Annotated in this window: 49 protein-coding genes and 1 pseudogene (1 of these 50 running past the window's edge); 25 read left to right on the top strand and 25 right to left on the bottom strand. The window is 34.8% G+C overall.

Features of this window, described 5'->3' with window-relative positions; all coding sequences use genetic code 11:
- A protein-coding gene (locus H7350_RS12605) for a biotin--[acetyl-CoA-carboxylase] ligase (protein WP_204346285.1) crosses the window boundary here: on the top strand, nucleotides 1-362 show its 3' portion. Its footprint begins 370 nt before the window's first position; 362 of the gene's 732 nt are visible here — the last part of the coding sequence; the start codon falls outside the window, past its left edge; it ends in the stop codon at nucleotides 360-362.
- On the opposite strand, the gene H7350_RS12600 is transcribed toward H7350_RS12605, so the two are convergent.
- Nucleotides 359-754, bottom strand: a complete 396-nt coding sequence (locus tag H7350_RS12600) for an SRPBCC family protein (RefSeq protein WP_204346284.1) — start codon at nucleotides 752-754, stop codon at nucleotides 359-361. The two genes, H7350_RS12605 and H7350_RS12600, sit on opposite strands and share 4 nt — an antisense overlap.
- Before the next feature lie 30 nt (nucleotides 755-784).
- On the bottom strand, nucleotides 785-1,429 hold the full coding sequence (gene pyrE / locus H7350_RS12595; protein ID WP_204346283.1) for an orotate phosphoribosyltransferase: 645 nt from the start codon (nucleotides 1,427-1,429) through the stop codon (nucleotides 785-787).
- 127 nt (nucleotides 1,430-1,556) lie between these two features.
- On the opposite strand from pyrE, the gene H7350_RS12590 reads away from it, so the two are divergent.
- Both H7350_RS12590 and H7350_RS12585 read left to right on the top strand, forming a co-directional pair.
- On the top strand, nucleotides 1,557-2,138 hold the full coding sequence (locus H7350_RS12590) for an NUDIX hydrolase (protein ID WP_204346282.1): 582 nt from the start codon (nucleotides 1,557-1,559) through the stop codon (nucleotides 2,136-2,138).
- A 123-nt stretch (nucleotides 2,139-2,261) separates the two neighbouring features.
- Nucleotides 2,262-2,702: a hypothetical protein gene (locus tag H7350_RS12585; protein ID WP_204346281.1), complete on the top strand. Its 441-nt coding sequence runs from the start codon at nucleotides 2,262-2,264 to the stop codon at nucleotides 2,700-2,702.
- A 1-nt stretch (nucleotide 2,703) separates the two neighbouring features.
- Here H7350_RS12585 and H7350_RS12580 read toward each other — a convergent pair whose 3' ends face one another.
- Nucleotides 2,704-4,437, bottom strand: coding sequence for a M14 family metallopeptidase (locus H7350_RS12580; protein ID WP_204346280.1), 1,734 nt, complete (start codon nucleotides 4,435-4,437; stop codon nucleotides 2,704-2,706).
- Nucleotides 4,438-4,556: 119 nt separating this feature from the next.
- On the opposite strand from H7350_RS12580, the gene H7350_RS12575 reads away from it, so the two are divergent.
- Nucleotides 4,557-4,943, top strand: a complete 387-nt coding sequence (locus H7350_RS12575) for a hypothetical protein (RefSeq protein ID WP_204346279.1) — start codon at nucleotides 4,557-4,559, stop codon at nucleotides 4,941-4,943.
- A gap of 128 nt (nucleotides 4,944-5,071) precedes the next feature.
- On the top strand, nucleotides 5,072-6,004 hold the full coding sequence (ctlX, locus tag H7350_RS12570) for a citrulline utilization hydrolase CtlX (protein WP_204346278.1): 933 nt from the start codon (nucleotides 5,072-5,074) through the stop codon (nucleotides 6,002-6,004).
- On the opposite strand, the gene H7350_RS12565 is transcribed toward ctlX, so the two are convergent.
- From H7350_RS12565 to H7350_RS12550, 4 genes are all read right to left on the bottom strand, one after another.
- Nucleotides 6,001-6,633, bottom strand: a complete 633-nt coding sequence (locus H7350_RS12565) for a chromophore lyase CpcT/CpeT (protein WP_204346277.1) — start codon at nucleotides 6,631-6,633, stop codon at nucleotides 6,001-6,003. The two genes, ctlX and H7350_RS12565, sit on opposite strands and share 4 nt — an antisense overlap.
- A gap of 34 nt (nucleotides 6,634-6,667) precedes the next feature.
- Entirely contained in the window at nucleotides 6,668-8,722 is a 2,055-nt protein-coding gene (locus tag H7350_RS12560; RefSeq protein WP_204346276.1) for a tetratricopeptide repeat-containing sensor histidine kinase, read from the bottom strand.
- A gap of 330 nt (nucleotides 8,723-9,052) precedes the next feature.
- Nucleotides 9,053-10,198 (bottom strand): glycoside hydrolase family 53 protein, encoded by a 1,146-nt coding sequence (locus tag H7350_RS12555; RefSeq protein ID WP_204346275.1) that lies wholly within the window; start codon nucleotides 10,196-10,198, stop codon nucleotides 9,053-9,055.
- Nucleotides 10,199-10,200: 2 nt separating this feature from the next.
- Nucleotides 10,201-10,563: a bleomycin resistance protein gene (locus tag H7350_RS12550; protein ID WP_204346274.1), complete on the bottom strand. Its 363-nt coding sequence runs from the start codon at nucleotides 10,561-10,563 to the stop codon at nucleotides 10,201-10,203.
- 107 nt (nucleotides 10,564-10,670) lie between these two features.
- Here H7350_RS12550 and argS point away from each other — a divergent pair, with 107 nt between their 5' ends.
- The 3 genes from argS to H7350_RS12535 all read left to right on the top strand — a co-directional run bounded on the left by argS (nucleotide 10,671) and on the right by H7350_RS12535 (nucleotide 20,156).
- A complete protein-coding gene (gene argS / locus H7350_RS12545; RefSeq protein WP_204346273.1) occupies nucleotides 10,671-12,455 on the top strand; it encodes an arginine--tRNA ligase in 1,785 nt (594 codons plus the stop codon).
- A gap of 199 nt (nucleotides 12,456-12,654) precedes the next feature.
- Entirely contained in the window at nucleotides 12,655-19,089 is a 6,435-nt protein-coding gene (locus H7350_RS12540) for a T9SS type A sorting domain-containing protein (RefSeq protein ID WP_204346272.1), read from the top strand.
- A gap of 104 nt (nucleotides 19,090-19,193) precedes the next feature.
- Nucleotides 19,194-20,156: a lipid A deacylase LpxR family protein gene (locus tag H7350_RS12535; RefSeq protein ID WP_338105779.1), complete on the top strand. Its 963-nt coding sequence runs from the start codon at nucleotides 19,194-19,196 to the stop codon at nucleotides 20,154-20,156.
- A gap of 2 nt (nucleotides 20,157-20,158) precedes the next feature.
- On the opposite strand, the gene H7350_RS12530 is transcribed toward H7350_RS12535, so the two are convergent.
- From H7350_RS12530 to H7350_RS12515, 4 genes are read right to left on the bottom strand one after another with little or no spacing between them, the layout of a single operon-like run.
- Nucleotides 20,159-20,710 carry a YfiT family bacillithiol transferase gene (locus tag H7350_RS12530; RefSeq protein WP_204346271.1) on the bottom strand — a complete coding sequence of 184 codons (552 nt, stop codon included), beginning with the start codon at nucleotides 20,708-20,710 and terminating at the stop codon, nucleotides 20,159-20,161.
- Nucleotides 20,711-20,722: 12 nt separating this feature from the next.
- Nucleotides 20,723-22,993, bottom strand: coding sequence for a TonB-dependent receptor plug domain-containing protein (locus tag H7350_RS12525; protein ID WP_204346270.1), 2,271 nt, complete (start codon nucleotides 22,991-22,993; stop codon nucleotides 20,723-20,725).
- Nucleotides 22,994-23,030: 37 nt separating this feature from the next.
- Nucleotides 23,031-23,927 carry a FecR family protein gene (locus tag H7350_RS12520; RefSeq protein ID WP_204346269.1) on the bottom strand — a complete coding sequence of 299 codons (897 nt, stop codon included), beginning with the start codon at nucleotides 23,925-23,927 and terminating at the stop codon, nucleotides 23,031-23,033.
- 48 nt (nucleotides 23,928-23,975) lie between these two features.
- Nucleotides 23,976-24,491, bottom strand: coding sequence for an RNA polymerase sigma factor (locus H7350_RS12515; protein ID WP_204346268.1), 516 nt, complete (start codon nucleotides 24,489-24,491; stop codon nucleotides 23,976-23,978).
- Between the two features lie 272 nt (nucleotides 24,492-24,763).
- Here H7350_RS12515 and ffh point away from each other — a divergent pair, with 272 nt between their 5' ends.
- From ffh to H7350_RS12500, 3 genes are read left to right on the top strand one after another with little or no spacing between them, the layout of a single operon-like run.
- Nucleotides 24,764-26,092 carry a signal recognition particle protein gene (ffh, locus tag H7350_RS12510; protein ID WP_204346267.1) on the top strand — a complete coding sequence of 443 codons (1,329 nt, stop codon included), beginning with the start codon at nucleotides 24,764-24,766 and terminating at the stop codon, nucleotides 26,090-26,092.
- Nucleotides 26,093-26,149: 57 nt separating this feature from the next.
- Nucleotides 26,150-27,025 carry a bifunctional 5,10-methylenetetrahydrofolate dehydrogenase/5,10-methenyltetrahydrofolate cyclohydrolase gene (locus H7350_RS12505; protein WP_204346266.1) on the top strand — a complete coding sequence of 292 codons (876 nt, stop codon included), beginning with the start codon at nucleotides 26,150-26,152 and terminating at the stop codon, nucleotides 27,023-27,025.
- Between the two features lie 25 nt (nucleotides 27,026-27,050).
- Complete coding sequence (locus H7350_RS12500) at nucleotides 27,051-27,764, top strand: YwaF family protein (RefSeq protein ID WP_204346265.1); 714 nt, start codon at nucleotides 27,051-27,053, stop codon at nucleotides 27,762-27,764.
- Here H7350_RS12500 and H7350_RS12495 read toward each other — a convergent pair.
- The 8 genes from H7350_RS12495 to H7350_RS12460 all read right to left on the bottom strand — a co-directional run bounded on the left by H7350_RS12495 (nucleotide 27,750) and on the right by H7350_RS12460 (nucleotide 34,189).
- The gene (locus H7350_RS12495) at nucleotides 27,750-28,172 is read right to left on the bottom strand and encodes a VOC family protein (RefSeq protein ID WP_204346476.1); all 423 of its coding nucleotides are present in this window, start codon (nucleotides 28,170-28,172) and stop codon (nucleotides 27,750-27,752) included. The two genes, H7350_RS12500 and H7350_RS12495, sit on opposite strands and share 15 nt — an antisense overlap.
- Nucleotides 28,173-28,307: 135 nt before the next feature.
- Nucleotides 28,308-28,880 (bottom strand): hypothetical protein, encoded by a 573-nt coding sequence (locus H7350_RS12490; RefSeq protein WP_204346264.1) that lies wholly within the window; start codon nucleotides 28,878-28,880, stop codon nucleotides 28,308-28,310.
- Nucleotides 28,881-29,101: 221 nt separating this feature from the next.
- Nucleotides 29,102-29,980: a LytR/AlgR family response regulator transcription factor gene (locus H7350_RS12485; RefSeq protein WP_204346263.1), complete on the bottom strand. Its 879-nt coding sequence runs from the start codon at nucleotides 29,978-29,980 to the stop codon at nucleotides 29,102-29,104.
- A 6-nt stretch (nucleotides 29,981-29,986) separates the two neighbouring features.
- Nucleotides 29,987-30,751, bottom strand: coding sequence for a 23S rRNA pseudouridine(2604) synthase RluF (gene rluF, locus H7350_RS12480; protein ID WP_204346262.1), 765 nt, complete (start codon nucleotides 30,749-30,751; stop codon nucleotides 29,987-29,989).
- A gap of 17 nt (nucleotides 30,752-30,768) precedes the next feature.
- The gene (locus tag H7350_RS12475) at nucleotides 30,769-31,596 is read right to left on the bottom strand and encodes an alpha/beta fold hydrolase (protein WP_204346261.1); all 828 of its coding nucleotides are present in this window, start codon (nucleotides 31,594-31,596) and stop codon (nucleotides 30,769-30,771) included.
- Complete coding sequence (locus H7350_RS12470; RefSeq protein WP_204346260.1) at nucleotides 31,596-31,958, bottom strand: cupin domain-containing protein; 363 nt, start codon at nucleotides 31,956-31,958, stop codon at nucleotides 31,596-31,598. Before H7350_RS12470 ends, H7350_RS12475 begins: the two co-directional genes overlap by 1 nt.
- An 87-nt stretch (nucleotides 31,959-32,045) precedes the next feature.
- The gene (locus H7350_RS12465; protein ID WP_204346259.1) at nucleotides 32,046-32,612 is read right to left on the bottom strand and encodes a hypothetical protein; all 567 of its coding nucleotides are present in this window, start codon (nucleotides 32,610-32,612) and stop codon (nucleotides 32,046-32,048) included.
- Between the two features lie 38 nt (nucleotides 32,613-32,650).
- Entirely contained in the window at nucleotides 32,651-34,189 is a 1,539-nt protein-coding gene (locus H7350_RS12460) for a helicase HerA-like domain-containing protein (protein ID WP_204346258.1), read from the bottom strand.
- A 56-nt stretch (nucleotides 34,190-34,245) separates the two neighbouring features.
- Here H7350_RS12460 and H7350_RS12455 point away from each other — a divergent pair, with 56 nt between their 5' ends.
- Both H7350_RS12455 and H7350_RS12450 read left to right on the top strand, forming a co-directional pair.
- The gene (locus tag H7350_RS12455) at nucleotides 34,246-34,692 is read left to right on the top strand and encodes a RidA family protein (RefSeq protein ID WP_204346257.1); all 447 of its coding nucleotides are present in this window, start codon (nucleotides 34,246-34,248) and stop codon (nucleotides 34,690-34,692) included.
- 87 nt (nucleotides 34,693-34,779) lie between these two features.
- A pseudogene (locus tag H7350_RS12450) lies at nucleotides 34,780-35,411 on the top strand (7-carboxy-7-deazaguanine synthase QueE).
- Between the two features lie 49 nt (nucleotides 35,412-35,460).
- Here H7350_RS12450 and H7350_RS12445 read toward each other — a convergent pair.
- Complete coding sequence (locus H7350_RS12445) at nucleotides 35,461-36,006, bottom strand: DUF2911 domain-containing protein (protein WP_204346256.1); 546 nt, start codon at nucleotides 36,004-36,006, stop codon at nucleotides 35,461-35,463.
- Between the two features lie 268 nt (nucleotides 36,007-36,274).
- On the opposite strand from H7350_RS12445, the gene asnB reads away from it, so the two are divergent.
- The 10 genes from asnB to H7350_RS12395 all read left to right on the top strand — a co-directional run bounded on the left by asnB (nucleotide 36,275) and on the right by H7350_RS12395 (nucleotide 49,608).
- Nucleotides 36,275-37,945 carry an asparagine synthase B gene (gene asnB / locus H7350_RS12440; protein ID WP_204346255.1) on the top strand — a complete coding sequence of 557 codons (1,671 nt, stop codon included), beginning with the start codon at nucleotides 36,275-36,277 and terminating at the stop codon, nucleotides 37,943-37,945.
- Between the two features lie 195 nt (nucleotides 37,946-38,140).
- The gene (locus H7350_RS12435; protein ID WP_204346254.1) at nucleotides 38,141-38,710 is read left to right on the top strand and encodes a helix-turn-helix domain-containing protein; all 570 of its coding nucleotides are present in this window, start codon (nucleotides 38,141-38,143) and stop codon (nucleotides 38,708-38,710) included.
- A 23-nt stretch (nucleotides 38,711-38,733) separates the two neighbouring features.
- Nucleotides 38,734-39,468 carry a CPBP family intramembrane glutamic endopeptidase gene (locus H7350_RS12430; RefSeq protein ID WP_204346253.1) on the top strand — a complete coding sequence of 245 codons (735 nt, stop codon included), beginning with the start codon at nucleotides 38,734-38,736 and terminating at the stop codon, nucleotides 39,466-39,468.
- Between the two features lie 407 nt (nucleotides 39,469-39,875).
- Nucleotides 39,876-41,825 carry a DNA topoisomerase (ATP-hydrolyzing) subunit B gene (gene gyrB / locus H7350_RS12425; protein ID WP_204346252.1) on the top strand — a complete coding sequence of 650 codons (1,950 nt, stop codon included), beginning with the start codon at nucleotides 39,876-39,878 and terminating at the stop codon, nucleotides 41,823-41,825.
- Between the two features lie 190 nt (nucleotides 41,826-42,015).
- On the top strand, nucleotides 42,016-43,029 hold the full coding sequence (locus tag H7350_RS12420; protein WP_204346251.1) for a DUF6588 family protein: 1,014 nt from the start codon (nucleotides 42,016-42,018) through the stop codon (nucleotides 43,027-43,029).
- Nucleotides 43,030-43,155: 126 nt separating this feature from the next.
- Nucleotides 43,156-44,082 (top strand): malate dehydrogenase, encoded by a 927-nt coding sequence (gene mdh, locus H7350_RS12415; protein WP_204346250.1) that lies wholly within the window; start codon nucleotides 43,156-43,158, stop codon nucleotides 44,080-44,082.
- 69 nt (nucleotides 44,083-44,151) lie between these two features.
- Nucleotides 44,152-45,069 carry a SecDF P1 head subdomain-containing protein gene (locus H7350_RS12410; protein ID WP_204346249.1) on the top strand — a complete coding sequence of 306 codons (918 nt, stop codon included), beginning with the start codon at nucleotides 44,152-44,154 and terminating at the stop codon, nucleotides 45,067-45,069.
- A gap of 33 nt (nucleotides 45,070-45,102) precedes the next feature.
- Nucleotides 45,103-45,738, top strand: coding sequence for a hypothetical protein (locus H7350_RS12405; RefSeq protein WP_204346248.1), 636 nt, complete (start codon nucleotides 45,103-45,105; stop codon nucleotides 45,736-45,738).
- A gap of 185 nt (nucleotides 45,739-45,923) precedes the next feature.
- On the top strand, nucleotides 45,924-48,911 hold the full coding sequence (secDF, locus tag H7350_RS12400; protein WP_204346247.1) for a protein translocase subunit SecDF: 2,988 nt from the start codon (nucleotides 45,924-45,926) through the stop codon (nucleotides 48,909-48,911).
- 172 nt (nucleotides 48,912-49,083) lie between these two features.
- Nucleotides 49,084-49,608, top strand: coding sequence for a hypothetical protein (locus H7350_RS12395; RefSeq protein ID WP_204346246.1), 525 nt, complete (start codon nucleotides 49,084-49,086; stop codon nucleotides 49,606-49,608).
- Nucleotides 49,609-49,618: 10 nt separating this feature from the next.
- On the opposite strand, the gene H7350_RS12390 is transcribed toward H7350_RS12395, so the two are convergent.
- The 5 genes from H7350_RS12390 to folE form a co-directional block, all read right to left on the bottom strand.
- Nucleotides 49,619-50,122, bottom strand: coding sequence for a DUF192 domain-containing protein (locus H7350_RS12390; protein ID WP_420825370.1), 504 nt, complete (start codon nucleotides 50,120-50,122; stop codon nucleotides 49,619-49,621).
- Nucleotides 50,123-50,124: 2 nt separating this feature from the next.
- Nucleotides 50,125-50,952: a prolipoprotein diacylglyceryl transferase gene (gene lgt / locus H7350_RS12385; RefSeq protein WP_204346245.1), complete on the bottom strand. Its 828-nt coding sequence runs from the start codon at nucleotides 50,950-50,952 to the stop codon at nucleotides 50,125-50,127.
- 65 nt (nucleotides 50,953-51,017) lie between these two features.
- On the bottom strand, nucleotides 51,018-51,251 hold the full coding sequence (yidD, locus tag H7350_RS12380; protein ID WP_204346244.1) for a membrane protein insertion efficiency factor YidD: 234 nt from the start codon (nucleotides 51,249-51,251) through the stop codon (nucleotides 51,018-51,020).
- A gap of 2 nt (nucleotides 51,252-51,253) precedes the next feature.
- On the bottom strand, nucleotides 51,254-52,735 hold the full coding sequence (cysS, locus tag H7350_RS12375) for a cysteine--tRNA ligase (protein WP_204346243.1): 1,482 nt from the start codon (nucleotides 52,733-52,735) through the stop codon (nucleotides 51,254-51,256).
- Between the two features lie 91 nt (nucleotides 52,736-52,826).
- A complete protein-coding gene (gene folE / locus H7350_RS12370) occupies nucleotides 52,827-53,495 on the bottom strand; it encodes a GTP cyclohydrolase I FolE (RefSeq protein ID WP_204346242.1) in 669 nt (222 codons plus the stop codon).
- A 226-nt stretch (nucleotides 53,496-53,721) separates the two neighbouring features.
- Here folE and H7350_RS12365 point away from each other — a divergent pair, with 226 nt between their 5' ends.
- Entirely contained in the window at nucleotides 53,722-54,195 is a 474-nt protein-coding gene (locus H7350_RS12365) for a hypothetical protein (protein WP_204346241.1), read from the top strand.
- A gap of 31 nt (nucleotides 54,196-54,226) precedes the next feature.
- Nucleotides 54,227-57,671 (top strand): PKD domain-containing protein (locus H7350_RS17050; protein ID WP_235989344.1); only part of this gene is annotated, 3,445 nt, incomplete at its 3' end.

Genomic DNA, 57,671 nt, shown 5'->3' with positions numbered 1-57,671 from the left:
AGGCTTCAATTATTGGTTTTGGCCTCAATGTCAATCAAACGTATTTTGAGCAGTTACCCTCAGCAACATCAATGCACATGGTTTCAGGAAAAGTTTATCACTTAGATGAAGTGTTATTGTCTGTTATAGAGCAATTGCGGTATTACATTGATATTTTAAAAACGGGAGATTTTCAGAAAGTAAAAGATTTATACGAATCAGAATTATTCAGAAACAATAAACCTTCAACATTTAAAGATGTTAAAGGCGTATTATTTACTGGTATAATTAAAGGAGTTTCAAATTCTGGATACCTTCAGGTATTAATTGAAGATGAGATACTCAAAGAATTTGATTTAAAAGAAGTGAAACTTCTCTATTAAACTTGTGCCGGCATATTTGTAGCTAAAGTCTCTATAAACTTATTGATAGGTCCTTTAATCATCATAGCCATCATGGCATTAAATTCGCCTTCAAAAACGAGTTCAACTTCACTTTTGTCTGCCGCAATCTCTGTTATATGTCCTGTGAGAGAAAAATCTAATTTTCCGCCAGCAGCACCTAAAACAATTTTATGTGGCGCAACAGCTTCTTTCTTTTTCAAAACAATTTCTGGCATGCCTTTAAGGGCAAATAAAAATTTATCATCTTCTAAGACTTCAAATTTGCTGATGTTTTCAGGCATTAACTTTTCAAAGTTTTTAACATCAGATAAAAAGTCAAAAGTCTCTTGTGCCGATTTTGGTATGGTTGTTTTTGGTGATTCTAATTTCATGTGTTTGTATTTATAATTAACAAGCTTTAATCAAATAGCATTCCATTCACTAGGATTAGCGTTCCAAAGTGCCAAAACTTCTTGTTCTTTAAGGTTGATGTATTTTGTATCTAAGGCTTGTTCTAATAGGTTTTCATAATTGCTAAGTGTATGAAGTTCTACATTAGCAGTTTTAAAGTTTTGGTTGGCCACTTCAAATCCATAAGAGAAAATAGCTACCATACCTTTAACATTAACATTAGCCTTTTCTAAAGCTTTAACAGCATTGAGGCTACTTTTTCCGGTACTTATTAAGTCTTCTACAACAACAACATTTTGTCCAGATTCTATAAAGCCTTCAATTTGATTTTGTCGTCCGTGTGATTTGGCTTCAGGTCTTACATAAATAAACGGAAGACCTAAATATTCAGCAACGAGCATTCCGATACCAATAGCACCTGTTGCAACACCAGCAATAACATCAACTTTACCATAGTAAGCTTCGATGTGTTTAGCCATAGTTTCACGAATATAATTTCTTATAGGCGGAAACGACAGAACAATTCTGTTATCGCAATAAATTGGTGATTTCCATCCAGATGCCCAAGTAAAAGGGTCATTAGGCTGAAGTTTTATAGCATTTATTTGCAATAAAACTTCGGCAGTTTGTTTAGCGGTTTCTTTGTCAAAAATCATGTTGCAAAACTACGCTTTTTTGATAAATAGATTTTCAGAAATTAAAATAAAATTAATTTTAAAAATAGGCTACATCTGTATAAAAATGATATTTTTACTTTTTTAAAAAAATCTACCATTTAAAATCATGTATCACATTTTTGTAAATGATAAACCAATTGTTTTAACTACAAAGGTTGAGCGAGAACATGGGTTTAAAAACTATTTGCTCTCCAAAGCACATATTGGCAAAGTCATAAAAGAACTTAATACTACAGCTTTAAAATCAGTTCGTCTTATTGGTAATAAAGATGAAAAGTTGTTGAAGAAGTTTTTAAAATTACTACCAAACGTAGTTGCTGGAGGCGGAAAGGTGTACAATCAACATGGTGATGTCCTTTTTATTTACCGAAATGAAAAATGGGATTTACCTAAAGGGAAAACCGAAGGTAAGGAGTCTATTGAAGAGACGGCTATTCGCGAAGTAGAAGAGGAGACAGGTGTTACCGGACTTAAAATTACTAAAGCGCTTGATACAACTTACCATATATTTAAACGTAATGGAAAGCATAAAATCAAAGTCACGTATTGGTTTGAAATGACTACAGATTTCGACGGAAAACTTTATCCTCAAGAAAAAGAAGGCATTACTAAAGTTGCTTGGCTAAATAAAGCTGAGCAAGCTGAAGCACTTGAAAATAGTTATGCAAACATTAAAATTTTGGTTTAGCCCAATAGCGAGCGTATCCTAAGACCATATATTCATAATCTACACGTATTATAAAATTAATAAGTAAGTTGTGAGTATCGATTATTAATGTTAATTTAGTTAATGACTTGTAAATCAATACTTATGAAAAAATTTTCAATTTTAATGGTGTTATGCTTATTTGTTTCAATTCATTTTGCTTCTGCTCAAAGCACGTTGCCTATGGCAGATGGAACTATGGTAAGAGAAATTGCTCCTAAAGATTTTAAAAGCTATGAAGGTAAACTTTTAGTTGTACCAGCCTTTAAAGCTAGAGGTACCAAAAAGTGGCTGACCAAACAATTTGATAAAAATTATATGAAGCCTTTTCATGTAGCAGATGTTTCCGAAGTTCCTTCAGGATTAGGAGATGATAACTATCCTATAGACACTTATAAATACATGATCTTTATACTAAGTTCGAAGAGTTTTTCTGGTAATACCGAATATTCATTTCAGCTTGTAGATAGAAGCACAAATACCGTGTATTATCATCCCTCTTCAGGAAATATGATAAAAAAGTATCTAAAAAAGTTGATGAAATAACTTATTTAATGCGATAAACAGGATATTGTAAGTGGGCTTTTTCATAATGCTCACTTTGTTTATGTAACCAATCTAATTGTGCATACCAGTTATTGGCAAAATCGGTATCAAATGTTTTTTTAAGATTAAAATCAATTTGCAATTTTGGATAGCGACGTAACAATTCTTGTGCCTTGTCTTCCCAAACATATGGTGAAAACCCTTCTTTTTGCTGTAAAATAGTATCGAAAAAGTTCCAGCTAAAAAATGAATCTACTGCTTGAGGCTCTAAAGTTTCTAGTAAATAGCGTATGCCGTCTTGATCTGTAGGTATCAGATAATCACCTTTAGAGAACGTTATTTGTGAATTAAAGGTGTCTAACTCAATATTATAGTGCGGATAATGACCTTCATAAGCTTGTTGTCTGGTGTCGTAAGATTTTATTTTATAGGATTGAACCGTTAAGGTAGTATCCTTTTCAAAAGGAGTCATTTTGATGTTGTTCAACTTTAAAAGTTCGATAACGTTCCACCATCCTTGTGGAATGACGTATGCCTTTGGAATGGAAATGTCTAACGTTGAAATCATATGATTTTTGTAAGTCACAGGTTTAGTAAATGCTTGTGTTTTATCGTATTTAAGGCGCTTGGCTCCAGTAAGTTCACTTTCCAACATTTGACCTTCATACCCTTTAAATTGTATTGTAGAGGTTTTGGTTGTATCAATTGTCCATTGCAAAGGGTAGGTTGTTTTCTTTTGTAATTCGGTGACTGCATGTTGACGTAATTCTGAAATGTGCTCGCCTTCGGTTTCGGTAATTTCAATCATACTTTTCATGAGTTCATATGTGCCTTCAACACGTTGTTTATAAGGTTTAAGCATATGTGTTTCGACCATCATACCTAAAGTGTTCCAGAGTGTAGTGTAGCCCGTAGAATATCGAGGTGAATCCATAAACTGACTAAAACCTTGATCTGGAGTTCTGTTAAAAACATTGACATAAGGTGTAATATCCCAATTTTTTTCTGAAAGTTTTTGCTCTAGTTGCGGCATCATTTTAGTGTGTAAAAAATTTCCGAGAGCACCACCTAGTTTATTATGTTGTGTAAATAAATGTGTTAAAGTGTATTGGTAATCGGCACCATTACTTACATGATTATCGATAAAAACATCTGGTTGTACCAAATGGAATATTTGGGCAAATGTTCTGGCATTTTTTGTGTCAGACTTTATAAAATCACGATTCAAGTCAAAGTTGCGTGCATTGCCTCTAAATCCGTAAGCTTCTGGACCGTTTTGATTGGTTCTGGTTGTCGAATTTCGATTCAAACTTCCACCTACATTGTAAATAGGAATAGTGACTAAAACTGTAGATTTAGGCATTTCTATATGACCTTGTACCATATCGCGAAACAATAGCATTGTCGCATCGATACCGTCAGATTCTCCAGGATGAATACCATTGTTGATGAGTATAATCCGTTTGTTTTTTTTGACTTCAGAAATGTTGAAGTTTGCATCAGGATTGAGTGTAACCATATGCAATGGTCTTCCAGAGTCTGTCTCACCAATAGGTTCGATGGCTATTTGTTTGTAGTGTTTAGCCAAGTTTTGATAAAACGAAATCGTTTCTTCGTAGGTAGCGGTTTGCTCACCATTTGATTTTTCAAACTGGGTCGTAAAGTCGTATGCTATCTTTTCTTTTTCCGAAGAGCATGACATTAAAACAAGTAAAAAAAGTGCTATTTTTTTCATAGAGGAATTTCTATTGGTTTACCAATTGTTAATATCGTTGTTTATTACTTTATGTTATCTAAGTAATAATAATTCAAAGTTAATCTAAATTTGATTTATCCCTTTAAACTAATAGCTAAATGAAAGTTTTTATTTTGCCCTTTGGGAAAATTAAGATTTTAAACCCTCACATTGCAGAAGTCATTATTAATGAAGGTGTCGTCATGAACTCTGAGGACGTCGATGCATATCATGATTTTTTATTATCCAATTTGGAAGCTCCATTTTCATTGTTAGTAAATAAAGAAAATTCATATACCTATACCTTCGATGCACAAATAAAAATCGCTGGCCTAGAGGAAATTCAATGCATGGCTGTTGTTCTTTACAATTATAATGCAGAAATGGCGACCAAAATCCTTATCGATCTCAACAAAGGAAATAACTGGAACATTAAACTTTTCAAAGATCGAGATGAAGCACTGAATTGGTTAGTTCGAATGAGAAAAAATCGAGCAATAATTTAATTAAGCTATTGTTTAAATAGTAAACAATTGATACTATTTAATTTATCTCATATTTATCAAAATATTAAATATGAGATATAAATTCTACACTTTTATTAATTAATTTAGCAGCACTTTATTTTAAGAGAATGTCACAAACTACAAATACTATTTTAATGATTCGTCCAGTAAGTTTTAGGATGAATGAGCAAACATCTGTAAACAATTATTTTCAGGAAGATTTGAATCTAAAAAATACTGAAATTAATATTAAAGCTCAGAAAGAATTTGATGCTTTTGTTGACAAACTCAGGGCTGTTGGTGTTCAGGTTATTGTTGAGGAAGATGATAAACTAATGGATACGCCAGATTCTATATTTCCTAACAACTGGGTGAGTTTTCATGAAAATGGAGATGTAGGCTTATATCCTATGTTTGCTGAAAACCGTAGAAAAGAACGTCGTGATGAAGTATTTATAAGATTGGAATCTGAAGGTTTTAAAATCAATAATATCATTGATTACACAAGTGCTGAAGACGAAGGCTTATTTTTAGAAGGCACTGGTAGTTTGCTTTTAGACAGAATAAACTCAAAAGCCTATTGTGCTTTATCACCAAGAGCAGATGAAGATTTATTTATAGAGTTTTGTGAAGATTTTGAATACACGCCAATTGTCTTTACAGCTAATCAGACAGTAGATGGTAAGCGATTACCGATTTATCATACGAATGTGATGATGTGCTTAGCAGAAAAATTTTCGGTGATATGCTTGGATTCTATAGATGATAAAAAAGAGCGGAAACTGGTGATTAAAAACCTCAAAGCTGATGGTAAAGCCATTATAGAAATATCAGAAAGTCAAATGCATCAATTTGCTGGAAACATGCTACAAGTCCAAGGTCATGGAGGTCAGCGTTATTTAGTCATGAGTCAGGCTGCTCATGAAAGTTTGACACCAAAACAAGTGGCAGATATTGAAAAACATTGTCCAATCTTATCTAGTTCACTCGAAACTATTGAAACTTGCGGTGGAGGAAGTGCCCGTTGTATGATGGCTGAAGTATTTTTACCAAAGGCTTAATCTAGTTTGTTAAAAATATAACCTCCTTTTTCGGCGCCCCAAATATGTTCGCCTTTATCATCAAAACCTCTGTCCCAAGAGATGATTTTGTCTTCTAAAATTTCAACTTCACTAGTGGCATACGAAGCACCATAGAGCGAACTCGCACATGTTTTATCTCCAGTTTTTCCTTTAAAATAATTAGGTTCTATACGTTTTAATATCACCTCACAGCCTTCTTTTTTTGTGACTTTATCCATGGCTAGCGAATCAAAAGCTTTTGGTGTTTTCCATTTACCTATCCATAACGAATCATGTTCAATAGTATAAATAGCAGAACTATACATGCTGTCATTTACTAGCGTAATTTCGTAAATACGTTGTCGGTAAGGTTTATTTTGTCTGGCGTTAAGTGCTTGCTCGACATACAAAAAATTACCTTTATCCTCCCAAATAGGATACATATGAAGCGCAATATTAAAATAGGTGCTATCGACCTGAGATTGTACTTCAGAATTAAACGAACCTTGCATTAATGAGAATAATTCGGGTAAGTGATTGGTCGGAGTAGTGTTGGGAGTATTTTGTTTGTCGTTTTTACAACTTACTAACATTAATACTATAGTTAGCATTACAAATGGTCTGAGCATGATTGGTTTCTTTTTTTCGAAGATACCAATTTTTTTAGTTTTCTGGATTAGCTTTAGGAAGTTCTACATAGAATTTTGTACCAACACCTTGTGTGCTTTCTACCCAAATTCTACCTTTATTGAGCTCGACTAATTCTTTACATATCGTAAGACCTAATCCAGTCCCTTTTTCATTACTGGTTCCTCTGGTTGTGAAGGTGCCGTTTTGGAACAATTTATCAATATTTTCTCTAGAAATACCAACGCCTGTATCTTCAATACAAATTAAGCTATTGCCGTCATGATCACTATTAGAAACTGTAATAACATCTCCAACACGAGTAAATTTAACAGCATTTGTAATTAAATTCTGAATAACAATTTCAATCATACTTTTGTCAGCATAAATAAAGTCTCTTCGTGACTCATCAATAAGTACAATACGCTTTTGTTCTACTTTTTGTTCAACTAAACTCATCTTGTTTCGAAACACATCCTGAATGTTAAATAATTCGGGTTTTGGCTCTAAGTTTTGCATTTGAGATTTAGACCAATTGAGCAGATTAAATAATAGTTGAGATGCACTATCTGCATTTTCACTTAATTCTGGTACGAGATCATAAAATTCTTCACGAGAAATTCCATCTTCTTTGAGAAGGTCAATAAAACCTTTGATAGATGAAATTGAATCTTTTAAATCATGAGATACAATTGAAAACAAGCGATCCTTTACACTGTTTACTTCCTCAAGGTGCTGCGTTTGCCTAGCAAATTCTTCGTTTCTGAGTTTTATTTCTTTATTCTTTTCTTGAAGTTCTCTATTAAACTTTAAGGTGTTTTTACGCTTTAAATAAATTAATAGTAATATGGTAGAAACAATTAAAAAGGCAGATCCTAAAACATAGGAAATGGCCTTAAGCTTTTTGAACATTACTTCATTTTCTGCCTCCTTTTGTTTTATAGCTATCGCATTGAAATTGGTATCGTTGTCTAAAGGTTCGACTTTTATCGGATTGGTAATTACCGGAATTATAGGCAGACTTTCTTTATCTAATTCACTTTTTAGATTAAAGTATTTTCCTTGCCAGAAGAAAGCATTTTGAAATCTTCCGTTGATTGAGTCAATTTCTTTATGTAACCTGTAATTTTTAAGAAGTTCAGTTCTATTATTAATTTTTGTTGCGATGTTATATGCTTCACTAATTTGATTTTCAGCTAATTTCAACTTGTTTTGTTGCATATTTAGTTCTCCAATCGCATTTAAAGCTCTAAGAACACCATCTTCGTTTTTTGTTTGTCGGTTAAATTTTAATCCTTCAACTAAATATTCAGCTGCTTTATCATAATCTTTAAATCGAAGGTATTCTGCACCAATTCGAGGTAAAATTTCACCTTTCAGTTTTTGATCTGTATTCGGATTGATAAGGTTGAGCACATCTTCATAATATTCAATGGCTTTTCTGTGCTCTTTTCTTTCAGAATATAAGAGTGCAATATTTTTGGTTGAGGTTTTAATACCAATACTATCCCTTAGCTGTTTTCTTACATTTAATGCTTTGATATTAAACTCTAGAGCTTTGTCGATTTGATTGGTGTTGTAATAAGCTTCAGCCAAATTATTATAGGCTAAACTTAATTCGTCATTGAGATTTCGTGATTCAAATGTATGAATTGCTGACAATGAGTTTTCAAGTCCAACACTGTAATTTCCTCTTTTAATCTCAATTAATCCTATGCTGTTGTTAACTTTTGCAATACCTAAAGTGTCTCCCAGCTGATTATAATAGCGCTTAGATCTGTTATACCCATCAATGGCATTGTAATAATCATCTTTTTGAGCATAAATTAATGCTTTATAATAATTAACATCAGCAATACCTTTAGCGTGATTTAGGTATTTTGATAAACGTTCAGTATTATCAATATAAGTGAGTGCTTTTTTATAACTCTTGGCATCATAAAGTGCTTTAACCAAACGTAAGGAAGTATCTACTTTAGCAGAATCTTGTTTTTGATAAGCTAATTCCACAGTAAGACTATCGATTTCATTTGTTTGTGATAAACAAATGAACGACGTACACAAAACAGCCAATGTTATTAACTGCTTCATCGTTTGGTTAGGGTATCAATAATTGCAAAATTATTTTTACACGTTACTTCCTTTAGGGTTGGATAGTTAGAGTGCTTAAATAATAATGTCAATCTCAATAAAGATTGATTATTAAGAGTCATCAACGTTTGGGACTTTGATTAATAGCAATATCAAAAATCAATAAAAACGTTCTGAAACCCTAATTTTCGGGTTTTAATACCTATAAATTAGTTAAAGTGAAGATTGAAATTTATAAAAACATCGACGAATAGATTAACGGCAAAAATCATAGAAAAACAGCACTTTTGTCGACGAAATGCATGTTAATGTTAAGTTGTTGATTTTTAATTAGTTACTTCTAAAAGCGTCAAATGCTGGTAATGCTTTGTTATTAAAATCAAATAAGCACTGGTTTTCCCATGCACTGCCATTGGTTGAGGTCGATTCATTTCCAGAAAAAGCAATCCAGTCTGGAGCCCAGTAACAAAATCCTTTTCCTCTATCTTCAGGAATTGTTTTTATCATGTTAATCAGCCATTCCAGATAGGCTTTTTGCCCTTCTGGAGATGGCGTAAACTCTGGTATGGTTTGATTGATGTTTCCTATAAAATTATTTTGATTATCATTCCAGTCTAATGTAAATGGATATGCGACTTCAACCATGAATATATCTTTCTCAAATGTAGTCGCTAGCTCACTGACCTTTGAAGCTACAAGGTTGAGATTTTTGGTTTGAAACTGCGGATAGTAAGATAATCCAATCATATCAAAATCTAAGCTAAAAGGCTCTAGTTCAGTGAAAAAATAAATTGCATTTTCGACATTTGAGTGGTGTAACATGATTTGTACTTCATCTTGAGTGTCAACGTCTTTTATAGCTCTTATAGCTTCTCCAACTAGCGCTGCATAATTGCTCCAGTTATCAGAAAACGCATCCCATACTTTACCGTAATTCCATAAAAATCCACTGTCTGTTTCATTTCCAATTTGAATGATTTCCGGTAACGTGTTTTGGTTTTTTAGTTGTGTGATGACATCTTTTGTATAGGTGTAGACAGCAGTTCTAATTTCAATATCAGTTAAGTTTTGCCATGCAGAAGGTGGAGTTTGTGTACCTGGATCAGCCCAAAAATCACTATAATGTATGTCTAATAAAAAAGCCATGTTTTTAGACTTTACACGTTGAGCGTAAGCTTTTACATCAGTCAAGCTATTTTGCCCATTTTGTGGTGTATGCCATAATTTAAGCCTGACAAGATTTGTCCCATTATCTTTTACAAAATCTAAAAGGTCTACAACGGTACCGGTTTCATCTCTATAATTAATATTGTAAGCTTCAAGTTCTGACTGAAATGATAAATCCATGCCTTTGTAAAAAGTAGCAATAGGATCTGGAGGTGTGATGTCATCTTGCTCTTCTTCATTGTTTTTAAGGTCACTAGAATTGCAACTAACAATAAGTATTAAGCCAATGAGAACGTAAAGATATTTCATAATTAAAGTTCTTGTCCAAATTTAATTAAATTGCCATCATTGTCCAGAATAGAAAATTCGCGCATGCCATAAGGTTTGTTTTCTAAAGAACCATTAGGATGAATGACATCAAATTGTTTTAATTCTTCATAGAGTACATCAATATTTTCGACATCAACGTAGCAACTCGTGTTTTCAGGATGAATCTTGTTATCGCATTTCCAGAAATGTACCACAAATTGATCACGAGCAATGATAGCATAATTAGTATCGAGATAACCAATGCGATTAAAGCCTAGTTTTGTCTTGTAGAATTCGACTGTCTTATGAATATCTAGCGAGGCTAAAACAGGAATACCTCTCAGCAAATGTTTTTGTCTTTCCATAAAAATAGAATACTAAAATTTGTGCGTAAAATAAGCAATAAAGCAGTTGTATTATCTTAAAATTTTAATAAAAAGCCTATCTTTGCAGACTTAAAATTATAAGCGAAATGAATCTTCAGGATACACTATCACTCAACGTAAAGCAGGCTGTGAAATCTGTTTTTGATGCGCAATTAGAATCGGTAGAATTTCAAGCTACTCGTAAGGAGTTTGCAGGAGATATCACTGTAGTTGTTTTTCCAATGTTGAGGGTTGTAAAAGGTAATCCAGTGCAAATTGGTCAACAAATTGGAGAGTATCTTGTTGAACATGTTGAGCAGGTTAAAGCATTTAATGTGGTTAAAGGTTTTCTAAATGTAGAAATTAGTGACACATACTACATTGATTTTTTTAATACTATTAAGGATCAGACCAATTTCGGATTTGTTGAACCTAAACCAGAGGATAAAGCTGTTTTGGTAGAGTATTCTTCACCAAATACTAATAAGCCTTTGCACTTAGGACATATTAGAAATAACCTTTTAGGATATAGTGTTTCTGAAATATTAAAAGCTTCTGGTAAAAAGGTATATAAAACACAAATTATTAATGATAGAGGTATTCATATTTGTAAAAGTATGCTTGCCTGGAAGCGCTTCGGAAATGGTGAAACTCCAAGTTCGTCAGGTTTAAAAGGCGATAAGCTCGTTGGAAATTATTACGTCAAATTTGATCAGGAATATAAAAAAGAAATACAACAGCTCGTTTCTGAAGGACAAACAGAAGAGGATGCAAAAAAGCAAGCGCCAATTTTAATTGAAGCTCAAAACATGCTCCAGAAATGGGAGTCAGGAGATCCTGAAGTGGTGTACCTATGGGAAACTATGAATGGTTGGGTATATGATGGTTTTGATGAAACGTACAAAAATTTAGGTGTTGATTTTGATACATTATATTATGAAAGTCAGACTTATCTTTTAGGTAAAGATTTCGTTGCTGAAGGTCTAAAAACAGGAGTATTCTTTAAAAAAGAAGACGGTTCGGTTTGGTGCGATTTAACTGATGAAGGTCTAGATGAAAAAATTGTATTGCGTAGCGATGGAACTGCTGTTTATATGACTCAGGATATCGGAACAGCAATACAGCGTGTTAAAGATTTTCCTGATGTTGATGGTATGGTTTACACTGTTGGAAATGAACAAGAATATCATTTTCAGGTATTGTTTTTAATCATTAAGAAGTTAGGATTTAAATGGGCCAAAAATTTATACCATTTAAGTTACGGTATGGTCGATCTGCCTTCAGGAAAAATGAAGAGTAGAGAAGGTACTGTAGTCGATGCCGATGATTTAATTGTAGAAATGGCACAAACCGCTGAAGAGATTTCCGAAGAACTAGGGAAACTTGACGGTTATTCTAACGAAGAGAAACAAGAACTTTACAAAACGATTGGCTTAGGCGCTTTAAAATATTATATACTGAAAGTAGATCCTAAAAAACGAATTTTATTTGATCCTAAAGAATCTATAGATTTTCAAGGAAATACAGGTCCTTTTATTCAATATACTTATGCCAGAATCCAATCGGTTTTAAGAAAAGCAGATTCAGAATATGATGTTTCTAACTTCTCAAACTTAGAATTGCATCTCAAAGAAAAAGAGCTTCTTAAGCAATTAGAGGGATTTCCCGAAGTTGTGCAAAATGCAGCGCAGCACTATAGTCCTGCTCTTATTGCAAATTATACATACGACCTGGTTAAAGCTTACAATACGTTTTTCCAGAATGTGCCTATCGTTATCGGAAATGATAATCCAACTTCAATTGCATTTAGAATTGGGTTGTCAAAAAGTGTTGCACATGTCATTAAAAACGCATTCAACCTTTTAGGTATTAATGTGCCTGAACGTATGTAATTGATTTAATTTCAATAATTCATTCGTTTTTGTGTGAAATTATCAGGTTTTAGCTAGTAATTTTAAGTTGATTGCATTTTTAATTCTTAATAAAATGTTAAAATTACAGTATTACAAAACCCTCTCTTAGTTTTTCTCGTAAGTGTTCTTGTCTTACCCCAAGAGGCGTTAAAACAAACGTATAATTAACACTAATCAAATGAAAAACAAAATTACTCTTGTTATTGCATTCGCGATAGCTTTTTTTATTTCAGATTATTCATATGCTCAGCTAGTTACTAGTGGAGCAGATGATGGATCAGACGGAACCTTGCGAAATGAAATCGCAGATACGCCTTCAGGCGGTACAATTACTTTTATGGCTGGAGTTACTACTGTAACCTTAAACAGCGAACTTTTAATTGATAAAGATCTTACTATTACAGGCTCAGTATCACCATTAGTAACAATTGATGCTAATTTCAATGGACGAGCATTTAATATTACAACGGGTAACGTCGTGTTGAATAATTTATTAATTACCAACGGAGTCGCTCCTGATGGTGGAGGTATTTATATGACTAATACTTCTGTTACTATCAACGATTGCGTTATTACAAATAATGTTGCTAATTCCACTGGGTCACCAGCTGGATCTGGTGGTGGAATTTTTAATGATGTTGGCGGAGTGCTTATTGTAAATAATACTGAAATATCTTCCAATACAGCCAATAGAGCTGGTGGTGGAATTGAAGACAAAACTGGAGCTGGACTTGCTACAACGCTTAATAATGTAAGTTTTTTTAATAACAATGCAGGTGTGGCACCAGCAACAGCAGCTCCAGGTAATGGAGGTGCGTTACACGTGTCTAGTACAGGTTCTGTAATAATTGTTGGTGGAATAGCTAGCGGAAATATAGCTGCTCTAGAAGGAGGTGCTTTATGGAATGGCTTTGGTACAATGACTGTTGACGGAATGACTATTGACGGAAACGATGCTCAGGGAAACAACGGAGATAACGGTGGAGGAGGAATCTTCAATAATGGAGGAGCACTTATCGTGCAAAACGGAACAACAATAACAAATAATACGGCTTCAGGAACTTTAGGTTCTGGAGGAGGAATTTTTACATTAACTCCCGGAACTTTAAATATTGACGGACTAACTATAGAAAATAATACGGCTAATAGAGCAGGTGGAGGAATAGAAATTAATTCTGCATCTGGTGAAGTTTATACTTTTAATGATGTGTCCTTATTTGGAAATATTGTGAATGGACCTGCACCAGGAAATGGTGGTGGACTTCATATATCAGGAGCAGGAGATGTTGTGTATAACAATGGTACAGTTTCGAATAATACAGCTTTCGAAGGAGGTGGATTATGGAATAGTGTTGGATCTATGTCAATAAATGGAACTACTATTACAGGAAACATCGCTAACGGAAATGCTACTGGTGGTGGCGGACTTTTTAATAATGGCGGAATTCTTAATGTTGACTCAGCAACGACTTTAACAGGTAATATTGCGGATGCAACTGATGTTGGTGGTCGTGGTGGAGCAATCTTCAATAATGTTGGAGGTGTGTTAAATCTAGCTACTGGTCTAACTATATCAGGAAATTATGCAAGTAGAGCAGGTGGAGCTATAGAAGATAATTCTGGCGGTACATTAACGTTAGATGGTGTAACATTAACTGGAAACTCTGCAGGTGTAGACCTCAGTTTGGGTAATGCTATTGCGCCTAATCCTGGAAATGGTGGAGCAATTCACTTATCAGGAACAACAAATGCTGTAATTAACAACAGTACTATTACACTAAATTTATCAGCTTCTGAAGGTGGAGGATTATGGAATAACTTAGGGACAATGACAGTTGATAATACTTTAGTTGATGGAAATGATGCTCAGGGAGCAGATGCCGATACTGGAGGTGGAGGAATCTTCAATAATGGAGGTACACTGATTGTGCAAAATTTGGCGACCATAACAAATAATAGTGCTTCTGGAACTTCGGGTTCTGGAGGTGGAATTTTTAGTACTGACGGAAATGTAACAGTCAATACATCATGGGTCGCTTACAACTCTTCTAACCGAGCAGGTGGAGGAATTGAACTCATAGAAGGTAATTTAAATCTTATTAATTCAACTTTAGATTTTAATACTACTGGCGCAGCACCAGGAAATGGTGGCGGATTACATATTACAGGTTCTGCAGATGCTAATATATTAGATGGTACAGTTAATAGTAATGTGGCTGCACGTGAAGGTGGAGGACTTTGGAATGGTTCTGGAACTATGACAGTCAGTAATGTGACAATAGATAGCAATGAAGCTCAAGGATCTGCAGCTGATGATGGAGGTGCTGGAATCTTTAATAATGGAGGAACTTTAAATGTTCAAGGCGGTACAACAATAACTAATAATGATGCTACAGGAACTTTAGGTTCTGGTGGAGGAGTTTTCTCAACCGATGGTGTCGTTACTATTGAAGCGTCATCAATTAGAAATAATACTTCTAATCGTGCTGGTGGTGGTATCGAACTTATAGAAGGAACTTTAAACATTACAAATACTACAGTCAATTCAAATGTAACAGGTTCTGCACCAGGAAATGGTGGTGGACTTCATATCACTGGAGCTGCTAATTCAAATATTACTGGAGGAACATTCAATACCAACACTGCAATACGAGAAGGTGGTGGATTATGGAATGGCTCAGGAATAATGACCGTTGACGGAACTACAATATCAGGAAATACTGCCATAGGTCCAGCTGCCGATGATGGTGGTGCTGGAATTTTTAATAATGGCGGAACTTTAAATATAATTGGAGGAGCCAGAATCACAAATAATACGGCTACTGGAGCTTCAGGCTCTGGTGGAGGAGTATTATCTACAGATGGAACTGTAACAATTGATGCTTCGGAAATTTCTTCAAATACAGCTAGTCGCGCAGGTGGCGGAATTGAATTAATTGAAGGGATGTTAAATATCACCAATTCAATAATAAATTCTAATACAACAGGTGCTGCTCCAGGAAATGGAGGTGGACTTCATATTACTGGAACGGCAAATTCTAATATTATTGGTGGTACGTTTAATGATAATAATGCTGCCCGTGAAGGAGGTGGATTATGGAACGGAGTTGGTACAATGACTCTAGATGCACTTACAGTAAACGGAAATACGGCTAATGGTCCAGCTGCTGATGATGGTGGAGGTGGAATCTTCAATAATGGAGGTACACTTATCGTACAAAATGGAACAGTTGTAAGTAATAACATAGCAGACGGTACTTCAGGTTCTGGTGGAGGTATTTTAACTATTGGAGGAGATGTTACTGTTGATTCATCTTCAATTATCACGAATCAAGCAAATAGAGCTGGTGGTGGTATTGAACACGCTGGAGGAACATTAAACCTTATCAATACTACTCTAGATTCAAATAATGCTGGAGTTTCTCCTGCAATTGCTGCGCCAGGTTCTGGTGGAGGATTACATGTTAGTGGTTCAGCAACAACTAATATTACTGGAGGAACCACAAATGATAATATTGCAGCCAATGAAGGTGGTGGTCTATGGAATGGTTCTGGAGTTATGACAATAGTAGATCATACTGTTGATGCTAATACGGCATCAGGAAATGATGCAATGACTCCAGGAGCTGCTGGAGGTGGTGGAATCTACAATGAAGGCGGAACACTTGATATTTCAGGTTCTACATTTATTACTAATAATGTAGCAGATGGAGCGCAATCAACTGGTGGAGGAATCCTAAATGCTGGTGGTACATTAAGTGCCAACGGAATTAATATTATGAATAATCAGTCTAATCGCGCAGGTGGAGGTATTGAAACTAATGGAGGAGGAGCAATAAGCTTAACAGACGTAAGTTTGAACTCTAATGAAACAGGCGTTGTGACAGGAGCGGGAGCACCAGGAAATGGTGGAGCTCTTCACGTAAGTGGTAATGGTAATGTTATGGTTACTGGAGGTACAGTTAATATGAACATTGCTGCTTCTGAAGGAGGAGGATTATGGAATGGTTCTGGAACAATGACTGTTGATGGTACCACTTTAGATAGTAATGATGCACAAGGCGCTTCAGCTGATAATGGAGGTGGAGCTTTATTTAACAACGGTGGAATATTAATTGTTCAAAACGGAACATTAATCACCAATAATACGGCTACTGGAGCATCAGGTTCTGGTGGTGGAATTCAAAATGTAGATGGTGGTTCAGTTTCAGTTTCAGATTCTGAAATATCAAGCAACACTTCAAACAGAGCCGGAGGAGGCATAGAGGATAATTCAACCAATGGCGTTGGAACCATTACACTCTCAAACGTAACGCTTAATAATAATACTACAGCAAGTGCACCAGGAAATGGTGGCGGACTTCATATGACTGGGCCAGGAAATTCAACAATTACTGGTGGTACAGTTAATATGAATATTGCTGCTTCTGAAGGAGGAGGATTATGGAATGGTTCAGGAACAATGACTGTTGATGGTACCACTTTAGATAGTAATGAGGCGCAAGGCGCTTCAGCTGATAACGGTGGAGGAGCTTTATTTAATAATGGCGGAACATTGATTGTTCAAAACGGAACATTAATCACCAATAATACGGCTACTGGAACATCAGGTTCTGGTGGTGGAATTCAAAATGTAGATGGTGGTTCAGTTTCAGTTTCAGATTCTGAAATATCAAGCAACACTTCAAACAGAGCTGGAGGAGGAATAGAAGATAATTCAACCAATGGAGTTGGAACTATTACACTTTTAAATGTAACACTTAATAATAATAATACCACAGGGAGTGCACCAGGAAATGGTGGCGGACTTCATATGACTGGTCCAGGAAATTCAACAATTACTGGAGGAACAGTTAATATGAACACTGCAACTCTTGAAGGAGGAGGATTATGGAATGGTTCTGGAACAATGAATGTTGATGGCGTTACCTTAGATAATAATACGGCAAGTGGAGCCATGGCCAACGAAGGTGGTGGTGGAATTTTTAACGCAGGAGGAACCCTCATAGTTCAAAATGGAACCATAATTATAAATAATACAGCTAATGGCGCATCAGGTTCTGGTGGAGGAATTCTAAACGACCTAGGTACACTAACCATTACAGATTCTGAAATCATGAATAATTCATCAATGAGAGCTGGTGGTGGTGTTGAAGAAAATTCTGAATCAGGAAGCCTTTTAACAATTATGAATACCAACTTAGTAAACAATAGTACTGGTGCAACACCAGGAAATGGTGGCGGACTGCATATTACTGGACCAGGAGATTCAAATATTACTGGAGGTACAGTAAACAGTAACTCTGCTGCTCGAGAAGGTGGTGGATTATGGAATGGGTCTGGAATAATGACTCTTGATAATGTTAGTGTTAATGGTAATACGGCTTTAGGTAGTGCAGCAGATGATGGAGGTGCTGGAATCTTTAATAACGGAGGAACATTAAATATTACCAATGGTAGTGTGGTTTCTAATAACTTGGCAACAGGAGCTTCGGCATCTGGTGGTGGATTACTAAGCACAGATGGAGATATTACAGTTACAAATTCAATATTTGAAGCCAATGCTGCAAATAGAGCTGGTGGTGCTATTGAAATTATTGATGGGACATTAACATTTACTAATTCTTTAATGTCTGCTAACGATGTAAACGGCTTAGCAGGAAGCCCTGCTCCAGGAAATGGAGGTGGTTTGCATGTTACAGGAACTTCAGGTTCTGTATTGATTTCTACCAGTACAATTACTGGAAATACAGCAGCCAACGAAGGTGGAGGATTATGGAATCAGAACGGAACAACAATGGATGTTTCAAACTCTACAATTGATGCTAATGTTGCAGCTGAAGGTGGAGGGATATTTAATAATACAGGATCTATTACAACTGTGATGACGAGTACTATTTCAGGGAATTCTGCATCTGTATCTGGTGGTGGAGCTTCTAATAATGGTGCGACTTTAGATTTTAATGCTGTAACTATAGTTATGAATACAACTGCTGGAACTGGTGGTGGTATTGATGCAGTGAATAATGTGTCTTTAAAGAATACTATCGTGGCATTAAATACAGCTGCTTCAGGAACAGATGTTTCTGGAATCTTAACATCTAACGATTATAACTTAATAGGAATGGATGATCTAGCAGTTTTTGCTGCTCAAGCCAATGATTTAGAAGGCGTAGATCCAGTTATTGGACCATTGCAAAATAATGGAGGAACAACATTTACGCATCAATTACTTGGTGGTTCACCTGCTTTTGATGCTGGTGATGCTGCTGATGTATTTACAGATCAAATTGGTCAGGCGGTATTTGGTGGATCAAGAGATATTGGAGCTTACGAATCTCAAATCACATTATCGGTTGAAGACTTTGATTCAGATGCTATAATGGGAGTTTATCCAAACCCTAGTAATGGTATTTTTAATATCGAAATTGGAACTTCAATTTCTGATGCTATCAATTTAAAGGTAATTTCAGTTACAGGTAAATTAATAAAAGAAATGCCACTAAATACTGGATTAAATACGATTGATATTGACGGAATGGCTTCTGGATTATATATTTTAAATATTACTTCAGGAAGTAACACCGTGACACATAAATTAATTTTGAATTAGTGATTTAGTCCTATTGCTAAATTAAATTTGCTTAGAAGGCCACCATTAGGTGGCTTTCTTAGTATTTATTAAAACCAAACCTTAAAAAAACGCGTAGGTATTGTATGATGAAATCCCTTATATGCTTTAGTATAATGCTCTTTTTTTGCAATACAGTTTTTGCTCAAAAATTAAATCACTTTGCTTCTTTTAGAACTATTGAAAGTGATAATTATTTTAGGTTTAATTATGATAATGATTATTTCGCAGCTCTTGACGAGAATTATACTCAAGGTTATAATTTAGAATTTGTATCACCAGTATTAGCTAAAAACCCAATCCTATCGCTATTGGTTCAGCCCAAAGCGTTTCAATTTAAATATGGTCTGGCATTAGAGCATATTGGGTATACACCAAATGATTACCATCTTCCAGACATCCAATTTGGAGATCGGCCTTTTGCAGCTGCTATTATGATAGAAAGTTCAGTACTAGGCATTCATAATACTAAGAAAATACGCATGCACAGTTCTTTAAATTTCGGACTTATCGGTCCTGGTGCTTTCGGAAAAGAAATGCAGGTTGGTATTCACAATCTTACAGGAAATAAAACGCCCAGAGGATGGAAGCATCAGATAAAAAATGATATAATCATTAATTATAATTTAGGTATAGAAAAGCAATTAGTAAATGTTAGTGATGTGATGTCTTTGCAAGTACAATCTCATTTAAATATAGGGACTCTATTTACTAATGTTTCAGTAGGAACAAATGTTATTATTGGAAAGTTTCAAGATTTCTTTACTTCGGAAAAACGTCATACAAAATTTCAAATCTATACTTATATACAACCTGTTTTTAGTGCCATTGCCTATGATGCTACGCTTCAAGGAGGTCTGTTTAACAGAGAGAGTCCTTATACAATATCTTCTAATGCAATTAAGCGCTTTACATCACAATATAATTACGGATTTGTAATTCAAACGCGAACACTGTTTTTTGAATATACACGTTCGGTGATTTCTAAAGAATTTCAAACGGGTACATCAGCCAAATGGGGAGGTGTCAGAATCGGTTTTACATTTTAGCTTTACGACGAAAACCTACCTTTATAAGCTATAGCTTGTTTGATATGCGCCAAATGATGATTGCTATGCCATGCATACATGCCAATCGTTTCATCTAATTGAAATCGTCTTCCGTGTTCAGGATGTACAAATACTCGTGATAGCTCTTTTGTAGATATATGACTTAGTAATTTTCCTAGTTTAGCATGAAGGCCATTAAGCAAGTTAAGTGTGTCATTTATATTATCATCGATACTATCAATTAATGTTGCCCAGCGCTCTTCATAATAGGGTCTTATAGTTGGCGACTCTTCGGTTAAGGCCAGCTTAAAACGTATGATGCTATTCATGTGACTGTCTGCACAATGATGAACCACTTGCTTTATAGTCCAGCCATCAGGTCGATACTGCCAGTTTAATTCTTCAGTAGTTAGACCTTTAGTTACGGCTTCAACGGCCTGAGGAAATTGTTCTATATCCTGAATCCAGAGTTTAATTGTTTCTGGAGTAATTATTTCAGGTTTTTGAAATTCTCCGATAGGAAAACGAAGTTTATAAAGTGCTTCTTCAGTCATAATTATATAGTGTTAAAATCGTACTCTGAAACTTATATTTGGTGTAATACCTAGCGAAACGTTCTCTATAGTGATAAGATCACCCTCGCTGTTTTCGACATAATAAGTATTAATCACATTTTTTTTGTCTAAAAGGTTCCAGATAGACGCTCCAATAGATGCGTCCATTTTGTTGGTTAATTTTAATTGATAGGTTGCTGAAATATCTGTTCTAAAATAATCATCTAACCGTTCGTTATTTGGAATATCATATTCAATTTGAGCATTGGAGGTGTTTTGATTCTGAAGTGGTAAAGTTAGCGGTTTTCCAGAGTGCCAGTTCACACCAAGTGCCAGCTTTAAATCATTAATTGTGTAAGTGCCAGCAAACGTAGCTGTATGTCGTACATCTATATTATTTGGAAATGTGCTACCATTGTATAAATTGTCAAACGTATAATCATTTTTGCTAAAGGAATAACTTAGCCAGGTACTAAAGGAATCATATTGTTTATTAATTAAAAAGTCAATACCTCTAACTTGATATTTGCCGATATCGTTTGTGAATTGAAATTGGTTTTGAAACCCTTGACTCCGAGCAGTAATGCCTTCTACATTTTTTATAAAAGCTTCTGCACTAATCAGCAGTTTGTTTTTATTGTAGTGAATTCCAACAGCACCTTGTGTGCTTTTTATTATAGGAATATCTTCGTTATTTGATAAAATCCAACGTCGCTTTTCAATGCCCAAAAAGTCATTTTGTAAGTCAATAATTTGAGATGTCGTCTGACTCTTTAATTCGGCTAAAAATTCGATTCTAAAATCGTTGTTGAGTTTGTGGCTTACCGAAAGTCTCGGTTCAGTAAAAAAATCAGAAAACTTTTCAATGTAGTTGGTTCTAATTCCAATTCGGGCATAGGTGTTTTTATTTGCTGAGGTAAATTCGGCTTCACCATAAATCGAATGTGTTCTCACGACTTCTTTTATAAAACTCACAAAACTGGGATTGTCTAATTCTTCCGAATTACTAATGATAACTTCACTAAACTGATAACCACCATGCAATTTTAAATGCTCATCAATGTGATTGGTAGCGTTAATTTTTACACTTACATCATTAACCTGGTTATCTTGGATGAGTTCTTGAGTATTGACAATGTCAAAATTTGTCGCTTTTAAATCATAATTGGTGTAATAAACTTGAGCTGTAGTAGTAAGTTTGCTACTCCAGTATTTTAAATATTCAAAACCTGCAGCAAAGTTGTTTTGTTCCAAACTATTTTTTAATGGAACACTTGTGGCATCGCTAGATTGCTGATCATAGGTTAAACTATTATTAATCGTCAGAAAATTAAATCGAAACTGATCCTGGTCGGTAATATCGTATAAAAATTTAGTTGAAATATCATAGAAATAGAAACGTTCGTTATTTGAAGTGATTTCTGAGTTTCCTTGTTGCGGATTAGAAAAATCACTATCCTGAAATACGCGTTGTAAATATTGATCGTATGTTGGTGTAAAAATAAAATCGGTTACAGAGCGTCTTGCTGCAACTTGTATTTCGGCATTTTCATCTAGAGGGACTTTAGCAAAACCATCGGCATGAATGAGATTAAAGCCAGCACCAGCTTTAAAATCTTGATCCAAGCTGTTAGACTGTTGCATATCAATAACACTAGATACACCATCGCCAAACTTAACACTAGTCCCGTTTTTTGAAACGTTAACTTCTTTGGTTAAATTCGGATTGAAGGCTGATACTAAACCAAAAAAGTGCCCAGATTGATACATTTTAATGCCATCCCATAAAATAAGGTTTTGGTCATGAGTTCCGCCTCTGACATTAATATTAGAGACGCGTTCATCTACACTGATGATACCTGGAAGTGCTTGAATACTTTGCAGTATATCTGGTTCTATAAGTCCGGGAAGTATCCCAAAATCTTCAGTTTTGATATTGACTTTACCATCACTCTTTTTTGAAATTCCTTTGGTAAGAAAATTAGTAATGACAACTTCTTCAAGCTTTTGAGTGATAAAATTACTAAATGGGTTGGTCCGTTTTGAAATGACAACTCTAGAACTATCCAATAGGATAAAGTCGAGATTGGTTTCAGATTTTAAAAATGCTAAAGCCTCATCTAATGTAAGATTGTCACTGGGAAAAAAAGCTGTTTTACCATCAATGGTTAAGTCCAGGTATGTAAAATTGATACTGAACTTAGCTTCTAAATGTGTGAGAATTTTTGCAAGCGGGAGTTTATTTTTTAAATCGGTCTGTGCAGAAATGCTCCAGATATTCAAAAAAAATAAGATTATAAAAAGATAGTGTGCACCTTTTTTACTCACGCTTAAGACTAATGATATGATCCGTTTTACTATACTTTAATTGTAATGGTAAAGTAATGGATTTTAAGGCAATTTCAATATCATTGTGCGTAAAACTTCCAGTAAATTTTTGGTTAGCATCTCGTTGGTCATAGCTAACAGTGACATCGTACTGGCGTTCAAATTCTGAAATAACTTCTTTAAAAGGGATACTTTTAAAGGAGCTATTGTGGTTTAACCATGACGGACTAGATAGATTTTCTTTTTCGGTAGCAATATAATTCCCATCAATAATTAAAAAAGAGTCTCCAGGAAGGAGAGTATGTTGTTTAAGATTTGTATCAACTTTAACTTGACCTTCATAACAGGTAACTTCAAAAAAGTTTTCACGATGCTTGACATTAAACTGTGTGCCAAGAACAGTAACTGTTCCTATATTGGTTTTTACATCAAACTTTTGACCTTTGGCCACTTTGAAAAAGGCTTCACCATCAAGGTTAACCGTTCGGTTGTTATCCCAACGCGACTCATTAAAAGTTATGGTAGACATGGCATTGAGTTTAACTTCAGAGGCATCAGGTAAAGTAACAGATTTTTGTTGAGAAACCAGAGTGTTCATTTCGGTATCTAAAGTTGTTATATAGAAATATATACCAAAGCATATCACCAAAATTGCTGCGACTTTTGACAGAACAGGTAACAGTTTGCGCTTTTTTTGTTGTGTTGAATTAATCGTGTTCCAAACGTCATCCAAAGCATTATCTGTAGACATAGTATCTGCTTTAAAGCCTTTTAAATGCTTGTCTAAACGCGTTAAATCATCATAATCATCAAGTTGCTTGAATGCTTCAAGTTCCTGAGGGTTTAGATTGTGATCTAACCATTTTTGTATGAGGTCTTCTCGGTTCATAATATTCGATTCACACATATAACAGTTGCTGAGCAAAAATTCCTACCCTTATAATTCATCGATGTCTTTTCTTAATTTTTTTAAAGCACCATAAATGCGTTTTTCTACTGCTTTTGTCGATATATCCAACAACTCAGCAATCTCTTTAAAGCGTTTGCCTTCAACTCTGTTCATTAAAAAAGCAACACGTTGTGCTTCGGTTAAATTAGAGATAGCCTTTTCTAATTTTGCCTTGTATTCTTTTTCTTGAAGTAAAAACTCTGGATTGATATTGGTACTGTGCTTTGGTTTTGTTTGTCGGTGACGTAAAACCACTTTTTGATGTGCAAATTCATTCAACATCAGATTATTGGCTGTGGTGAATAAAAAACTCTTGGCTTTATCTTGTGGTATTTTCGAGCAGTTTTCCCATAGTTTAACAAAAGCCTCCTGCATTTTATCTTGCGGATTTAACTGACTTCCGAATTTATAATAGAGAAAGTCATGTAAATCTTTAGAGTATTTTTTAAATATAGAAGAGAATAACTGCTCTTCACAAATATGGTCTTTAAGCGGTTTTGACATTTGTTTTTTGGTTGTGGCTAAGTTATGAAAATTATATGGTAGGAATTTTAGCTTTTTACATGTTCTATTAAAAAATACAAGTAATTGTTAAGTCTGCTTAACCGTTAGTTTTAGTTTTTAGTTGGTTAAAAGGATTGCTGGTCATAGCGATCCTTTTTTTATGAATCACGATTTTTTGGTAATTCAGCATTCTTATCGTTTAATTTCTCCTTTTGAACTTCATAAATACATCACAAATCGCTAAATTTGCATCTTTAAAATTCTAGAAAAACATGTTTAATAATTTAAGTGAAAAGTTAGATAAAGCATTACACGTCTTAAAAGGACATGGTAGTATTACCGAAGTTAATGTCGCTGAAACATTAAAAGAAGTACGTAGAGCGCTTTTAGATGCCGATGTTAACTTTAAAATTGCTAAAGAATTTACCAACAAAGTTAAGGAGAAAGCTTTAGGTCAAAATGTATTAACAAGCTTACAGCCAGGTCAATTAATGGTTAAGCTTGTTAAAGATGAGTTGACTGAGCTTATGGGAGGCGATGCAGAAGGCATTAATCTTTCTGGTAATCCTAGTGTGATTTTGATGTCAGGTTTACAAGGTTCTGGTAAAACAACCTTTTCAGGTAAACTGGCTAATTACTTAAAAAACAAAAAAACTAAAAAACCTCTATTGGTTGCTTGTGACGTTTATCGTCCAGCGGCAATTGATCAATTACATGTTGTAGGTGGTCAAATCAATGTTGAGGTATTTAGTGATAAAGGCAATAGTGATCCTGTAGCGATTGCTCAAGCTGGTATAGCACATGCAAAAGCTAATGGTCATAATGTAGTTATAATTGATACCGCAGGTCGATTAGCAGTTGATGAAGCGATGATGACCGAAATATCTAATATTCATAAAGCGATTCAACCGCAAGAAACACTTTTTGTTGTTGATTCGATGACAGGTCAGGATGCTGTAAATACAGCAAAAGCCTTTAATGATATCTTAAACTTTGATGGTGTAATTCTTACCAAATTAGATGGTGATACACGAGGTGGAGCTGCGATTTCTATTAAATCTGTTGTAAATAAGCCAATCAAATTTATAGGTACAGGTGAAAAGATGGAGGCAATTGATGTCTTTTATCCATCACGTATGGCAGATCGTATCTTAGGAATGGGAGATGTTGTCTCTTTAGTTGAAAGAGCTCAGGAGCAATATGATGAGGAAGAAGCACGTAAGATTCAGAAGAAAATTGCCAAGAACCAATTTGGATTTGATGATTTCTTAAAACAGATTCAGCAAATCAAGAAAATGGGTAATATGAAAGACCTTATCGGAATGATTCCCGGAGCAGGAAAAATGATGAAAGATGTCGATATTGATGATGATGCTTTCAAGGGCATTGAAGCGATTATCCATTCGATGACACCAGAAGAGCGCTCTAACCCTTCTGTTATTAATGCAAGCAGAAAAAAACGAATAGGCAAAGGCTCAGGAACTTCAGTACAAGAAGTAAATCAGCTTCTCAAACAATTTAACCAAATGAGTAAAATGATGAAGATGATGCAAGGAGGAAAAGGAAAAGCAATGATGCAAGCTATGAAAGGCATGAGATAATTCTCATGCTTTTTTTGTGACTAGTCAAAATAAAAACAACACAACACAAAATCAACAATGACAATTCTAGACGGAAAAAAAGTAAGTAACGACATTAAAGACGAAATCAAACAACAGGTTGATAAAATGAAAGCTAAAAATGAGAAAGTTCCTCATTTAGCTGCCGTTATTGTTGGAAATGATGGTGCAAGTTTAACCTATGTAGGAAGTAAAGTTCGTGCCTGTGAACGCGTTGGATTTGAGTCAACGATGGTGAGAATGTCAAATACGACTAGTGAGATAGAATTGTTAGATAAAATTGAAGAGTTAAATCAGGATGATAATATTGACGGTTTTATTATTCAGTTACCGCTACCACCACAAATTAATACTCAAAAGGTATTAATGGCAGTCGATCCAAGTAAAGATGTTGACGGTTTTCATCCAGAAAATTTCGGAAAGATGGCACTCGATATGAGTACATTTATTCCCGCAACACCTTTTGGAATTTTAGAGTTATTAGATCGCTATGGTGTGGAAACTAAAGGAAAACACACAGTAGTTATCGGTAGAAGTCATATTGTTGGACGCCCAATGAGTATTTTAATGGGACGAAAAGGGTTTCCAGGGAATTCTACAGTAACTCTGACACATAGCCACACCAAAAATATCAATCAAATTACATCTCAAGCAGATATTATTATTTCTGCCTTAGGTGTGCCTAACTTCTTAAAAGCCGAAATGGTAAAAGACGATGTGGTTATTATAGATGTTGGGATTACAAGAGTTCCTGATGAAAATTCAACCAAAGGTTATATCATTACTGGTGATGTGGATTTTGAAAATGTAAGTAAAAAAGCGAGTTATATCACACCTGTTCCTGGTGGAGTAGGACCTATGACTATTGCGATGCTTCTTAAAAACACATTGTTGGCAAGAGAGCAGCGTATGTAGTGAGTACATTTAACTATATTGCAGTATGATTAATTTTTATGCTGCTGTTTCTGGTCGTGTTCTTATAGGTAGTTGGGAGCATTTGCTTCCAATAGTTTTTGCTCTCATCGTTTCTGTTTTTTTAATCAGATACGCCAGAACCTTATCTTCTAAGGCTCAGTATAGGCTTATCCATTTTATAGCTGTTTTTATTTCAGTTACAGTTATCGTATTTCACATATACAATAGTATCTATAGTGATTATAATTTTAGAGTTGATTTACCTTTATATTTATGTAGCCTACTCGGAATTTTAATCCCGATATATACCTATTATAAAAAATACTGGATGTTTGAAATTTTAATATTTTGGATCATCGCAGGAACCTTACAAGGTGTAATTACACCTGATATTGCAGAAGGAGCACCTAGCTTTGATTATTTTAGATATTGGATTGTACATTTAGGATTGCTTCTCGTTATCTTTTACAGCATTTTTGTTTTTAAGCTCAAACCAAAATTCAAAAGTATATTTAAGTCCTTCTTTGCATTACAACTATATGTGCTATTGATGATAGCTTTAAACTTTATTTTAGATGCCAATTATTTTTACCTAAATGAAAAACCAAAATCGGCTTCAGTTTTGGATTATTTTGGAGATTGGCCTAATTATATTATCGTTTGTCAATTGCTAATTATTCCACTGTTTATGATTATTTATTTGCCTTTTTATGTCCACAAACAATCACTTCGCAAATAATTGAGTTATATCTTTAAATGCTTTGAATTCTAGAGCATTTCCAGCGGGATCTAAAAAGAACATTGTGGCCTGCTCGCCAATTAGACCTTCAAAACGTATGTAAGGTTCAATGATAAATTTTACCCCTTTTTGAGTTAGCATTTTAGAGAATTCTTGAAACGTATCCCAAGGTAAAACGACGCCATAATGAGGAACAGGAACCGATTTTCCGTCTACAGCATTGGTATGTGTTTCCATATCAGATTTAGCTTTATAATGTATGACGAGTTGGTGTCCGAAGAAATTAAAATCAACCCAATGCTCACTACTACGACCTTCTTCACAATTGAGAACGTCCTTGTAAAATATACGGCATTCATTGAGGTTATGTACAGGAATAGCAATGTGGAAAGGTGATATGTTTTGCATCATTTAAAAAATTAATACATCTAATGTACCACTAATTTTTATCCCTTGTTGATTTTATAATCAAATAAGTAACGAATGCTAACGGAATTAATATGGCGATGCCAATGGTAATTACACTTCCTAGGTTCATAAGTATTAGTTTTTTCTGATGCAGTCGATTTTCCAAGTTGGAAATACAACAGACTCCGTTTTGTCAACCCATTCACCAATCCATTTATAACCCGTTTTGCTCATGTCATAAAACGTTAGGCGAAAATAACCATCAGTACCATTTGGAGCTTGTTGTTCTCTGTAGAGCACAATTTTGTCGTCTTTTTTATTGCCTTCCCAAACAGGAAATGTTGTTGAAGGTGTTTTTGATGAAAACCAATGCACATACCAACGGCTACTATCTTTAACAAATTGTCGTATGCTGCCTGAGTGCGACCCATCTGCTTTGAGAGTTTCATCTTGAACGGCAGTACCATTCATGATGTATTTCCAGGTCCAAGTCATGTCTTCAGGGTCATTCCATGTACCATCTTGCTTTCTGGTTGTAGATTTACATTGACAGGTGCCTATCATTTTAGCATAATCGCTTATTTGTTCTGGAGCATTCGGATTTGGCTGTCCAAAAGGAAATGCTTCTGATGCTTTGTATTTGTAGTGTTCTTGAGCATGTATAGTGCTGCATAAAAACATAAGACTTAAGTAAATTAAAAATTTCATATAGATATAATTTTAAAGTAATTATGCCTTTCTGAGTCTAAGGTATCCTTAATCATGAAGTTGATTGTTAGCCAAAGATATAAACCCAGAAAAGGCATAATTTGATTGAGACCAATAGCTAAATCAAATCAACTGTTTCAAAGCAAAGTAAAAAGAATGTAGTTTGTTGAGTTATTGCAGAGAGTTGCAATTTATTTGCAGTAAAGCAAGTTAAGAAAACCCTAATATTGATCTAAAAAGTCTTTTACTGTTTTCAAATTACTTTTAGATACAGGAATTTTAGTGTCATCATGAAGAATGACATTTGAAGCATTTGCCAAATGTAGTTCTTTGGCCAAATCCATATTAACTATCGCTTTTCTGTGAACGCGTAAAAAGTTAGCACTTAATTTTTCTTCGAGCGCTTTTAATGAACTACGCATGGTATAGGTTTTACTGTTGGTGGTATGTACTTTTACACAGTAGTCGTCGGCTTCAATCCATGAAATGTGAGCAACAGGAATTATTTTACGTTTATTACCAATTTTAATATTTAATATGGTTGATTTTTCATCAACTTGGGCACTTAGTTGTTTATAAAGCTTTGAGTTTGTTGATTTCAATTCAGAAAGTTCTTGGACTTCAATTTGTAGCTTTTCATTTTCAAAATACAAATATAAAATCATACTTATCGCTATATAACCTAGTGTGTATATGGGCGCTTTTTGGTAAGTGAAAAACGGAATATATTCAGAAAATAAATCGGTTATAGAAAACGTATGATTAGAAAATAGCGCACTACTCAAAGCGATAATAAAGATATTTATAATCACTAAACTGATAATTAAACCAATAAGTTTTAGAATACTTTGAGTCGTTTTTTTTCTTGAAACTCTTACTCTAATATATCCGATTAATATAAAAGATAACATTAACCAAATGATCCAGCGATAGGCTTGTGTTTTTAAAAGGGCAAAAAAGGTAACACCGTCTCCGAGCTCATAACGCCTGATGTAATACAATTGTTGAAAGGTCTCAAATGTAATCGCCAATAACACGACTATTCCTATGATTAGAATACTTCGTTTTGTATTAGATATGTGTTTTAACTGCGGAAACATCTAAGTTTACTTTTTTTGCTTTTGAGATGATAACTTTGATTGATATACCTTTGTAGAGTCTTCAAGAAGTTTGCTTAATTCTTTAAACTCTTCTGAAGTTAATTCGCGGTACTCACCAACTGGAATATCTAAGCTTATGTTCATAATGCGCACACGCTTTAAGGTTTGAACTTCATAAGTTAAATACTCACACATCCGACGAATTTGTCGGTTTAAGCCTTGTGTTAAAATAATACTGAAGGTGTTTGAGTCAATACGATTGACGTCACACTTTTTAGTGGTTCGATCCAGCTCTTTTAGATATATTCCACCAGACATTCGTTTGATAAACGTTTGAGAAATTGGCTTGTCAACAGTAACAATATATTCTTTTTCATGATTATTACTGGCTCTCAAAATCTTGTTTACAATATCACCATCATCTGTCAGTAAAATAAGTCCTTCACTAGGTTTATCTAAACGCCCAATTGGAAAAATACGCTTAGGATACTTAATAAAATCAATAATATTATCTTTTTCTACACGAGTGTCGGTTGTACAAACGATACCTACTGGTTTGTTAAAAGCGAGATACACAAAATCATCTTTAGTATTCTTAATCAACTTTCCATCGACGTGCACGTCGTCATTCGGACCAATTTTTGTACCCATTTCAGGAACTACGCCATTTATGGTCACGCGTCCAGCATCAATAAGTTTATCAGCTTCACGACGTGAACAATAACCTACTTCACTTAGATATTTGTTAATACGTTTTAGAGTTTCAGACATAGTTCAAAAATACAAAACTAAGCTTTAATAAAATCGAGAATGTGATCGTGGACTTCATCAGATTTTAAACCGTGTCCATAACCTTTGGTCGTAACCAGTTTTGCGTTTTTGTAAAAGTTGTCAAAATCTTCAGCATCTCCATAAGGAATTATTTTATCCAGTTCATCGTGAATTATGAGTCCGTGAGCTTCTATATGTTCAGAAAGACGAGCGGCATTAAAGTAATCTGGCTCTTGATTAAAACGCTCTAAAACGATAGCATTCATGGCTTCGGCTACACGTTTATTATAACTCATCATTTCAATATATCGTCCAAAAACCCCAACAAAATTAGAAGGAGCTCCTAGTAATATCAATTTATGTATTGAAGGTAATTGATGCTTTTGCTGAAAAAAAGCAGCCGCCATTCCACCAACAGAATGTCCGACAATAATATTAGCATTGAACTTTTTAGCGACAACATTAATGCATTCAGAATAGATGATTGCATTAAACACTTTTCCGCTGGATCTCCCATGAGCAGGAGCATCAAGAGCAATCACATTATAGTCAAGAGCATTTAATTTTTCAATTAAAGGTTTCCATCGATAGGAGTTGCTTTCCCAGCCATGTGCCAAAAGAACAGTCTCTTTTTTTCCTAACCATCGATAGGTCATGATATTAAGATGCTCATATTGAACGTCTTCAATAAAAGCTGTCATTAAGAAGTCTTTTTCAAGTTCTTTTAATTTAATTCTACGCGGACGAGAAAATAGTGAAATGGCCATTTTGCCTGCTGCACTTGGAGAGAATAAACTAATGAAATTGATAAACCCACCTATGAATTTTGTAAGAAACTGTTTCATTAATCTTCTCTATTTACTAAGTCCATAGAAAAAGCAGGTGTGCAAATTGAGATGTATTCGCAAGCTACTGTAAAAGGGTTTGAGTATTGTACTCGTGTGTTTTTTTCAATCTTAATGGATTGTCCAGCTTCTAAAACAACAGTTTCATCTTCAATAATGAATTGTTTTTTTCCTTTGATTATATAAGTATACTCGTCAAATAAAGGGGTTTGAAATGGCTCACTCCAACCAGCTGGAGCAACCATATGCGCTATACTTATTTTTGAATCTCTATTAGTTGCATTGCCGAAATGCTCTTCGATGAGCTTTCCGTCAGTAGTAGGAACAACAAAAGGAGCGTCTTGAATTTTATACGATTTCATAAACTATTTTATTAATTCTCCCTTAATTATTGTTTGCGTCTATTATAAATATGCAATATAACCTTGTATAAGGCTATAGTGTTTGTTCTACCAGTGTATCATGAAATATTTAATCTTAGCATTATCCGGAATTTGAATAGCCTCTATGTTCAGCGTCATATCAAACCTCAAATTTGCAGGCAACTCTTTCTTGTCTATAGTAAAAGAAGCATTGATGTCATTAACTGAAATAACTACCGAATTAATAAGATTATTAATACTGGAAATTTTATAATTATCATTAATATCTTTAAATGTGCTTAGTGTCGAAATGTTTTGATCTGTTTTAAATTTTTCACTTAAAACATGGATGCTTTTTATCGTAGCAGTAGAGTCTAACGCCTGACCAGGTGTTAAGTTTAATAATTTATTTCCTGTTTTTGAATAGATAACAATATCATTATCCTGACCAGTAAACTCGTCGCCTTTTATTGAAGTTACAATAGAGTCGTTAGGGAATGCTAATTTTAAATCTTTAACCTGTGTAGAGTCGGTAAGTAGACCTATATTTTGTTTGCTTATTTGAAATGGATCCTGTTGTTTTTCAGGTAAACAACTTACTATTACTACAGTTATGATTATTAGTAGTGCAAAATTTTTTAAATGTGTATTCACAAAAAATGGATTAAATATATATTAGTTAATGGTGTTATTTATTTCAACATTTTGGTTAAAATACCAAGAACGCTTCGAATCACAGTTGGACTTGTCAAAACTTTAACAATAGGGTTTTGTCTGGTACTTCTGCTTCTGGATTGGGAAGCTCGTTTTTTACTTTCAGCTTTTTTAAGTGCTTCTTGTTCCTGACGGGCTTTTTCTTTGGCTTCTTCGGCTTCGGCAACCTCAATTTTTTTATTGAGCATTTCGTAAGCACTTTCTCGGTCAATGTCTTCGTTGTATTTTTTTGCTAGTTTAGATTTCCCAAGTAAACTTCCTAGTTCTGTTTCGGTAAGTACATCCATTCTGCTCATTGGAGCTCGCATCATTGTGGCTGCTAAAGGTGTTGGTTTTCCTTTTTCGTTTAATGCTGAAACTAACGCTTCACCAATACCCAACGACGTGAGTACATCTGCAGTATCATAATATTTGCTATCTGGATAATTTTGCGCAGTCAATTTAATGGCTTTTCGGTCTTTTGCAGTAAATGCTCTTAATGCATGTTGTACCTTTAAACCTAATTGTCCTAATACCGCTTCAGGAACATCAGTAGGGTTTTGAGTTACAAAATATAAACCGACACCTTTACTACGAATAAGTTTAACAATACTTTCAATTTGATTGAGTAGCGCTTTTGAAGCTTCATTAAAAATTAAATGGGCTTCATCAATAAACATGATTAATTCTGGTCTGCCGCTATCACCTTGTTCAGGAAATGTAGAGTATATCTCTGCTAAAAGGCTTAACATAAATGTTGAAAATAATTTAGGTCTATCCTGAATATCGGTTAAGCGAATAATATTAATATAACCTCTTCCGTCATTATCCACACGTAATAAATCATCAACTTCAAATGAAGTTTCACCAAAGAATAACTCGCCACCTTGTTGTTCTAATTCTACAACTTTTCTAAGAATAGCACCTGTTGATGCTGTTGAAATTCGTCCGTAGGCTTCCGTAAATTCTTCTTTACCCTCTTGAGTAGCGTATTGTAATATTTTTTTGAAATCTTTTAAATCTAGCAAAGGTAGTTTGTTGTCATCACAGTACTTAAATATCACTGCAACAACACCAGATTGTGTTTCAGTTAAATCAAGAATACGAGACAATAACACAGGTCCAAATTCACTTACTGTTGCTCTCAGTCTTACACCATCTTGCTCAGATAATGTCATAACCTCTACAGGAAATGATTTGGCTTCAAAAGGAAGTCCTATTTTTTCATGACGTTCATCAATTTTTGGATGACCTGGACTCGGTTTTGCTAAGCCACTTAAATCGCCTTTAATGTCCATTAATAATACAGGAACACCTTTTTCGCTTAAATTTTCAGCTAAAACCTGTAATGTTTTTGTTTTTCCTGTACCTGTAGCACCAGCAATTAAGCCATGTCTATTCATGGTTTTGAGTGGTACATTTATAAAGGAGTTGGTTAAGGTTTCCCCATCTAACATGGCAGAGCCTAAAGTAATGTATTCGCCTTTGTTGGTATTTCCGTCTGTGATTTCTTTTAAAAAATCGTCCGTTCTACTCATAGTTCAAAATTTGCATAAAAATAGTGTAATTTTAGTCAAGTTTAAAATCAACTAAAATGAAAAATTCATCTTGCTTTATAATTATTTTATTTTTCTTCGGAATGATCTCTTGTCAACAAAATTCTCAGGACATTAGTTTTCACAAATCTCATGAACCTCAAAAAGCTGAGATGCCATTTAGTGATGTTGTTGAAGCTAATGGTTTTCTATTTCTTGCAGGTCAGGTTGGGATGGATCATTCTACAAGAACATTGGTGAAAGGTGGAATAGAAAATGAAACCAGGCAATGTATTGAAAATATTAAAGCGGTATTGCTACAGCATAATTCTTCACTTGATCGTGTGGTGAAATGCACTGTAATTCTTAGAGATATCAATGATTTTAGTGCCTTTAATAAAGTGTATCAAACATACTTTCCTAACAAACCTGCGCGTACAACTTTTGCTGCATCGGGTTTGGCTGTTGGTGCCCAAATAGAAATTGATGTTATTGCAGCAAAATAGAAGTTATATCTACCATTAACTCTAATTGTTAAATTTACTGTTTACTACCTGCTAAATACTGACGACTATTTAATACATTTGCAAGCTATGACTAGAAGAGAACGACAAGAACATATAGATAAAGGTTTACTATTACCCTTAATGGAGGAATTTTATACCATTCAAGGTGAAGGTTATCATAAAGGCACTGCAGCATATTTTGTAAGAATTGGAGGTTGTGATGTTGGTTGCCATTGGTGTGATGTTAAAGAAAGCTGGCTGGCCGAATTACATCCACCTACCGAAACCGAAAAGATTGTAGCCAATGCTGTAGCTTACAGTAAAACGATTGTGGTTACAGGAGGAGAACCATTGATGTGGGATATGGGTCCATTAACAGAACAGCTTAAAGCAAAACAAGTACAAACTCATATAGAAACTTCAGGGGCTTATAAATTATCTGGAACTTGGGATTGGATTTGTTTGTCACCAAAAAAATGAAGTTGCCAACTGATGAAGTTTATGAAAAGGCTAATGAGTTGAAATGTATTATATATAATAAGGACGATTTCCGTTTTGCCGAGGAGCAGGCAGCAAAAGTAAATAAAGAGTGTATCCTTTATTTGCAACCTGAATGGAGTAAGCGTGATAAGGTTGTTCCGCAAATAGTCGATTATGTTATGGCTAACCCAAAATGGAAAGTCTCATTACAAACTCATAAATATTTAAACATACCATAATAAAAAAAGCTCTGAAAATGTCAGAGCTTTTTTTTATTTGTAACTGTAATTATTTTGTGAATGGAACAGCTACTCTAACGTGATCCCATCCTAAATGCATGTGAACACCATCTTTAGCTTCTTCAAATGCAATAGAAAAAGCTTCTAGTGATTCTTTTCCTTTAGTTACCGGAACTTTTAGTCGTGCAACATCATTACCTTCTTTGTAAAAATAACTTCCCCATACATTAAGGTCTTTACTAATGATAGCAGTCCATTCTTTTTCACCAGGAATTACATAAAATGTATAAGTGCCAGCTGCAACTTTTGTTTTTCCTAACATCATTGGTGTGTAAAGTGTAAGTTCAGCAGCTTCGTTAGCTCCAGTTCTCCAAACTTCTCCATTTGGAGCTAATTTATCTAATGAACGATCTTTAAGCTGAGGTCTGCTGTAAACAATCTTGATCAACTTGTTTGAATCCTTATAACTTGTTGGGAAGGCGGCAGCATCCATCGGACTTTTATCCATCTTCGGAAAATCCTGAGCCTGAGTGTTAATTGAAAAGAGCATTAAAAATGCCATAGCAATTGTAGAAATAATTGATTTTGTTTTCATGGTGTGTTTTTAGTTTTAATGTGAATATGATAAAGGTAAAACCTAATGGTCTTAATATTATACTAAAAGTCGAAAACTGATGTTAAAGTTTACAGTTTCAGAATAAAAAATGAATAATTAATTATTTTAAGTTTCATATGTGCTTAAAATTAATATATTTTGTTATAATTTGTAATCAATTAATGTTTTGATGTTTTATAATTGTAATGCTGGTGTCATATTTGCCTTATCAATTTGAATAAAATATAATAATATAAAGATTAAAGTTATGTGCGGAATAGTATGTGCGTTCGACCTCAAGGAAAAATCAGAAGATTTAAGACCTCAAATATTAGAAATGGCGAAATCCATTCGACATAGAGGTCCAGACTGGAGTGGGATTTATAGTGATGATAAAGCAATTTTAGCTCACGAACGATTAGCAATTGTAGATCCAGCTTCTGGAAAACAACCTTTGTTTAGTTCAGATCAAAAATTAATCCTGGCTGCAAATGGTGAAATCTATAACCACAGAGAATTACGCAAACAATTCCCTGATTATGACTTTCAGACAGAGAGTGACTGTGAAGTCATTTTAGCATTATACCAGGAAAAAGGTGCTGACTTTGTAGATGATATGAATGGTATTTTTGGTTTCGCAATTTATGACTCTGAAAAAGACGAGTATTTTATAGCGAGAGATCACATGGGAATTATTCCATTGTATATTGGCTGGGACAAAAATGGAACATTTTATGTAGCTTCAGAATTGAAAGCATTAGAAGGAATCTGTACAAAGATAGAGCTATTTCCTCCTGGACATTATATGTCTAGTAAAGACGGCGAGTTTGTAAAATGGTACAAACGCGATTGGACAGATTACGAGGCTGTAAAAGACAACGAAACCAGTATAGCCGAAGTAAAGCAAGCTTTAGAAGATGCAGTACACAGACAATTAATGAGTGATGTACCCTATGGTGTTTTATTGTCTGGCGGATTAGATTCTTCAGTAACATCGGCCATTGCAAAAAAATATTCAGAAAGACGAATAGAGGCTGATGATAAAGAGCAAGCATGGTGGCCACAATTGCATTCATTTTCTGTAGGCTTGGAAGGGTCGCCAGATTTAGCTGCTGCAAAGAAAGTTGCAGATCACATTGGAACTGTTCATCACGAAATAAAATTTACAATTCAAGAAGGTCTTGATGCGATTAGAGATGTGATTTATAATATAGAAACTTACGATATCACAACTATCCGTTCGTCAACACCAATGTATTTAATGGCAAGAGTCATCAAATCTATGGGAATAAAAATGGTATTATCAGGAGAAGGAGCCGATGAGATTTTTGGCGGCTATTTATACTTCCATAAAGCACCAGATGCTAAAGAATTTCATGATGAGACCGTTCGTAAACTAGATAAATTACACATGTATGATTGTCTCAGAGCAAACAAAAGTTTAGCCGCTTGGGGAATTGAAGGTCGTGTGCCGTTTTTAGATAAAGAATTTATGGATGTGGCTATGCGTATTAACCCTAAAGATAAAATGATTAATGGCGAGCGTATGGAAAAATGGGTAGTACGTAAAGCCTTTGAAGATATGATTCCTGAAAGCGTAGCCTGGAGGCAAAAAGAGCAATTTAGTGATGGTGTAGGTTACAGCTGGATTGATACGCTAAAAGAATTAGTAGAAGCAGAAGTCACAGATGAGCAAATTGAAAATGCCAAATTCCGTTTTCCGATTAATACACCTCTAAATAAGGAAGAGTACTATTACAGAACGATTTTCGAAGGACATTTTCCAAGTGATGCAGCAGCGTTAAGTGTACCGCAAGAAGCTAGTGTAGCCTGTAGCACAGCAACAGCATTAGAATGGGATGAAGCCTTTAAAAATATGAATGACCCTTCTGGTAGAGCTATTGCTAACGTGCATGATAAAGCCTATATTAAAATATAAAAGAAAAACAGCTCATTATGAATGATACGAAGACCAATCCTACGATTGGTCTTTTTTTTATCTGTATGTTATACTTGAAAATAATATATTTGCTAAAACCCTCGTAAATACAGTAACTGACAGATAGGTGACACCTAAATGACGTGTTAAAAACGAGTATAGTGCTTTACATTTGTGCCAATGAAATAATGTAAAATGAAACAGTCATCACTAAAAGAAAATTTATTATACCAACGAAAGCTAAAAGGCTATACACAAGATGAGCTTTCTGAAAAAACAACCGTTGGTGTGCGGACAATTCAGCGCATAGAAAAGGGTGAAGTGCAACCACATTTACAAACAATAAAATTGTTGGCTGTAGGATTGGATATCGAGGTAGAAGATTTAATTGTAATTGACAATCCTAAAGAAGAAACAATACAACGTAAATGGATGCTATTATTGCATGCGTCACCGTTTTTCGGATTAATTATTCCCTTCGCTAATGTGTTATTCCCATTATTTATTTGGATGAGTAAAGCCGAAGACAACAAAACTTATGACACGCATGGTCGTGCAGTGATTAATTTTCATTGTACGATTAATTTACTACTGATTTTATCTTTGTTGCTGTTTTTTGTTTTTCCAGGCTATAATTATTTTGTCACTGCTGCTGTATTTCTTTTTGGAATTATCATAAGTCTTAAGAATGTCTTTACAGCCATTGGTTCAGGAACATGTTATTATCCGCTTTCCATTCCTTTTTTTAAGCCTAAAAAGGCGTAATTTTTTTCTAAATAATATAAAAAATGTTAGGATTATTAGTCATAATAGTAGTCTCGTGGGTGCTATTACGTGTCATCGAGAAAAAAAACATAGAGGTTTTAGGTATCATTCCTTACCCAAAAAGAATAGGTCAATTACTAATTGGCATATTGTTTATGATGTTGCTTTGCTTGCTTTGGATTGTAATTGAAACTTTTGTTCTAAATGTGGATTGGCAACTAAATAAGGATATCAACTATGCATTGATTTTTGATGCTTTTGTCTATCACGTAAGGTCAGCATTAACTGAAGATTTAGTGTTTAGAGGTGCAATACTATATATTCTCATAAACAGAATAGGAGCCAAATGGGCAATATTGATTTCGGCGATAATTTTTGGAGTATATCATGTGTTCTCCTATGGAATGACTAGCGAGAGCTTCATTGCTATTGCATATGTTATTTTCATAACCGGTTTTACTGGATATGTTTGGGCGTATACTTTTCATAAAACAAAATCAATCATGTTGGGATTAGGCTTTCATATTGGATATAATTTTTTAATGACGATGTTTTATGAATCTAATCCTTATGGTCAATTAGTATTTCAGGAATTATCTAAAACAACACTTATTGATTGGAATTTGCTTTTTTATCTTTTAGTTAAAGGACTTTTTCCGTCTATGGTCACATTACTATTTGTGAAGTACATAATAAAGTCAAAATATAAAATGTTTAGTCTCAATCACACCAACACTAATGAAAACGCGGTCATTTAAATGTTTTATCCTCTATCATCAAGAATCTAAATAATACGATCTAATTTTTAGGCTTTTTAGCGTATTTGAATATTCGAAACATCACCTCTAAACACTTTTATGTTTTCAGCACTTTTCCAAAGATGTTAAAAACCTATAAAATCCATTTTAAGGTGTTTTTTAGACGATTTAAGAGTGTTTTAAGTAATTAACAAATGTTGATAATTATTGCTTTCATTCAATAAAAAGCTTTTAAAAACCCTCTTAATTTCGTATATTTGTTTGTACTCGAGAGTCCCGAAATGTACGGGATTTTTTTGTGCGATTGAAGCTCTAAATTTTTAGCTATGGAATATGATTCTTTAATCTGTTTTATTCTAAATGGAGCCTCTGCATTTAATCTAAATAAAGTAAATACATATTAATTTATGAGCGAGAAAAAAGAAGAATTTAACAAGCACAATTATTCGGCTGATAGTATTCAGGCCTTAGAAGGCATGGAGCACGTACGTATGCGTCCATCCATGTATATTGGAGATGTAGGTGTACGTGGTTTACACCATTTGGTATATGAGGTTGTGGATAACTCTATTGACGAAGCACTTGCTGGTCATTGTGATAATATTACGGTTACTATAAACGAAGATAATTCGATTACCACTGAAGATGATGGTCGTGGTATTCCTGTTGATCTTCATAAAAAAGAAGGCGTGTCTGCACTTGAGGTTGTAATGACTAAAATTGGTGCAGGAGGTAAGTTCGATAAAGATTCTTACAAAGTTTCTGGTGGGTTACACGGTGTTGGTGTGAGTTGTGTTAATGCATTATCAGAACATCTTAAAGCTACTGTTTACAGAGGAGGAAAAATCTACGAACAAGAATACGAACGTGGTAAGGCTATGTATCCTGTAAAACAAGTTGGTGATACCGATAAACGCGGAACTACAGTTACCTTCAAGCCTGATGCTACTATCTTTACTCAAACATTAGAATATAGCTACGATACTTTAGCAAGCCGTTTACGTGAATTAGCCTATTTAAATAAAGGCATCACAATTCACTTAGTTGACAAACGTTCTAAAAAAGAAGATGGCGAATTTGAAGGTGAAACATTCCATTCTGAAGAAGGTCTAAAAGAATTTATAAAATTCTTAGACGGAAATAGAGAACCATTAATGAATGATGTTATTTCGTTTGAAGGTGAAAAAAATGGCGTGCCTGTTGAGGTGGCTATGATTTATAATACCTCTTACGCTGAAAATTTGCATTCGTATGTAAACAATATCAATACCCATGAAGGTGGAACGCACTTATCTGGTTTTAGACGTGGTTTGACGCATACTCTTAAAAAGTATGCAGATGCTTCAGGAATGTTAGATAAATTGAAATTTGATATTGCTGGTGATGATTTCCGTGAAGGCTTAACCGCTATCATTTCTGTTAAGGTTCAGGAACCTCAGTTTGAAGGGCAAACCAAAACTAAATTAGGAAACAGAGAAGTCTCTGCATCAGTTAGTCAGGCAGTTTCTGAAATGTTAACCGATTACCTTGAAGAGCATCCAGATGATGCCAAGACCATCGTTCAAAAAGTAATCCTTGCCGCTCAAGCACGTCATGCCGCTCAAAAAGCACGTGATATGGTGCAGCGTAAAACAGTGATGAGTATTGGTGGTTTACCTGGTAAATTAAGTGATTGTTCTGAGCAAGATCCTGCAAAATGTGAAGTATTCCTTGTTGAGGGAGATTCGGCAGGTGGAACGGCAAAGCAAGGTCGTGATAGAGCCTTTCAGGCAATTCTTCCTTTACGTGGTAAAATCTTAAACGTTGAAAAAGCCATGACGCACAAGGTTTTTGAAAACGAAGAAATCAAGAATATTTTTACTGCACTTGGTGTTACTATTGGAACTGAAGAAGATAGTAAGGCGCTTAACTTGTCTAAACTAAGATATCATAAAGTAGTCATCATGTGTGATGCCGATATTGATGGTAGCCATATTTCTACTTTAATTTTGACATTCTTTTTTAGATATATGAAAGAATTAATCGAAAACGGACATATTTATATAGCCACGCCACCATTATACCTTGTGAAAAAAGGTGCTAAAAAGCAATATGCTTGGAGTGATAAAGAACGTGATGAAATTGTTGAAAGCTTTGGTGAAAATTCAAAAATCCAACGTTATAAAGGTCTTGGAGAAATGAACGCTGAGCAACTTTGGGATACAACCATGAATCCAGAGTTTAGAACCATGCGTTTAGTTCAAATTGATAATGGAGGTGAAGCCGATCGCATTTTCTCAATGTTAATGGGTGACGAAGTACCACCACGTAGAGAGTTCATTGAAAAAAATGCCATCTATGCTAATATTGATGCTTAAATTTTAAGCAACTCTTAAAACCATATTAAAAGCAATTACGTACTTATATGTAGTTGCTTTTTTTATGTCTAAAAACGTGAATTGATAGCATTTAGAACAAATAAATTCTCGTTAAAAAGCAATTTTAACCGATAAAAAGCGTTATTTCAATAAGTTTTTTTAATTTTGAAATCCACAAAACCTACAAAATATGAGACAATTAATTTTAGTATGTATAACATTACTTTCAATTGCGTTTGCTAAAGCTCAGGAAAATGTAAACGATTTACTTGCAGCTGGTATTGCTGATGCCCAGCGATTCACTCAGGATTATATGGCACCAGCTTCTGAAGGCTTAGCCTATGGTATAAACAACGGATGGTTTAACAATGCTAAAGCACCAAAACGTTTTGGTTTCGAATTATCTGTTATCGGGAACATCGGATTTATCAAAGATGAAAAAACGGCATTCCAGATGAATGTTGCTGACTATGAAAATATCAGATTTGAAGATGGTAGTTCATCAAAAATGGTGGCAACAGTTTTAGGACATAATGATCCTGAGGTTAGAGTCATTATTACTTATGATGACCCAATCTTCGGGAATCAGGAAACTGAATTAATTTTGCCGACAGGAATCGGTTCTGAAAATGTAAATATACTTCCGACAGGGTTTTTACAAGCGAGTTTTTCTCCTTTCAATGGTACACAAATAAAAGGACGTTTCTTTCCAGAGGTAGAAACTGAAGATGCTAAAGTCTCACTGTATGGAATCGGACTGCAACAAGAATTCACCAGTTGGTTGCCTGCAGATAAAGTACTTCCTGTAGCGGTTTCCGGACTTGTAGCTTATACACATTTAAATGCTAATTATGATTTTACTGATGCCGAATATGTTGATGGAGATAACCAACAGGTTGAAACTAATGTCAACACGTTATTATTCGAAATTATCGTCGGAACTAAATTAAAAATTATAAATTTTTATGGAGGTTTAGGTTACATCACAGGAAAATCAACAACCGACTTGCTCGGATCTTACAGAGTTACAGATGGATTCTTATTTTCAGAAGAAATAAATGATCCTTTTTCTGTGGAACATGATATTTCAGGAATTAGAGGAACACTAGGAGCACATCTTAAACTAGGATTTTTTGGTTTAAATGCAGATTATACCTTCGCCGAATTTGATAGTGCAACCATTGGTATAAACTTTTCAATATAAAGATATTCGATATTATAATTTATTTAAAAAGAGTAAGATTTTCTCTTACGCTTTTTTCATTAACACTCTAAAAATTTGTAATTTTGCACTCTCATTTAACAACACAATTTAAAAACATAAAAACATATGAAGGTTACAGTAGTTGGAGCAGGAGCAGTAGGTGCAAGTTGCGCAGAATATATTGCTATTAAAGATTTTGCTAGTGAAGTGGTATTATTAGACATTAAAGAAGGTTTCGCAGAAGGTAAAGCGATGGATTTAATGCAAACGGCTTCTTTAAATGGTTTTGATACTAAAATTACAGGTGTTACTAACGATTATTCTAAAACAGCAGGTAGTGATATCTGTGTGATTACTTCTGGTATTCCTCGTAAACCAGGAATGACACGTGAAGAGTTAATCGGTATTAATGCAGGAATTGTAAAATCCGTATCATCTAGCTTAATAGAGCAGTCTCCTAATACAATTATTATTGTAGTAAGTAACCCAATGGATACGATGACGTATCTAGTGCATAAAACAACGAACTTGCCTAAAAACCGAATCATTGGAATGGGAGGCGCTTTAGACTCTGCTCGTTTTAAATATAGGTTAGCTGAAGCTTTAGAAGCACCTATCAGTGATGTTGACGGTATGGTAATTGGTGGACATAGCGATAAAGGAATGGTGCCATTAACTGCGCATGCAACCAGAAATAGTGTGAAAGTTTCTGAATTTTTATCAGCAGATCGTTTAGATCAGGTTAAAGAAGATACTAAAGTAGGTGGTGCTACTTTAACAAAATTATTAGGAACGTCTGCTTGGTATGCACCAGGTGCAGCAGTAAGTGGACTTGTTCAGGCCATTGCATGTGACCAAAAGAAAATGTTTCCTTGTTCAACACTTTTAGAAGGTGAATACGGATTAAACGACCTTTGTATTGGTGTGCCTGTAATTTTAGGACGTAATGGTATTGAAGAGATAGTTACTATCAAATTAAGTGATGCTGAGGAGGCGCATTTAAAAGAAAGTGCAGAAGGTGTTCAAAAAACCAACGGATTATTAGAATTATAATTCTATCATTTTTTAAATATATTTGAGGCTATCATATCTAATGATAGCCTTTTTTAATTAACGTCTCTTATGAAATACATGTACTTATTTGTAGTTGTGGCTTTATTGTCCTGCGGAAATGTAACACCAAAACATAAATTTTCTATTATTTATGAATTTGAAAACTCTGAGACAGTATCAGATAATGAGAAGCAAGGAACGGTTGAAACTTTAAATAAGCGCTTAGCTCAATTAGCATCTAACTACGATGTCAAACTCAATAACAAACAACAAATTGAGCTCAAATTGAGTACAGATTTTAATGTGAACCGATTGAATACCATAATTACAAACTCAGGAAAGTTAGAATTTTGGGAGGTTGTTAGAGCAGACGATTTAGGTGTGTTTTTTCTTGAAGCAAATGCGCTACTTAAAAAAGATCAAGAAGAAATTGAGCCTATTTTTGATTTGATTAATTCTAATGATTATGTCTATGGATTGTTCTCTGTTTCAAAAAATGATACTACTCAGCTCAGCAAATATCTCAATAAAACAGAAGTGAAGCAACTTCTGCCAGCGCATGTTAAGCATTCTAAATTTTTGTATGGAATTCCTGATGAATTAAATAATATGCCGCTCTATCTGGTTAAAACACCACCTGATGGTATAGCACTCATCAATGAAACACATATTGTAGATGCTCGTCAGTCGTATACATATACAAACCGTCCGACGGTAAGTATAAAAATGAACGAACTGGGTTCAAACCGTTGGGAACGTATGACAGGAATCGCATATCAGCAGCAATCACAAATCGCTATCACCTTAAATGATATGGTGTATTCGGCACCAACAGTGTCAAGTGGTGCTATTACAGGTGGAAATACTGAAATTGCTGGTAGTTTTACACTTGAGCAAGCTCAGGATTTAGCACTCATATTGAGTTCTCATCGACGTATTCCTAAGCTAAAGTTCGTCAACTCATCTGCTATAAACGATAAAGAGTAAACCTAAATTCTTTATTTTTTATATATTTGGCGCATGAAGTCGAGATGGTACATTAGTATTCTCATTATAACATTAACCCTTTTAGGTAGCATAGCTAGTCAGCAACAAGCTAATGTACCTAATCAGGAAATCGTACTTCAGTTTACTTCAACAGCTGTAACTACAGATGATACTCAAAATACAATCGACACTGTTAAACAACAGTTGTATGCAGCAGGAGTTAAGCATATCCAAGTTCAGGAATTACAGGATAACCGTTTAAAAATCACCTACTACAGTGGTACAGATGTTGCTAGCATCAAAGCTTTACTTTCTGAGGAAACTTCAATAGAGTTAGGATATTTGTCTCAGAGCAATTCTGAAAATCCATTGCCTTCCAAAGATCGTAAAATTGACTATAATGTTGATGTTTACGAAATACAACAAGCAAATGATAGTTTTGATTTAGACGGAAAATTGGCTTTAGAGACCAAAGCAGAGCATGACCGCTTTTCAAATCCTAATGTTGATATAACGTCAAAAGAGATAACTATTGATGCTAAAGAAAGCATCGAAAAGTCTGCTTATAAATTCCGTAGAACTATTGCTATCGGAATCGATAATACCTCATACAAAATACCTGAAGTGAGAGCAGGTCCTTCAACTTATGGGATTTTTGATTTTAGCTAATCAATCATTTTAGATCCCTAAACTTCCAAAGATATACGTCAAAATGGATGTATATCTCTACTAAGGTATAGCTTTTAATAGAAAACAAGCTACACAAACAACACATATAATTATAAAAAATAATTGTCAAATCATCCGTAAATTCTATATTTGCGCGTTGAAAAATTGACCTAAACAATAGAATAATGCAAAACAAAGGACTAGTAAAGCTTTTTGCAGTGTTATTTGGATTGGTAAGTATTTACCAGTTATCATTTACATTCAAAAACAACCAAATTGATGCTGATGCAAAAACATTTGCAGAAAGTAAATTCCAAACACCTGATGAAATTAATGAAGCCGAAATTCACTATTTAGACTCATTGTCTAATGTAGAAGCATACAACATCGGTGTTGCGAGTTTCACAGGAAAAGAAGTTAAGGAAAAAGCCATGAACCTTGGTCTTGACCTTAAAGGAGGATTAAACGTAATTCTTCAGATTTCTGTTAGAGATATTCTTTACGGACTATCAAACAACAGTAAAGATCCTGCTTTTAATAAAGCTTTAGTTGATGCTGAAGAAATTCAAAAAGATGCTCAGGAACCATATTTAGATTCGTTTTTCGATGCTTGGGACGCTGTAAAAGGTGACCAGAACTTAGCATCGCCAGATATCTTTGCTAACAAAGATTTAGAAGGTGTTATCGAATTAAATATGACAGATTCTGATGTAAGAAAGAAACTTGAAGAAAAAGTAGACGAATCTATTGTATCTGCCTTTGAGGTATTACGTAAGCGTATTGACCAGTTTGGTGTAACTTCACCAAACATTCAACGTCTTGGTAACTCAGGAAGAGTATTGGTAGAATTACCAGGTGTAAAAGATGTGAAGCGTGCTACAGATTTAATTACAACAACGGCACAATTACAGTTCTGGGATGTTGATAATGGTCAGGCTTTGGGTAATTTCTTAACACTAGCTAATAATGCTTTAATTGCAAAATTAGGTGTCAATGAAAAAGAAGCAGCAGTCGAAGTACAAGATTCTACAGATACAGAAGGCGATAGCGCTATTGATGAATTATTAGGTGAAACTACAACCGATTCTACAGCAACAACTCAAGTAAATCCGTTATTTGATTTATTCAGCCCACCAAGAACAGGTGGAATGCTAGCTTTAAAAGCTGAAGACAAAGAAAAACTTCAATCTTACCTTGAAATGCCAGAAGTTAAATCTCAACTTCCTCCAGCAGCTCGTTATATTAAATTTGCCTTTGGTCTTCCAGAAGTAGATGAAGAAACCGGAGTAGAGTATGTTGATTTTTATGCTTTAAAAGGTAATAGAGATGATGAACCAGAATTAAGTGGTGGAGTGGTGACAGATGCTAGACAGTCGTATAGCCAAACCAACAAGCCTACTGTTTCAATGCAGATGAACGCTAAAGGAGCTAAAATCTGGGAAGAAATGACAGGAAGAGCATTTGCTCAAAAAAGTCAGATTGCCATCGTATTAGATGATATCGTATATTCTGCGCCAACAGCGTCTAATGGAGCTATCCCAGGAGGTAATACTGAAATCTCAGGTAACTTTACAGTTAAAGATGCGGAAGATTTAGCCAATGTATTAAGAGCTGGTAAATTACCTGCAAGAGCTGAAATTATTCAAGCAGACCAGGTCGGACCTTCTTTAGGTAAAGAAGCTATTGAAAGTGGAACAAAATCATTTTTAATTGCATTAGCTTTAGTATTAATCTGGATGATTCTTTACTACGGAAAAGCTGGTATTTTTGCTGATATTGCGTTATTATTAAACATCTTATTAATTTTTGGTGTTTTATCAGGATTAGGAGCTGTGTTAACATTGCCTGGTTTAGCAGGTATCGTATTAACTATCGGTATGTCGGTTGATGCCAACGTACTTATTTTTGAACGTATTCGTGAAGAATTAGGTAAGGGCAAATCTCAAAAAGAGGCAGTTAAAGATGGTTTTGCTAATGCATTATCTTCTATCTTAGATGCCAATATTACTACGGGTTTAACAGCAATAATCTTATTTGTATTTGGTACAGGACCAATTAAAGGTTTTGCTACAACATTATTAATAGGTATTGTAACGTCTTTATTTACTGCAATATTCATTACGCGTTTATTAGTAGATTGGTATGTTAATAGTGGAAAATCTTTAGATTTCTCGACGTCAATTACGAAAAACCTATTTAAGAAAAACAACATTAACTTTATCGGTAAACGTAAAGTTGCTTATGTAGTTTCTGGAATTTTAATATTAATATGCTTAGGTTCTCTATTTACAAACAAATTAGATCAAGGTATCGATTTTGTTGGAGGTAGAACATATCAGGTGCGTTTTCCTGCAGCCGTTAGTTCTGAACAAGTAGCAGATGATTTATCAGCTGTATTTAATAGTGTTGAGGTTAAAACTATTGGTAGCGCAAACCAATTAAAGATTTCTACTAAATACAAAGTTGATGAAAATTCAGTAGAAGTTGATGAAGAAGTGAAAACGATGCTATTTAACGGACTTAAGTCATATTTACCACAAGGAGAATCATTTAAAGATTTCTCTGAAGGTAAGGATGATGTCGGTATTGTCTTGTCTAGTAAGGTGAGTCCAACCATTGCCGATGATATTAAAAGAGAATCATTTTTAGCGGTCTTAGGATCTCTATTAGTAGTATTCTTATATATCTTATTCCGTTTTAAGAAATGGCAATTCTCATTAGGTGCTGTAGCTGCAGTATTCCATGATGTGATAATTGTATTAGGTATTTTCTCATTATTATACAAGTTTATGCCATTTAGTATGGAAATTGACCAGGCATTCATCGCAGCGATCTTGACCGTTATTGGTTACTCTCTGAATGATACCGTGGTTGTATTTGATAGAATTAGAGAAGTACTTGCCGAACGTGCTGGCTTTAAAGGCGGTGTTAATATTAACTCGGCAATTAACAGTACATTAAGTAGAACATTAAATACATCGTTAACAACATTAGTTGTATTATTGGCAATGTTCATTTTTGGTGCTGAGTCGCTTAGAGGTTTACTATTTGCCTTAATCGTTGGTGTTGTTGTTGGTACATACTCTTCGGTATTTATCGCTACACCATTGATGTACGATACTTTAAAGAATAAAGGAATCGCACCTCCAAAAGAGGATGAGGATAAAAAATAAGTATGCTAAATACTAATAAAAAAAGCCGTTTCAATTGAAATGGCTTTTTTTTAGTACGATTTGAAATGCCTTAACACAATTATTAGCTAATTTCAGTATCTTTCAACGAACATTTCAATCAATAGAATCTGTTGTGCGTGAAGAGTGCAATGGTTTAGATTAGACTCATTATATGTTTAAAAATTTACTGTTTTTATTGCTAGTGCTCATTACTGGGCCTTTATATGCTCAAAGTGGTGAGCAAGATTCTAGAATAGAACGAAAACAATTTGACGATATTCTATTTTCTCCAGGGCTAATTGTTCAACACGAAACCTTTCTCGAATTTAATATTATGTTTGGTGACGTTACTGCTATAGATAACGGTAAAATTCCCGTTATTGGTGTTGACGGATTTAGAATAGGTGTTGAGACTAATCTAAGAGATGGTCGTCATCATACGATAGCACCTAAAATTGGGTATGAGATTTCTGCAACTGTATTTGCACTGCGACTTTCAGCGGTGAACTATTTTCAAAATGGACATTCAGAATTTAGAGTTTTACCTGAGTTAGGAATTAGTCTGTATGGTTGGGCTAATCTAACTTATGGCTACGGCATTCCGTTTAACGACGGAAATTTAAATAATGTGAGCTCTCACCGCGTGGCTTTAAGTTTTAATCTGGATAAGCGTTTAAAGAATGCTTTATTTAATTAGAAAGCTAATTTTAATGTCTGGAAAATTCAATTATATCACCTTTTTCTAAAGTCCAAGTCTCACTTAAACCAGCATTGACTTCGAGGACGTATTTTGCAGGTCCTTCAGAAGGGAGCGAACTTTCATCCATAGGTTTGGCGTTTTTTTGAATGCTTACAATGGTTTTATCTTCGGAAATATAAATGATATCTAAAGGTATTTTAGTGTTCTTCATGTAAAACGACCTATAATCTGTATTCGGAAAAATGAATAACATTCCTTGATTATGTGCCATGCTATTTCGATACATTAAACCAGTTTGAGTGGTGTACTCATCATCAGCAATTTCAATGTCAATAGTGGCTAGAATAGAATCTGTAGCTGCCTTTTTCAATTGCAATTCACCTTCTTTTTTAAATGAAATTTCAACAGACTTAACTTCGGAAGGTTTCTGATCATCTTTACATGAAACAAATTGTAATGTAAGCATTCCGAAGCATACTAAAATGCAGATTTTGAAAGCGTCTGAATTCATGTTTAACTTAGTTTGGTCTTAGGCTTATAAACAAACATGAAGTATAATCCGATTAAAATAAATGGGATACTAAGCATCTGACCAGTATTTAATCCAAATAAGGTGAAGTATTCTTCGCCCTGAGGCTCTTTAACAAATTCGACACAAAAGCGAATACTCCATAACAAGACTAAAAATAGACCAAATAAGAAGCCTTCTTGTTCACTCTTTTTCGTTTTCCAGTAGAAATACCATAAAATAAAGAATACAACAATATAACTGCCAGCTTCGTATAACTGTGCAGGATGCCTTGGAAAGTCTTCACCCAATTGCTTAAAAGTAACACCATAATCACTTCCGGTTGGTTTACCGATGATTTCCGAATTGATAAAATTTCCGATTCGGACAAAAACAGCACCAGACGCCACAGGAATAACCACACGATCTAAAATCCAAAGCACTGTTTTTTTCAATACTTTTTTATTATAGAGGTACATGGAGATGATCATAGCAATCGCAGCACCATGACTAGCGAGTCCTTGAAAACCAGTGAATTTTATGCCATTTTGAAAACTAAATGGTAAGAAAATACTCCAGAAATCTTCTTTGATCAATTCTGGTTGGTAAAAGATCACATGCCCTAAACGAGCACCAAGCATGATACCGATAACGGCATAAATAAATAAGGAATCTAAAGATTGATTACTTTGTTTCTCTTTGTACCAGATACGTTTCATGATTTGAAGTCCAAGAATAAACGCAACAATCCACATCACACTATAATAGTGTAGTGTAAAAAAACTTAAGTCTAATCCTTTTGAAGGATCCCAAACCATATCGAGAGCAAACATACTATTTAATTTTATGGGATAAAGATAGTATTTATCACTAAAATACTATTACTGTTAAGATAGTTTTAATCTTCTTTTTCAGGAACTGGATCATAACCCGATCTGCCCCAGGGATGGCAACTAAAAATACGAATCAAGGCAAGTTTGCCACCTTTCCAAAGTCCATGTTTTTGTAGGGCTTCTTTAGCATAATGTGAGCAGGTTGGTTGAAATCGACAAGTTGCAGGTGTTAAAGGCGAGATTAAAGTTTGATATACTTTAATTAAAAACAAAAAGGGAGCAACTAAAATCCGTTTCATGATTAGTTGGTCGTAAAAGTCGTTCCGTCCTTGCCATCATTTAGTTGAATGCCTTTTGCAGCAAGTTCATCTCTAATTTTATCAGACAAAGCAAAATCTTTATTCACTCTGGCATCTTGCCTCAATTGAATGAGTAATTCTACTGCTCCAGAAAGTTTGTCGGTTCCTGTATCAGCCTTTGTGATATTAACTAAACCTAAAACATCAAACGTAAATTCACGCATGGTTTTTTTAAGTAATTCCAGGTCATCAGACGTTAAAGAAGCATCACCAGATTTAATTTGATTAACCAGTTTAGCAGCTTCAAAAAGATGGGCTATTAGTATGGGCGAATTAAAATCATCATTCATAGCATCATAGCAAGATTGACGCCATTGCGATACATCAAAAGTAGAATTAGCGTCTGCTTTTAAATCGTCTAGCAGGTTAATTGCATCCATCAATCTAAAAAAGCCTTTTTCACTAGCTAATAAGCCGTCATCGGTTAAATCTAATACACTTCTGTAAGACGATTGTGCATTAAAAAAACGTATCACACTTGGCGCATAAGCTTTACTGAAAAAATTATTGTCACCAGATAATAATTCTCCTGGATTAACAGTATTGCCAGTTGACTTAGACATACGTTGTCCGTTAAGGTGAAGCATGTTTGCATGCATCCAATAGTTGACTGGAGCTTGACCTTTGGCAGCTTCGCTTTGAGCGATTTCACATTCGTGATGCGGAAATTTTAAATCCATTCCACCACCATGAATGTCAAAATTATCACCCAAATACTTGGTGCTCATAGCTGTACATTCTAGATGCCAGCCAGGAAAACCATCGCTCCATGGAGACGGCCAACGCATAATGTGTTGCGGTTCGGCACGTTTCCAAAGTGCAAAATCTTGCGGATTTTTTTTATCACTTTGTCCATCAAGAGCTCTTGTATTGTGAATGAGGTCTTCAAGCTTGCGTTTACTTAAAATACCATAATCGTTAGTCTCATTAAATTTGTGTACATCAAAATAGACCGATCCATTGACTACATAAGCAAAACCATTATCTATTATTTTTTTAATGAGTTCTATTTGTTCGATGATATGACCAGTAGCTGTTGGTTCAATACTTGGTGGAAGAAAGTTAAAGGTGTTTAAAATGTTATGAAAATCAACGGTGTAGCGTTGTACGACTTCCATAGGTTCAATTTGTTCTAAACGTGCTTTTTTAGTGATTTTATCTTCACCAGCATCCGCATCATTTTCTAAATGTCCTGCATCTGTGATATTTCTAACATAGCGCACTTTATACCCTAAATGTTTAAGGTAACGAAATACCATATCAAAAGACATAAAGGTTCTCACATTTCCTAAGTGTACATTACTGTAAACTGTAGGTCCGCAAACGTACATTCCAACATAACCTTCTTCAATAGGATTAAAAGTTTCTTTTGTTCCGCTAAGGGTGTTATAAATTTGAATCTTTTGCTGTTCGTACAAATGCATGGTGTTAGGTGTTAAAAACGCGTTTATGACTTTGACATACTATATAATGGTCAAATCTAACATTTTATTTTTTCTTCGGAAGAACGCTTGTTTAAAAAGTGGTGTCTAATTTTATATAATCTAAGAACTCGCGTTTGGTCGCTTTGTTTTTAAATTGTCCGCCAAATTCAGAAGTAACAGTACTGCTATCCACATCTCTGATGCCTCTAGAATTAACACACAAATGTTTGGCATCAATAACGCAAGCCACATCTTCGGTATTTAAAACTTGCTGAAGTTCTTTTACTATTTGAATGGTTAAACGTTCTTGTACTTGAGGACGTTTTGCAAAATAATCTACAATACGATTCATTTTAGAAAGTCCAACAACGGTTCCATTAGAAATATAAGCGACATGAGCTTTTCCTACGATAGGAAGTAAGTGGTGTTCACAGGTTGAGTACACTGTAATGTTTTTTTCAACGAGCATTTCACCATACTTATACTTATTTTCGAATGTAGAAGCACTAGGCTTGGTCTCAGGATCTAATCCACCAAATATTTCCTTTACAAACATTTTTGCAACACGATTTGGAGTGCCTTTAAGGCTATCATCAGTTAAATCAAGACCAAGGGTTTCCATTATGTGTCTTACATCGTCTTTTATGATGTCGATTTTTTCAGAAGATGTTAATTTAAAAGCATCTTTACGCAGAGGTGTTTCAGAAGACGTCCCAACGTGGTCATCACCAATTGCATCTATATCTTTATCTAATTTCATTCTTTATATTCCGCAGAAACGGAAATTTCTTTTTAATTAAAAATACATTTTATCTGTTTTTAAACAGGTTGCAAAGATAAGCAATAAAAAAAAACGAAAGTAGGGTAGGGATTTTTTAATTTAGCATGTTATATGCCTATAATCGGCATGTCTGAACATGATATCTGATTTAACAGTTTATTTATTAAAATTTTCTTAAATTCCGCATCCATAAAATAGAAAAATCATGAACTCAAAATTACTGTTCCCTCTATTGTTGTTCTGTGCTATGTTAGCATCGCCTGCAATGTTTTCTCAATCTTCAAATTCTTCCAGAAAGCAACAAACAGTTAACTACAATAATAATGTAAATAAACCTCTAACGAGCAATGAATTAGCGTTGATAAATGAGGTTTATGGAAACAAAACAACCTCTAATGTTTTAAATAAACCACAACGTTTAAAAGACATTAAAAATATTCTTCGTAATCGAATTGAAATTAAAAACATTCCAAATCAAAGTGATCAAAAACCATGTACTTTGTTATCGGAAGTTCCTTTGATGGACTATTACGTTGATAATTTACAGCGTGATACCAATTTTAATCCTCAAAATTTTAATCCGTTAAAATATTTATTCAATTTTTATTCTTACGGATCACATATGTATAGAGTTGATAATACCAATTACTTTATCATTATCAAATCTCAACATAAATAAAATATTAATTAGCCATTTATAATTATTCGCTATGAAAAAAGCACTACTCATAATTTTCACACTAATTTCAGTACATACCTATGCACAAGACGTTCTTATGCAAAATGGTACAGTTAATGCCTGTTCAGGAACATTTTATGATTCAGGAGGACCTGGAGGAGCATATGGAAGTGATGAAAACTTAGTCTTAACCATATGTCCTGAAAATGCAGGTCAATTGGTACAATTAAATTTTACAGCTTTCAATACACAATTAGGTGCTGATGTGATGACCATTTATAATGGAGATAGTACGGCAAGTCCAGCATTTGGAACATTTGACGGTGCTAATAATCCAGGTTTTGTAACTGCTACAGATGATAATGGTTCTGGATGTTTAACTATTGAGTTTGTTTCTGATGGAGCTGGAACAACAACAGGTTGGGCTGCAGAAATTTCTTGTTTCACACCATGTCAGGTGATAACATCTCAAATAGATACGGCTTCACCTGCACCAAATGGAGATGGCTATATAAGAGTGTGTCCTAATCAGGAAATCACATTAACAGGTAGTGGGAATTTTGAAGTTGATGGTACAGGAGCAACATATGAATGGGATTTAGATAATGGCAACTTCGTTACTGGTCAAACAGCAACATTTTCTTACCCATTACCAGGTGTATATATCGTGAATTTGAATATTCGTGATGCTAATACTGATTCTGATCCTTTGGGATGCCCAAATACAAATTTAATTAATCAAGTTATTCAAGTAGCTACTGAGCCTAGTTTTATAGGTACTCAAGCAGCAGATGATACATTGTGTTTTGGAGAAACTACAACAATTGAAGGTGTTGTTAATGCAGTGCCTTTTGTTAATGATTGTACACCTCCTGTGAGTGGAACTACTTTTTTACCAGATGGTTCTGGAGCTGTATATACAACTTGTATTACTGTTGATTGTTTTGAATCAGACCAATTGTTAACAGATCCAAATCAACTTATTGAGATTTGTGTTAATATGGAGCATTCCTATTCTGGAGATTTAGATATAAAAATTATTTCGCCTAACGGACAAGAGGCAGACTTATTTGTTCAAGCAGGTGGAGGAACCTATTTCGGTGGAGCAAATGACGATAATTCTAATACGCCTGGAGTAGGTGCCGATTATTGTTTCTCTATGTCTGCGTCTGTTTTATTAGCAAATGCGAATACAATTACTGCAGGTTCTAACCCTCCAAACAATTCTTGGGAACCAGGAACTTACCTTCCTGTAGAATCTTTTAACGAATTAGTTGGAAGTCCGCTCAATGGTGATTGGTGTATAGAAATTGTTGATAATCTTTCTATCGACAATGGTTATATATTTTCATGGGGATTAAATTTTGATCCTAACATTCAACCACCTGAATTATCGTTCACACCAGTTATTACTTCTGAAGCTTGGGATACAGATCCTACAATTACAGATGTTACAGGAAATACGATAACAGTTGCGCCACCAGCAGCTGGGACATATTGCTATACATATAGAGTAATGGATGATTTTGGATGTGAGTATACTGAAGAGGTTTGTATTACGATGGAAGAAGAAATTACAGCTGATGTTACAGCAGTTGTAAATCCTATTTGTGAAGGCGATGATGCTGAATTTTTAATAACAGGTACGCCAAACGCAACTATAAATTATACGATAAATGCTGGCGCTGTCCAGACCATGACATTAGATGCAGCAGGTTCTGCTACAGTCACCATCACTGGTCCAACAGTAGATCAGGTGTTTAATCTTATAGATGTCACAGTCGGCGCCTGTACAGTCACTCTCAATGATACTGAAACGATAATTGTAGGTCAGGTTTTTGACACATCCTTTTTTATGACGCCAACATGTGATGGTGCAACGGCAATTGTAACTGGTGATGTTGGTGGTGTGTTTGCTTTTGCTGATCCTCAACCTACAGATGGTGCTATGATTGATTCTGCAACCGGAACTATTACAAATGGAGTTTCTGGAACAACTTATATTGTTGTCTATGAATTTGCAAGTTCATGTAGCCCAGGCGATACTGAAACAGTAACAGTTTTACCGTCTCAGGATGCTGGTTTTACCTTAACCCCTACATGTGATGGTGCTACTGCAACTATTACAGGAGATATGGGAGGTGTATTTACATTTAATCCTATACCTACAGATGGTGCGATGATTGATCTTTTGACAGGTACCATTACTAACGGAACTCAAGGCGCTACATATACTGTAGAGTACAGTGTCGCTGGAGCTTGTCCTGCAACATCTACTGAATCAGTAACTGTATTGGCATTTGAAGATGCAAGTTTTACTTTAACTCCAACTTGTGAAGGTGCTACTGCAGTTATTTTAGGAGATACAGGCGGAAGTTTTGCTTTCAACCCTGTGCCAACTGATGGAGCAACAATAGATGAAAATACGGGATTGATTACAGGTGTTTCAGGAACTACTTATACCGTAGAATATACAACATCAGGACCATGTCCTGAAACAACCAATCAAAGTGTTACTGTTTTTCCACTAGAAGATGCATCATTTACTTATGCACCTGGTTGCGAAGGAGCGACAGCTACTATTACGGGAGATACAGGAGGTGTATTTGCTTTTGTTGATCCGCAGCCTACAGATGGAGCCACAATTGACCCTGCGACTGGAGAAATTTTAAATGGCGTTCCTGGAACTACATATACAATAGAGTACACAACATCAGGAAACTGTCCAGCTTCTAGTAGTGTTGCTGTTACTATCTTTTCTTTAGATGATTCAAGTTTTACAATGTCTCCTACATGTGATGGTGCAATTGCAACGATTACAGGGTTAACGGGTGGAACTTTTGCATTTGATCCTGTTCCTACTGATGGAGCAGTAATAGATGCTAATACAGGAACGGTAACTAATGCGCCTTTTGACGCAACGTATACGATAGAGTATACAACGAATGGTACTTGCCCTACAACCAGCACTCAAACATTTACAGTATTCTCTCAGCCAATAGTTGTCGATCCAACCCCATTAGAGGTTTGTGATGATGGCACGCCAGATGGTATCACGAGTATAGATTTAAGTTTAAAGAATGTAGAGATAACGGGAAACAATTCTAATTATTCGGTGAGTTATCATTTCACGCAGTTAGATGCAGATATGAATTCAAATCCGCTAACGATCCCTTATACCAATACGGTCAACGGTCAAATTGTATTTGTACGGGTACAAGATATCAATACAGGCTGTTATGATACCACGACATTAGAGCTTATAGTTGAGCAGGCACCAATAGCGAACACACCAACGCCATTAGAGTATTGCGATCCGGATAGTGACGGTTTTGGCGTTTTTGATTTGACAAGTAAAGACATAGAGATAACAGGAGGCGATCCTAGTTTATCGGTGAGTTACCATGAGACTATGGCAGATGCAGATAATAATGTAAATGCCTTAACGAGTCCATATAATAATATCGTAGAAGATA

The organism is Psychroserpens algicola (genome assembly GCF_014526325.1).
Lineage (GTDB): Bacteria > Bacteroidota > Bacteroidia > Flavobacteriales > Flavobacteriaceae > Psychroserpens > Psychroserpens algicola.
Note: the sequence above shows the minus strand (reverse complement) of the source record. Positions and strands in the feature narration are given on the sequence as shown.

Coding starts and splice junctions, on each gene's coding strand:
- H7350_RS12515 (WP_204346268.1), bottom strand. CDS start 24,491: ATGTCAAAACCGCTTAAAGACCATATTTGTGAAGAGCAGTTATTCTCT.
- H7350_RS12475 (WP_204346261.1), bottom strand. CDS start 31,596: ATGAAACAGTTTCTTACAAAATTCATAGGTGGGTTTATCAATTTCATT.
- folE (WP_204346242.1), bottom strand. CDS start 53,495: ATGAAATTAGATAAAGATATAGATGCAATTGGTGATGACCACGTTGGG.
- yidD (WP_204346244.1), bottom strand. CDS start 51,251: ATGAAACGGATTTTAGTTGCTCCCTTTTTGTTTTTAATTAAAGTATAT.
- H7350_RS12550 (WP_204346274.1), bottom strand. CDS start 10,563: ATGGAAAGACAAAAACATTTGCTGAGAGGTATTCCTGTTTTAGCCTCG.
- H7350_RS12580 (WP_204346280.1), bottom strand. CDS start 4,437: ATGAAAAAAATAGCACTTTTTTTACTTGTTTTAATGTCATGCTCTTCG.
- H7350_RS12430 (WP_204346253.1), top strand. CDS start 38,734: ATGTTAGGATTATTAGTCATAATAGTAGTCTCGTGGGTGCTATTACGT.
- argS (WP_204346273.1), top strand. CDS start 10,671: ATGAATCTTCAGGATACACTATCACTCAACGTAAAGCAGGCTGTGAAA.
- rluF (WP_204346262.1), bottom strand. CDS start 30,751: ATGTCTGAAACTCTAAAACGTATTAACAAATATCTAAGTGAAGTAGGT.
- H7350_RS12395 (WP_204346246.1), top strand. CDS start 49,084: ATGTTTAAAAATTTACTGTTTTTATTGCTAGTGCTCATTACTGGGCCT.
- H7350_RS12435 (WP_204346254.1), top strand. CDS start 38,141: ATGAAACAGTCATCACTAAAAGAAAATTTATTATACCAACGAAAGCTA.
- pyrE (WP_204346283.1), bottom strand. CDS start 1,429: ATGATTTTTGACAAAGAAACCGCTAAACAAACTGCCGAAGTTTTATTG.
- cysS (WP_204346243.1), bottom strand. CDS start 52,735: ATGCATTTGTACGAACAGCAAAAGATTCAAATTTATAACACCCTTAGC.
- H7350_RS12500 (WP_204346265.1), top strand. CDS start 27,051: ATGATTAATTTTTATGCTGCTGTTTCTGGTCGTGTTCTTATAGGTAGT.
- H7350_RS12585 (WP_204346281.1), top strand. CDS start 2,262: ATGAAAAAATTTTCAATTTTAATGGTGTTATGCTTATTTGTTTCAATT.
- H7350_RS12555 (WP_204346275.1), bottom strand. CDS start 10,198: ATGAAATATCTTTACGTTCTCATTGGCTTAATACTTATTGTTAGTTGC.
- ctlX (WP_204346278.1), top strand. CDS start 5,072: ATGTCACAAACTACAAATACTATTTTAATGATTCGTCCAGTAAGTTTT.
- H7350_RS12505 (WP_204346266.1), top strand. CDS start 26,150: ATGACAATTCTAGACGGAAAAAAAGTAAGTAACGACATTAAAGACGAA.
- gyrB (WP_204346252.1), top strand. CDS start 39,876: ATGAGCGAGAAAAAAGAAGAATTTAACAAGCACAATTATTCGGCTGAT.
- H7350_RS12365 (WP_204346241.1), top strand. CDS start 53,722: ATGAACTCAAAATTACTGTTCCCTCTATTGTTGTTCTGTGCTATGTTA.
- H7350_RS12520 (WP_204346269.1), bottom strand. CDS start 23,927: ATGAACCGAGAAGACCTCATACAAAAATGGTTAGATCACAATCTAAAC.
- H7350_RS12460 (WP_204346258.1), bottom strand. CDS start 34,189: ATGAGTAGAACGGACGATTTTTTAAAAGAAATCACAGACGGAAATACC.
- H7350_RS12470 (WP_204346260.1), bottom strand. CDS start 31,958: ATGAAATCGTATAAAATTCAAGACGCTCCTTTTGTTGTTCCTACTACT.
- H7350_RS12410 (WP_204346249.1), top strand. CDS start 44,152: ATGAAATACATGTACTTATTTGTAGTTGTGGCTTTATTGTCCTGCGGA.
- H7350_RS12565 (WP_204346277.1), bottom strand. CDS start 6,633: ATGCTCAGACCATTTGTAATGCTAACTATAGTATTAATGTTAGTAAGT.
- H7350_RS12590 (WP_204346282.1), top strand. CDS start 1,557: ATGTATCACATTTTTGTAAATGATAAACCAATTGTTTTAACTACAAAG.
- secDF (WP_204346247.1), top strand. CDS start 45,924: ATGCAAAACAAAGGACTAGTAAAGCTTTTTGCAGTGTTATTTGGATTG.
- H7350_RS12535 (WP_338105779.1), top strand. CDS start 19,194: ATGATGAAATCCCTTATATGCTTTAGTATAATGCTCTTTTTTTGCAAT.
- H7350_RS12485 (WP_204346263.1), bottom strand. CDS start 29,980: ATGTTTCCGCAGTTAAAACACATATCTAATACAAAACGAAGTATTCTA.
- asnB (WP_204346255.1), top strand. CDS start 36,275: ATGTGCGGAATAGTATGTGCGTTCGACCTCAAGGAAAAATCAGAAGAT.
- H7350_RS12490 (WP_204346264.1), bottom strand. CDS start 28,880: ATGAAATTTTTAATTTACTTAAGTCTTATGTTTTTATGCAGCACTATA.
- H7350_RS12530 (WP_204346271.1), bottom strand. CDS start 20,710: ATGACTGAAGAAGCACTTTATAAACTTCGTTTTCCTATCGGAGAATTT.
- H7350_RS12420 (WP_204346251.1), top strand. CDS start 42,016: ATGAGACAATTAATTTTAGTATGTATAACATTACTTTCAATTGCGTTT.
- mdh (WP_204346250.1), top strand. CDS start 43,156: ATGAAGGTTACAGTAGTTGGAGCAGGAGCAGTAGGTGCAAGTTGCGCA.
- H7350_RS12495 (WP_204346476.1), bottom strand. CDS start 28,172: ATGCAAAACATATCACCTTTCCACATTGCTATTCCTGTACATAACCTC.
- H7350_RS12600 (WP_204346284.1), bottom strand. CDS start 754: ATGAAATTAGAATCACCAAAAACAACCATACCAAAATCGGCACAAGAG.
- H7350_RS12405 (WP_204346248.1), top strand. CDS start 45,103: ATGAAGTCGAGATGGTACATTAGTATTCTCATTATAACATTAACCCTT.
- H7350_RS12540 (WP_204346272.1), top strand. CDS start 12,655: ATGAAAAACAAAATTACTCTTGTTATTGCATTCGCGATAGCTTTTTTT.
- H7350_RS12445 (WP_204346256.1), bottom strand. CDS start 36,006: ATGAAAACAAAATCAATTATTTCTACAATTGCTATGGCATTTTTAATG.
- H7350_RS12390 (WP_420825370.1), bottom strand. CDS start 50,122: ATGAATTCAGACGCTTTCAAAATCTGCATTTTAGTATGCTTCGGAATG.
- H7350_RS12455 (WP_204346257.1), top strand. CDS start 34,246: ATGAAAAATTCATCTTGCTTTATAATTATTTTATTTTTCTTCGGAATG.
- H7350_RS12575 (WP_204346279.1), top strand. CDS start 4,557: ATGAAAGTTTTTATTTTGCCCTTTGGGAAAATTAAGATTTTAAACCCT.
- H7350_RS12560 (WP_204346276.1), bottom strand. CDS start 8,722: ATGAAGCAGTTAATAACATTGGCTGTTTTGTGTACGTCGTTCATTTGT.
- ffh (WP_204346267.1), top strand. CDS start 24,764: ATGTTTAATAATTTAAGTGAAAAGTTAGATAAAGCATTACACGTCTTA.
- lgt (WP_204346245.1), bottom strand. CDS start 50,952: ATGTTTGCTCTCGATATGGTTTGGGATCCTTCAAAAGGATTAGACTTA.